Here is a 55,709-nt window from a genome sequence, read left to right as displayed (position 1 = left end):
GATGCGCCAGTCGGGATCGGTGGTCTTCTCGGCGTCGTACTGCTTGCGGTGGTGGAGGCTGGGCAGCTCGAGCGGCGTGCCGTACTCCGCCCACGCGATCGCCTCGTCGCCGTCGAGGACCAGCGCGGCGTGCGCCTCGCCCCGTTCGACGTAGACCCTCTTGAGCGCGCGATTGGCCTCGGCCCCCTGGCCGCGCTCGGGGCCGTCGGGATGGAACCAGATGCACCAGCAGCCGCCGAAGATGCCGTTGTGCCGCTCGACCAGCGCCTCGAAGGCGGGCCAGGTCTCCGGCGTGAGGGGACGGACCTCGTACGTCGTGTCGTCGCTCATCCGGTGACGGTAGGACGAGATCAGGACGATCGGCGTCCGGTCATCGACTCGACGTCGAGGGCGGCATCGAGCTGCTCCTCGGTCAGGTCGCCGCGCTCGATGTAGCCCATCGCGATGACCGTCTCCCGGATGGTCGCCCCGTCGGCGAGCGCCTTCTTGGCGACCTTGGCCGCCTGCTCGTAGCCGAGGTGGGCGTTGAGTGGGGTCACCACCGAGGGTGACGACTCGGCGTAGCGCCGCATCCGCTCGGTGTCGGCGGTGATGCCGTCGACGCACCGCTCGGCGAGCAGGACCGTCGAGGTGGACAGCACGTGGATCGACTCGAGCAGCGCGTGCGCCATGACGGGCATCATCACGTTGAGCTCGAAGCTGCCCGACGCCCCGGCCCAGGCGATGGTCGCGTCGTTGCCGACGACCCGCGCGCAGACCATCAGCGTCGCCTCGGGCAGCACCGGGTTGACCTTGCCCGGCATGATGCTCGACCCGGGTTGGAGGTCGGGGAGGCGGATCTCCGCGAGGCCCGTGGTGGGGCCGGACGACATCCAGCGCAGGTCGTTGCAGATCTTGGTCAGGCCCACGGCGACGGTGCGCAGCACGCCGGACAGCTCGACCAGCGAGTCGCGCGTGCCCTGCGCCTCGAAGTGGTCGCGCGCCTCGGTGAACTCCTGCCCGGTCCGGTCGCTGAGCGCGGCGATCGCGCGCTCGGCGAAGGCGGCGGGGGTATTGATGCCGGTGCCGACGGCGGTGCCGCCGAGCGGTAGCTCGCGCACCCGGGGGAGCACCGCCTCGAGGCGCTCGACGCCCAGGCGCAGGGTGGCGGCGTAGGCCCCCATCTCCTGCCCGAGGGTGACGGGCGTGGCGTCCATCAGGTGGGTGCGCCCGGACTTCACCGCGTCGGCGAACTCCTCGGCCTTGCCCTCGAACGACGTCGCCAGCCGGTCGAGCGCGGGGAGCAGGTCGTCGACGACGGCGAGGGTCGCCGCGACGTGGATGCTGGTCGGGAACGTGTCGTTGCTGCTCTGCGAGGCGTTGACGTGGTCGTTGGGGTGCACGTCGACGCCCGCGCGGGAGGCCAGGGTCGCGATCACCTCGTTGGCGTTCATGTTGGAGCTGGTGCCCGACCCGGTCTGGAAGACGTCGATGGGGAACTCGGCGTCGTGCGTGCCGACGACGATGGCGTCGGCGGCCGCGACGATGGCCTCTGCCTGCTCGGGGCGTACGACGCTGAGCGCGGCGTTGGCCGTGGCGGCGGCGGCCTTCACGTGGGCCAGCGCCTGCACGTGCCGGGGCTGGAGCGTCAGGCCGCTGATCGGGAAGTTCTCGATCGCGCGCTGCGTCTGGGCCCGCCACAGGGCGTCGCGAGGCACTTCGACCTCGCCCATGGAGTCGTGCTCGGTGCGTGTCTCGCTCACGGCCCGACCGTACCCAGTTCGCCGGGTTCTCGCGACGGGCGAGGGGTGGGGGGTCCTTGACGAATGGGTAACGCAGCAGTTACCAATAGAGGCATGGACCCGTTCGTCGCCCTCGCCGACCCCCTGCGCCGCGACCTCGTGGCCCGGTTGTCGCACGGGCCGTCGCGGGTGGTCGACCTGGCTGCCGGCCGCGACGTCAGCCGGCCGGCCATCAGCCGCCACCTCCGGGTGCTCGGCGAGGCGGGCCTGGTGGAGGCCGAGGACCGGGGGCGCGAGCGGCACTACCGCCTCCGGCCCGACGGGCTGGCCGCCGTCACCGAGTGGCTGGCGGCGCTCGACCCCACCGGCGCGCCGCCGCCGCGGTTCGCCCAGTCGGCGTTCGACGGGCTCGACCTCGAGGTCCGCCGCGCCGGACGCGACCGCCGGGCGGGCGATGCCGCGACCGGCACATCCACCCCACAGCAGGAGGACACCGCATGAGCAGCACCGTGATGACCGGCCGGCGCGAGGAGCGCGACGGGAGCACCCTGCTCGTGATCGAGCGGGAGTTCCGGGCCCCCGTCGACGACGTGTGGGCGGCCTGCACCGACCCGACCCGCATGGAGCGGTGGATCGGGACGTGGCGCGGCGACCCGGCTGCCGGTCCGGTGACGTTCTGGATGACCGCGGAGGGCGACGACGTCGCGGGCGAGGAGTGGGACGTGCTGGTGTGCGAGCCGCCGAGCCGCTTCGTGGCACGGGGCCGGGACCCGCAGCCCTTCAGCGAGGACGGCTCGGGGGACACGGCCCACTGGGAGCTCGAGCTCGAGCTGACGGAGGCCGACGGCGTCACGTCCCTCCGGTTCGTCCAGGTGCTGGATCCCGGAGGGCCGCGCGTCGACATGGCCGCGAGCGTGGGCCCGGGCTGGGAGTACTACCTCGACCGGCTGGGGGCCGCGCTGTCCGGCGACCCGGTGGGCGCCGTCGAGTGGGAGGCCTACGTCGGCGGGTCCTCGCACTACCGGCGGCTCTTCACCTGAGCGTGCCTGACCCCGCTTGAGCGGGCTTGGTCCCGCCCGACCCGGCGTTGCGGCTTGGCTCCGGCGCCCCGGCTCGCCAGCATGGTCCGATGCGTCCACTGCGCCTCGGGTCCGTCTGCGCGACGGCCGTCGTGCTCGTCGCCGCCTCGGCCTGCTCCGTGCTCGGCGGCGACGAGGCCGATCCCCCGGAGGGCGTGGCCGCCGACCTCGCCGCCGCCCTCGCCGCACACTCGCTGGGGGAGGTGCCGCTGACCGACGAGGCCGACCGGGCGACGTTCGCCGAGCTGGTGGCCCCGCTCGACGAGGTGCCCGTCGCGGTGCGGGTCGCCGCCGTCGAGCAGGACGAGCAGGTCGAGGGCGACGCCGCCTCCGGCGAGGACCGCGTCACCGCCACCGCCACCGCCACCCTGGCGTGGCGGTGGGAGCTCACCGACGCCGAGTCGTGGGAGTACGACACCACCGCCACGCTCGTACGCGAGGGGAGCGGGTGGGTGGTCGACTGGTCGCCGGGGGCGCTCGCCCCCGACCTCGCCGACGGCGACACCCTCGGGTTGCGGACCCTGCCGCCGAGCCGGGGCGACATCACCGGCGCCGAGGGTCAGGTGCTGGTCACCGAGCGACCGGTCCTGCGCTACGGGCTCGACAAGACCAAGGTCAGCGGACCGCAGGTCGCTCGCAGTGCGCGCCGGATCGCCCGCGTGCTCGACGTCGACGCGGCCTCGTTCGTCGAGCGGGCGGAGGCGATGGGGCCGGAGGCCTTCGTCGAGGCGGTGGTGCTGCGCGAGGACGACGCCCTCGACGTGCTGCCCGCCTTCGCCGACATCCGCGGTGCGCTCGCCGTGCGCGACACGCTGCCGCTCGCCCCGACCCGCGAGTTCGCCGCGGCCCTGCTGGGGCGGGTCGGTCCGGCCACCGCCGAGCTCGTCGAGGAGTCCGGCGGCCGCATCGCCGCCGGCGACGAGGTCGGCCTGTCCGGGCTCCAGGCCCGCTACGACGAGCAGCTGCGGGGCGTCCCCGGCACGGCCGTCGTGGCCCGCGACGCCGACGACCGGCTGCGCACCCTCGTCGAGGTCGCGCCCACCGACGGGGCCGACCTCGCGACCACCCTCGACCCCGCGCTGCAACAGAAGGCGGAGGACGTCCTCGGCGACCTCGGCGACCAGGCCCCGGCGACGGCGCTCGTCGCGATCCGTCCCTCGGACGGCGCGGTGCTCGCGAGCGCCAACGGGGCCGGGGCGGGCGGCGCCGACCTGGCCATGACGGGGCAGTACGCGCCCGGCTCCACCTTCAAGGTGGTCACCGCGCTCGCCCTGCTGCGCAGCGGGATGGGTGTGGGCGACGTGGTCTCGTGCCCGGCCTCGACCGTCGTCGACGGCCGCTCGTTCACCAACTACGACGACTACCCGGCCGCCGCGCTGGGCGACATCACCCTCACCCAGGCGATCGCCCACTCGTGCAACACCGCGCTGATCGGCAACGCCGACCGGGTGGCCGAGGGTGAGCTGGCGGCTGCGGCCGGAGCGCTCGGCCTCGGCGCCGACCACGACCTCGGTTTCCCGGTCTACTTCGGCCAGGTGCCGCCGCCCGAGACCGAGACCGGGGCCGCCGCCGACATGATCGGCCAGGGGACGGTCCTGGCCAGTCCCTTCGCCATGGCCACCGTCGCCGCGTCGGTGCAGGCCGGACGGGCGGTGCTGCCGGTCCTGCTGCCCGACCACGAGGTCGACCAGGTCGCCCCCGAGCGGCCGCTCACCGGCGGCGAGGCGGGGGCCCTGCGCGGACTGATGCGCAGCGTGGTGACCACCGGGTCGGGGCGCTTCCTCCAGGACGTGCCGGGCCGGGTGGGTGCCAAGACCGGCACGGCCGAGCACGGCGAGCCGGACGCGTCGGGCGAGCTGCCGACGCACGCGTGGATGATCGCGACCCGCGGCGACCTCGCCGTCGCGGTGTTCGTCGAGACCGGCGTCTCCGGCTCCCAGACCGCGGGTCCGCTGCTCGAGGCGTTCCTGCGCTGAGCCTGCCCGCCGCGCGGCGCGCCGGCTCAGCGGCGCGCGAGGTAGAGGAAGTACTCCTCGGGCCGGTCCTGGAGCAGCACGTCGTGGGCCTGCTCCTCGGCGGCGCCGAACACCGTGCGCAGCGCGGCGAGCAGCTCGGGGGCAGCGCTCGCCGACCACACGACCAGCACGCCTCCGGGCGACAGCACGGCGCGACACCGCTGGAGGAACTCCTCCTCGTAGACCGCCTCGTTGCGCTCGTGCACGAGGTAGCCGGGCCCGTTGTCGACGTCGAGCAGCACCAGGTCGTAGGTCGAGCGGGCCTCGGCGATCGCCATCGCGATGTCGGCGTTGACCACGGTCGCGCGGGTGTCGGCGAGCAGCGCGGGCCCGTGCGGCACCGTCCCGTCGCGCATCCACCGGATCAGCGACTCCTCGATCTCCACCACCACCGCGCGCTCGACCCGCGTGTCGGCGAGCACCCGCTGGAGCGTGAAGCCCAGCCCGAGCCCGCCCACCAGCACCGAGGCCGGCTGCTCGACGAGGTCGAGGGCCTGGGCGGCGAGCTCGATCTCGCTGGTCGTCTCCAGCGTGTCCATCACGAAGACGCCGTTGACCCGCAGCTCGATGACGTCGGCCCCGGCGCCGGAGCTGCGCCGCCGCAGCACGACCTCACCGCGGGCCGACTCCGCCCGGGCGATCTCGGGGCTCTCGGGGCTCTCGGGGCTCTCGGGGATCCCGGTGCTCGTGCTCTCGGGACTGAGGGGGCCGGCCATGGCGCCATCCTGCCAACCGTGCGCGCGCCGATGGAAGTGGGCTGCCGGTCGGCCCTGGAGGCAGGGCCCCGGAAGGTCGCTGCGGCGAGACGCTGGGTGAAATGACGCCCGGCCGCCCGGTCCGCGTCTACGGTGGCTCCGTGTACACCGTGGGGCGCACCGCAGAGCTGACGGGGGTGTCGACCGGCACCCTCCGCAAGTGGGAGCAGCGCTACGGGGTGGTCGTGCCCCTGCGATCGCCGAGCAACTACCGCCTCTACGACGACGAGGCGGTGCGTCGGCTCAGCGTCATGCGCAGCCTCGTCGACGCCGGGTGGAGCGCGCAGGAGGCCGCCCGCCACGTGGTGGAGAGCGCGAGCGCGGCCGAGGCGGAGGTCGTACGACCGCAGGAGCCGCCGTACGAGGAGCGCTTCGAGACGCTCCTCGGCTGCGCCCAGGACTTCGACGAGCCCCGGCTCGAGCGCCTGCTCGAGGAGAGCTTCGGTGACAACGACGTGGTGTCGGTGGTCGACGACTGGCTGCTGCCGTCGCTGGTCCACCTCGGCAAGGCGTGGCAGCGCGGCTTCGTCTCGGTCGCGGGGGAGCACTTCGTGACCGGTGCCGTGCACCGCCGCCTCGCGCTCGCCTTCCAGTCGGTGGCCCCCGCGCCCAGCGGTGGCCCGCGCGTCGTCGTCGGCCTCGCGCGCGGGTCGCGCCACGAGATCGGCGTCCTCGCGTTCGCCACGGTGCTCCGCTCGCGCGGCGTCGCGGTGACCTACCTCGGCGCCGACCTCCCGCTCGAGGCGTGGGTGAGCGCCGTCAGCCTCGTCCGGCCCGCGGCGGCCGTGCTGGCGGCGCCGACGCTCGAGGACCTCCCGGCCGTCCGCGAGGCGGTCCGCGCCCTCGCGCCCCTCACCGACGTGCTGCTCGGCGGCGCCTTCCAGGACCGGGTCGCGGGCGGCGAGCACCTGGGCCACGCCGCCGGCGCGGCCGCGGCGGCGCTCGCCACCCGCCTCGGCGCGGTGAGCTGACGCGTCAGCGCGCCGTGCGCCCCGACTCGTCCGCGCACCCGCTGCTGAACCAGTAGCTGCCCACGATGTCCATCCGGCACGCGGTGTCGGTCGCCGGGGCGTCGGTCGCCGCCGGCGAGGCGCTGAGGACGGAGCCGAGGGCCGCCGCGGCAAGGACCGTGACCCCGATGACGCGCAGGCGCCGGCCGGTGCGGTCGCGGCGACGCAGGCCGGGCCGGGGGGAGGGCCGTGCAGTGATCGCCATCGTCGTCATCGGGTCCTCCTGGGGCACCCCTGCGGCTTGTCCACAGTTTGTCCACTGTTGGTGGTGATGCCGAGGCTAGAACCTTGTCCACAGTTTGTCCAAAGTTCGCTACCCTCGGGGTGTGTACACCGTCGGACGCACCGCCCAGCTCACCGGAGTGCCACGCGAGACCCTGCGCAAGTGGGAGCAGAGATACGGCGTGGTGGCACCGGCACGCACCGAGGGCAACTACCGCCTCTACGACGACGAGGCGGTCCGCCGCCTGTCGGTGATGCGCGACCTCGTGGACTCCGGGTGGTCGCCGCGGGAGGCGGCGGGACGCGTGCTCGCCGAGCCGGACCGCTCGACGACCCCGGCCGGGCCGGAGGGATCGCCGCTCACGCGGATCGACGACCTCGCCTCGTGCGGCGAGGACTTCGACGTGGTGCGGCTCGAGGGCATGCTCGACAAGGCGTTCGCCGAGGCCGACCTCGCCGTCGCGGTCGACGAGTGGCTGATGCCGTCCCTCGTACGCCTCGGCGAGGCGTGGCAGCGGGGCACGGTCGGCGTCGCCGGTGAGCACTTCGTCAGCGCGGCCGTGCTGCGCCGGCTCGCGCAGGCCTTCCACCAGCTCCCGCACCCCGCTCCCAACGCCCCCCACGTGATGGTCGGCCTGGCCCGCGGCGCACGCCACGAGCTCGGCATCATGGCCTTCGCGATGGTGCTGCGCAGCCGGGGCGTCCACGTCACCTACCTCGGTGCCGACCTGCCCGTGGAGAGCTGGATCGACACGGTCCGCGCGCTGCTGCCCGACGCCGTGGTGCTGGCCGTGCCGACCGTGGAGGACCTCCCGGCGGTCCGCGAGGCGGCGCAGGCGATCGGCCCGATCGCCCCGGTGCTGCTCGGCGGCGCCCACCAGTCGCGCGTCGAGGGCGCCGACGCCCTCGGGCACCGGATCGGGGAGGCGGCGGCCCGTCTCGCCGACCGGCTCACCGGCTCACCGGCTGAGCTCGCCGACTGAGCTCGCCGGGGCTGCTCGCGCCTACTGGGCGGAGCGGACGCGGATCCCCGAGACGGGCACGGTCACCGTCCCGGACGGGTCGGTGAAGAAGTCGTTGCCCTTGTCGTCGACGACGATGAACGCGGGGAAGTCCTCGACCTCGATCTTCCACACCGCCTCCATGCCGAGCTCCTCGTACTCCACGACCTCGACCGACCGGATGCAGTCCTGCGCGAGCCGCGCGGCCGGACCGCCGATCGAGCCGAGGTAGAAGCCGCCGTGGGTGCCGCAGGCGTCGGTGACCTGCTTGGACCGGTTGCCCTTCGCCAGCATCACCATCGAGCCGCCCGCCGCCTGGAACTGCTCGACGTAGGAGTCCATCCGCCCCGCGGTGGTCGGGCCGAAGGAGCCCGACGGCATCCCCTCGGGCGTCTTGGCCGGTCCGGCGTAGTAGACGGGGTGGTCCTTGAGGTAGGCCGGCATCTCCTCGCCGGCGTCGAGGCGCTCCTTGATCTTGGCGTGCGCGATGTCGCGCGCCACGACGAGCGGCCCGGTCAGCGAGAGCCGCGTCTTCACCGGGTGCTTCGTCAGCTCGGCGAGGATGTCGGGCATCGGCCGGTTGAGGTCGATCGGGACGACCGCCCCGCCCTCGATGTCGTGGGCCATCCCGGCGTCCGGCATGTACTGCGCCGGGTCGGTCTCGAGCTGCTCGAGGAAGACGCCCGCGGGCGTGATCTTGCCGAGTGCCTGCCGGTCGGCCGAGCACGACACGGCGATGGCGACCGGGCACGAGGCGCCGTGGCGCGGCAGCCGCACCACGCGCACGTCGTGGCAGAAGTACTTTCCGCCGAACTGGGCGCCGATGCCGAAGGACTGCGTGAGCTCGAAGACCTTCTCCTCGAGCTCGACGTCGCGGATGCCGTGGGCGCTCATCGAGCCCTCGGTCGGCAGGTCGTCGAGGTAGTGCGCGGACGCGTACTTGGCGGTCTTGAGGGCGAACTCCGCGCTGGTGCCGCCGATGACGACGGCGAGGTGGTAGGGCGGGCACGCGGCGGTGCCGAGCGAGCGGATCTTCTCGTCGAGGAACTCCATCAGGCGCGTCGGGTTGAGGACTGCCTTGGTCTCCTGGAACAGGAACGACTTGTTGGCCGACCCGCCGCCCTTGGCCATGAAGAGGAACTTGTACTCCGGCACGTCCTGCGCGGGGGTGGAGTAGAGCTCGATCTGCGCCGGCAGGTTGGTGCCGGTGTTCTTCTCCTCGAACGTCGTCAGCGGCGCGAGCTGGGAGTAGCGGAGGTTGAGCCGGGTGTAGGCGTCGTACACGCCCCGACTGATCGCCTCGCCGTCGTCGGCACCGGTGAGCACGCCCTCGGACTTCTTGCCCATCACGATCGCGGTGCCGGTGTCCTGGCACATCGGCAGCACGCCGCCGGCGGAGATGTTGACGTTCTTGAGCAGGTCGAGGGCGACGAAGCGGTCGTTGCCCGAGGCCTCCGGGTCGTCGATGATGATCCTGCGCAGCTGGGCGAGGTGGCCGGGCCGGAGGTAGTGGCTGATGTCGTGCATCGCCTCCTCGGTGAGCCGCCGGATCGCCTCGGGCTCGACCTGGAGGAACGTCCGCCCCCCGACCTCGACCGTCGACACGCCCTCGGTGGTCACCAGCCGGTAGGGAGTGGCCGGCGCGCCGTTGGACCCGGCGGTGGGGAGGAGGTCGGAGTAGTGGAAGTCGGCGGCGCTCACGGCCGCAGATGCTACGCCCGGTCGGGCTCCTCGCCCGATCCGGCCTCGGCGTCCGGCGGCGTCACCGGTCGCGCCGCCTCCTCCGCCGCCTCCTCTGCCGCCGCCTCCCGCTCCTTCTGCTCCCGCGCGATCCGGCGCTGCTCCTCCGCGCGCTCTCGCACCCGCTTGAGGAAGGCCTCGTCGGCAGCGGGGTCGGACGCGGCGTAGCGCCCGGGCCGGTCGTACTCCGGGAACGCGCGTGCGCTGCCCTCGTGGGGGCCCCGTGGTCGCGGCCGGCGCTGGGGCCGTCCCGCGACGAGCCAGGCGATCGAGCCCACGAAGGGGAAGAACAGCACGAGGAGGATCCACCCCAGCTTGGGGAGGTGGCGCACCTCGTCGTCGCGGCTCGAGATCGCCTCGATGAGGCAGTAGACGGTCAGCACCACAGGCACGAGGTACAGCACGATCCGCACGTCAGGACCCCCGCAGGTGGGCCCTGCCGGGGCCGCGGACGACGGGACGCGACCCGGCGTGTCGGGAGAGTAGCGCGAGGGCACGCGCGGGCATGCAGATCGCCTGCCGCACCGGCGCGGCGTCCCGACAGGTGCTCACCCCCCGGACGCGCCCCGTCCATTCGGGGGTAGCCTCCGAATGGACGGGATCGACGAGGCTTCGCGCGCGAGACATCCCCCCGACCCGCAGCAGTCGCTCCCCTGGAGGTCAGATGAACACCCGCACGATGCTCGCCTCGCTCACCGCGACGGCCACCCTCGTCTCGCTCGCGGCCTGCGCCGCGCCGGAGAAGGACAACGACACCACCACCGAGAGCGGGGTCGACGCGTCGTCGGCCACCACCGCCGAGGACTTCGGTGGGATGGAGGAGCTCGTCAAGGCCGCCCAGGACGAGGGCGAGCTCAACGTGATCGCGCTGCCGCCCGACTGGGCCAACTACGGCGAGATCATCTCGACGTTCGAGGACAAGTACGACATCGACGTCAACTCCGCCCAGCCCGACGCGGCCTCGCAGGACGAGATCAATGCGGCCAACGACCTCCAGGGCACCGAGCGCGCGCCCGACGTCTTCGACCTCGGCCAGTCCGTCGCCCTGGCCAACACCGACATGTTCGCGCCCTACAAGGTGGACACCTGGGACGACATCCCCGACGAGTTCAAGGACCCGGACGGGGCGTGGGTCAACGACTACGGCGGCTACATGTCGATCGGCTACGACTCGGCGGTCGTCCCCGACGTGACGTCGGTGGCCGACCTGCTCAAGCCCGAGTTCAAGGGCAAGGTCGCGCTCAACGGCGACCCGACGCAGGCCGGCGCCGCGTTCAGCGGCGTGATGATGGCGGCCGTCGCCAACGGCGGGTCCGCCGACGACATCGCACCGGGTGTCGACTTCTTCGCCGACCTCAAGAAGGCCGGCAACTTCCTCACCGTCGACCCCGACTCGACCACCATCGAGCAGGGCACGACGCCGGTCGTCATCGACTGGGACTACCTCGGTGCGGCCGCGGCGGCCAACGTCGACACCTGGAAGACCGTCGTCCCGTCGGAGGCGGTCATCGCGGGCTACTACTTCCAGGCCATCAACGCCGACGCGCCCCACCCGGCCGCAGCCCGCCTGTGGCAGGAGTTCCTCTACAGCGACGAGGGCCAGAACCTGTGGCTCGCGGGGGGTGCCCGCCCGGTGCGCGGTGAGCAGATGGCCGAGGACGGCACGATCGACGCCGAGCTGTGGGACGCCCTGCCGGAGGTCACCGGCGACCCGGTGATCCCCACCAACGCCCAGACGGAGGCCGCCGGCGAGTACCTCGCAGCGAACTGGTCCAAGGCCATCCGCTGAGCACGGCGGCGGTCACCGGAGCAGGCCGGGCCCGACGGTTGTCCGTCGGCCCGGCCCTCGCGCTGCTGCCGTTCCTCGTCTTCGTCCTGATCTTCCTGGTCATCCCGACGCTGACCGTGGTGGTCGGCGCCTTCCAGGACGGGGACGGCCGCCCGACGCTGGGCAACCTGGACGCGCTGACCAGCGACGCCGCGCTCACCGCGCTGCGGGGATCGCTGATCCTCGCGGCGTCGACGGCGCTGATCGGCGCCGTGCTCGGCGCGCTGCTGGCCTACCTCGTGGTCTCGATGCCCCCGCAGAGCCTGCTGCGCCGCGCCACGCTCGCGGTCAGCGGTGTCCTCGCGCAGTTCGGCGGGGTGGTCCTCGCGTTCGCCTGGATCGCGACCATCGGACCCGTGGGCGTGGTGACCAAGGCGGTGCTCGAGCTCGCCGGCGCCAACCTCTACGGTTCGGGCTGGCTCTTCGCACTGCCCGGCCTGGTCGTCGTCTACGCCTACTTCCAGATCCCGCTCATGGTGATCGTCTTCGCCCCCGCCTTCGAAGGGCTGCGTCCCCAGTGGCGTGAGGCGGCGGTCAACCTCGGCGCGAGCACCTGGGACTACTGGCGCCACGTCGCGCTCCCGCTGCTCACCCCGGCCTTCCTCGGCGCGCTGCTGCTGCTGTTCGCCAACGCCTTCGCGGCCTACGCCACGGCGGCCGTGCTGGTCAGCCAGGGCCAGCCGATCCTGCCGCTGCTCATCCGCCAGGCGATCACGAGCGAGGTGCTCCTCGGCCAGGCCAACGTCGGGTTCGCGCTGGCGCTGGAGATGATCGTCGTGGTGACCCTGGTGATGGTGGCCTACAACCTCCTGCTGCGCCGGACGTCGAGGTGGATGCGATGACCCCCACCCGGAGCTTCCGGATCGCCCGCGCCGTCCTGCTGGTGGCGTTCGCGGCCTACTTCCTCGTCCCGCTGCTCGCGATGTTCGACTTCTCCACCCAGGTGCGCGGCAGCGCGCCGGGGCGCACGTGGGACAACTGGCGCTTCATGGTCACCGACGAGGACCTGCGCTCCTCGATCATCGCCTCGCTGCTGCTGGCGCTGTTCACCGTGGTGCTGATGGTCGCCATCTTGGTCCCCACGATGGTGTGGGTGCGCCTGCGCGTGCCGCGCGCCCGCCGGTTGATCGAGTTCCTGTGCCTGCTGCCGCTGACCATCCCGGCGCTGGTGATCGTGGTCGGCATCAGCAACGTCTACTCGTGGGTGACCTACCTGCTGGGCGACTCCCCGCTGGTGCTGACGTTCGCCTACGTGGTGCTCGTGCTGCCCTACTCCTACCGGGCGATCGACGCCGCCCTGTCGGCGATCGACGTCGCCACCCTCGCCGAGGCGGCACGCTCGCTTGGCGCGGGGTGGTTCACCGTCATCGTGCGCATCGTGCTGCCCAACATCACCGGCGGCGTCCTGGGGGCGGCGTTCATCTCCGTGGCCCTCGTGCTCGGCGAGTACGTCTTCGCCTCGCTGCTGCACTTCGACACCCTGCCGGTCGCGATGGCCGCGCTCTACAAGAACAACGGGCCGGCCGCGATGGCCGCCGCGCTCGCCTCCATGATCCTCGTGGCCCTGCTCCTCGTCGGGCTCACGTTCCTCGGCCGCGACCGGCACAAGCAAGGAGCCTCTTCATGAGCGACCACCCGGGCGAGCGGGGTCTCGCCGTCGAGCTGTCCGACCTGACCCGCGTCTACGGCGCGGTGCGGGCGCTCGACGGGCTGACCCTGCACCTCGCGCCGGGGGAGCTGGTCGCGCTCCTCGGCCCGTCGGGGTGCGGCAAGACCACGGCCCTGCGGATCCTCGCCGGGCTCGACCAGCCGACGTCCGGCACCGTGTCGGTCGGCGGTCGCGACCTGACCCGGGTGCCGGCCAACAAGCGCGACATGGGGATGGTGTTCCAGGCCTACAGCCTGTTCCCCCACATGACGGTCATGGACAACGTGGCCTTCGGGCTCAAGCTCCGCGGTCGCGACAGCGCGACGCGGCGGGCGCGGGCCGGGGAGATGCTCGAGCTCGTCGGGCTCTCCGAGCACGCCGACCGCTACGCCCACCAGCTCTCCGGCGGCCAGCAGCAGCGCGTCGCCCTGGCCCGCGCCCTGGCCGTCGAGCCGTCCGTGCTGCTCCTCGACGAGCCGCTCTCGGCCCTCGACGCCAAGGTGCGCGTGCAGCTGCGCGACGAGATCCGGCGCGTGCAGATCGAGGTCGGCACCACCACCCTGTTCGTCACCCACGACCAGGAGGAGGCGCTCGCCGTCGCCGACCGGGTCGGGGTCATCAACGCCGGCCGGCTCGAGCAGATCGCGCCCCCGGCCGAGCTCTACGAGGCGCCGGCGACCCCGTTCGTCGGCGAGTTCGTCGGCCTCAGCAACCGCCTCCCCGCCGAGGTGCGCGCCGGGGTCGCCTCGGTGCTGGGCCACGACGTGCCCGTGCTGCCGGGATCGGCCACCGACCGCGGCCTCGCCCTGGTGCGGCCCGAGTCGGTCTCGGTGGTCGCCGACGCGGACGGTCACGCCCGGGTCGCGACCGTGATGTTCCTCGGGGCCACGTCGCGGGTCACCTGCACCCTGGCCGACGGCACCGACGTGGTCGCCCAGCTCGCCAGCTCCGACGCCCTGCGGCTCTCGCCGGGCGACGCGGTGCGCCTCGACATCGCGCCCACCGCGGTGCTCGTGGTGGCCTGAGCCGTCAGCCCTGCTTCCAGGGGGTCACCAGCGCGGCGAGGTCGGGGGCCAGTGCCTTCTGCAGCAGCGGTCCGAACGTCACCCGGTGCACGCCCATCGCCTGCAGGTCCTCCAGCGAGCCCGCGGCAGAGCCCTGTCGTGGGTCGGCGATCACGTTGACCGGGCCGGACAGCGCGTCGAGGATGGGACGCAGCGAGTCGGCGTCGGGCGCGGCGACCGGATAGCTGCAGCGCGAGCCGGCCTCCTCGCACGCCAGCAGCCGGGTGATCGCCTCGGCGACCGGGTCGTCGAACCGGCCCTTGGCGACGAACGCGTCGGTGCGTGCGTTGATGACGAGGTTGACGCCCGCGGCGTCGGCGGCCTGGCGCAGGCCGCCGATGTAGTCGGCGTGCTCGGCGACCGACCGCATCCGCCCGCCCTCGGAGTGGACGGTGTCCTCGATGTTGAGCCCGACCGCTCCGGCCTCGAGCAGCCGCTCGACCAGCTCGGAGGGCTCGGCGCCGTAGCCGGCCTCCATGTCGGCGGTGACCGGCACGTCGGGCACGGCCGCGCAGATGCGGCGTACGCCGTCGAGGGCGTCGTCGAGCGTCATGTCCTCGTTGTCGCCCTGACCGCGCGAGTCGGCCAGCGGGTGGCTGCCGATGCTCAGCGCCTCGAAGCCGGCGCCGGCGACGACCGTCGCGGACCAGGCGTCCCAGACGTTGGGCAGGACCAGTGTCGTGCCGGTGTGGTGGAGCTCGAGGAGCCGGGTGGCGAGGGCGGGGACGGAGGCCATGCCCCGAGGTTGCCACGCGCGGGCCTCCCGGCACAGGCCTGCGGGGGCATAGGTTCGCGCCCGCGGGCGTTCACCCGGCATGCAGGCTCCTGACACCGCGCGCGTCCCCGAGCCCGTCCTGAAGGCCGGAGTCGAGCCCGGTCCGGTGCTCGATGCGGTCGTGATCGGCGCCGGCCAGGCCGGTCTCGCCACGTCCTACTTCCTGCGCGGGCGCGGCATCGACCACCTCGTCCTCGACGCCAACCCGCATCCCGGCGGCGCCTGGCAGCACCGCTGGGCGTCGCTGACCATGCGCGACGTGCACGGGGTGTCCGACCTCCCCGGCTCGAGCGCGCCCGACGGCTCGGACCGCGCGGCCAACCTCGTCGTCCCCGACTACTTCGACGGCTACGAGCGCTGGCACCACCTGCCCGTCGTGCGTCCCGTCCGCGTCGACCGCGTCGACAGCGAGGGCGCGCTGCTGGTGGTGCACGCGGGGGAGCGCGTGTGGCGCACCCGCACCCTGGTCAACGCCACGGGCACCTGGACGCGTCCGTTCGTGCCCTACTACCCGGGCGCCGCCTCGTTCCGCGGCGAGCAGGTGCACACCGCCCGCTACCCCGCTGCCGAGCACTTCCGCGGCCGGCGCGTCCTGGTCGTCGGCGGCGGCGCGTCGGCGGTCCAGCACCTCGGCGAGCTGGCACCGTTGACCGACACGCTGTGGGTGACCCGTCGCCCGCCCGTGTGGCGCGAGGACGACTTCGACTCCGCTGCCGGGCTCGCGGCCGTGACCGCCGTCGAGGACCGCGTACGCCGCGGGCTGCCGCCGGCGAGCGTGGTCAGCGTGACCGGGCTGCTGGTGCGCCCCCAGGAGCAGGAGGCGGCCCGGCTCGGGGCCTACGACCGGCTGCCGATGTTCGAGCGGATCGAGCCCGACGGCGTGCGGTGGGCCGACGGGCGGTTCGAGCGCGTCGACGCGATCATCTGGGCGACCGGGTTCCGGCCCGCCGTCGACCACCTGGCACCGCTCGGCCTGCGCTCGTCGTCGGGCGGGATCGCGCTCGTCCCCGTGCCCGGCAACGTGCAGGCGGCGACCACGGCCGCACGTGACCCGCGCGTGCAGCTCGTCGGCTACGGGCCGTCCGCCAGCACGCTGGGCGTCTCGCGAGCCGGCAGGCAGGCGGCGCTCGCGGTGTCGCGGCACCTGGGCTCGGTCGCGGCCTGACGCCCGTCACGGGTCGGTGCGCCGCGACCTCGCTAGGCTGGCCCTATGGGGGAGCTAGAGAACCGCCCGCACGACCCGTCGCAGATGCGCATCTCCGACGCCGACCGCCAGCGCGTCGCCGACGTGCTGCGGGACGCGGCCGGCGACGGTCGCCTCGACCTCGACGAGCTCGAGGAGCGCCTGGAGCTGACCTGGCAGGCCAAGACCTACGGCGAGCTCGTGCCGATCACCCTCGACCTGCAGGCGCCCGGTCCGGCGCCGCACGCCGCCGCGTCCCCGGTGCGCCGACCGGATCCGGGGCTGCCCGCGGTCGGCCACAACTCCTCGGTCGCGATCATGAGCGAGACCGCGCGCCAGGGGGTCTGGGCGGTGCCCGAGCACCACAGCGCGTTCGCGCTGATGGGTGCCGTCGTCATCGACCTGCGGCAGGCCCAGCTCTCGGCCCACGAGACCCTCATCAACGCCAGCGCGATCATGGGGGAGGTCAAGGTGATCGTCCCCGCCGACATGCACGTCGTGCTCGACGGCACCCCGATCATGGGCGAGTTCAGCCAGGCCAAGGACAAGGTGCCCGCCGAGCTCGGCCCGGGCTCGCCGATCGTGCGGGTGCGCGGCATGGCGCTGATGGGCTCGGTCACCGTGCAGCGCCAGCCCGCCCCGGGCACGCCGAAGAAGTACCTCGGCACCTACTGAGCCGCCCGGCCGCGTCCCGGCCGCTCGACGCCCGCGGGCAGCGCCCGTGGACGCTCGATTGCCCCACCCTGCTCCGGCCCTTACTGTGACCCGGGTCACTTCACTACGGATCGTCCGGCACGTACCTGCCGGTGAAGGAGCAGAAAATGGCATCAGTGACGTTCGAGAAGGCGCAGCGCTGGTATCCCGGCACCGACGAGCCGGCCGTGCCCGGCATCGACCTCGAGATCAAGGACGGCGAGTTCATGGTGCTCGTCGGCCCCTCGGGCTGCGGCAAGTCCACCACCCTGCGGATGCTCGCCGGGCTGGAGGAGGTCAACGAGGGGCACATCTACATCGGCGACCGTGAGGTCACCACCGTCCCGCCCAAGGACCGTGACATCGCGATGGTCTTCCAGAACTACGCGCTCTACCCGCACATGTCGGTCGAGGAGAACATGGCGTTCTCGCTCAAGATGGCCAAGGTGCCCGCGGCCGAGCGCAAGGAGCGCGTGGCGAAGGCCGCGGAGCTCCTCGGCCTCACCGAGTTCCTCCAGCGCAAGCCCAAGGCGCTCTCCGGCGGTCAGCGCCAGCGCGTCGCCATGGGTCGCGCGATCGTCCGCGCACCCCAGGTCTTCTGCATGGACGAGCCGCTGTCCAACCTCGACGCGAAGATGCGCGTGCAGACCCGCACCGACATCGCCCGGCTGCAGCAGGACCTCGGCGTGACGACGGTCTACGTCACCCACGACCAGGTCGAGGCGATGACGATGGGCGACCGGGTCGCGGTGATGAAGCTGGGGGTGCTCCAGCAGGTCGACACCCCGCTCGCGCTCTACGACAAGCCGGTCAACCTGTTCGTCGCCGGCTTCATCGGCTCGCCCCAGATGAACCTGATGGAGGGCGTGGCGGTCGACGGCGACGTCAAGGTCGGCGGCTACACCGTCCCGGTCGACCCGGCCGCCGAGCGCAAGATGTCGGGCCGCGTCACCGTCGGGGTCCGCCCGGAGAGCTGGCGCCTGGTCGGCGCCGCCGACGGCGGCCTTCCCGTCAAGGTGACGGTCGTCGAGGAGCTCGGGGCCGACAGCTTCGTCTACGGCACCTGCGACGTGGAGGGCACGCCCTCCAACGTGATCGTCCGCCTGAGCGGGCGCCAGCACCCGCAGAAGGGGGAGATGCTCCACGTCACGACCGACCCCCAGCACGTGCACGTGTTCGACACCGAGTCGGGGGAGCGGCTCTCCGACTGACGGGCCCGTCCGACCAACGACGGAGGCCCCGGGAGCGCTGCTCCCGGGGCCTCCGTCGTGCTCTGTCGTGCTCGGTCCGACGTGCTCAGGTGGCGGGGTCGGCAGTGGGCTGCACGTCGTCCTGCGCTTCCCCGACCTGCTCCGCCTTCGCCATCGCGTTCTCGCCCGGGATGATGCCGGCGTGCTCGGCGTCCATGGTGAGGTTCTCGCCGGTGGCCGGGTCGAAGAGGTGGATCTTGCGGGCGTCGACCCAGATCGTCGCCTCGTCGCCCTCCTGGATCCGGCTCGAGCCGTCGAGGGAGACCACCAGCTGGGTGCGCAGCGACTCGCCGTCGAGGTCCTTCTCGAGCTGGGCGAGCTGCTCGCGCACCTCCGGCGGCGCCTCGAAGGGGATGTAGGCGTAGGCCTCGTTGCCGAGCCACTCCACCACGTCGACGGTGGCCTTGAACGTCGCCTCGTCGGTCACCTTGTCGCTGTCGACGACGCTGGCGTCCTCGAAGTGGTCGGGCCGGATGCCGGCGATGAGCAGGCCCTTGCCCTGCGCGCGCGTGGCCCGGTCCTCGGGGACCGTCACGGTCCCGAAGGGCAGCTCCACCCGGTTGCCGTCGACCTTCGCCGGCAGGAAGTTCATCGGCGGCGAGCCGATGAACCCCGCGACGAAGAGGTTGGCGGGGTTCTCGTAGAGCTCACGCGGCGTCGCGTGCTGCTGGAGCACGCCCCGCTTGAGCACCGCGACCCGGTCGCCCAGCGTCATCGCCTCGGTCTGGTCGTGGGTGACGTAGACCGTGGTGATCCCCAGCCGCTTCTGCAGGCGCGAGATCTCCGTGCGCATCTGGCCGCGCAGCTTGGCGTCGAGGTTGGACAGCGGCTCATCGAAGAGGAACGCCTCGGCGTCGCGGACGATCGCGCGGCCCATGGCGACGCGCTGGCGCTGACCGCCCGACAGGTTGCCCGGCTTGCGCTCGAGGTGCTCGTCGAGCTCCAGCGTCTTGGACGCCGCGCGGACCTTCTCGTCGACCTCGGCGTCGGACTTCCCGGCCAGCCGCAGCGGGAACGCGATGTTCTCGTAGACGGTGAGGTGCGGGTAGAGGGCGTAGTTCTGGAACACCATCGCCAGGTTGCGCTCGCGCGGGGCGAGGTCGTTGACCCGCTTGTCGCCGATGATCATGTCGCCGGAGGTGATGTCCTCGAGTCCCACGATCATCCGGAGCAGGGTGGACTTGCCGCAGCCCGAGGGGCCGACGAGGATCAGGAACTCCCCGTCGTCCACGTCGATGCTCACGTCGTTGACGGCCGGGAAGCCGTCGCCGTACTCCTTGACGATGTTCTTCATCTGAATGCCAGCCATGAGCTGATCACCCCTTCACTGCGCCGGAGGTGAGGCCGGCGACGATCTTGCGCTGGAACAGCAGGACGATGACGATGATCGGGATCGTCGAGACGACGGCCCCCGCGGCCAGCAGCGAAGCCGGCCGGTTGAACGGGTCGGACCCGACGAAGAACGACAGGGCCGCCGGGATCGGTCGTGCGGCTTCGGTCGAGGTGAGCGAGATCCCGAAGACGAAGTCGTTCCAGGCGAAGAAGAACGTCAGGATCGCCGCGGTGAACACACCGGGGGCGGCGAGCGGGACGATCACCTTGCGGAACGCCTGCCACGAGGTCGCGCCGTCGACCTGGGCGGCCTGCTCCATCTCCCACGGGATCTCGCGGAAGAAGGCCGACAGGGTCCAGATCGCCAGCGGCAGCGTGAACGACATGTAGGGGATGATCAGCCCCGGCCAGGTGTCGTAGATGCCGAAGGTGCGCCACATGTCGAACAGCGGCCCGACCAGCGACACCACCGGGAACATCGCGATCACCAGGGCGAGCGTCAGCACGAACTTCTTGCCGGTGAACTCCAGGCGGGCGATGGCGTAGGCGGCGAGCGTGGCGATGATGACCGACAGCAGCGTCGCGATCAGCGAGATGCCGACCGAGTTGAGGATGGCGCGCAGGAACTGGTCGTCGGCCAGCACGTCGCGGTAGTTCTGCCATCCCGCGCCGCCGCCCTCGGCGGGCAGGAAGCCCGGGCTGCCGTTGGTGATGGACGCCTGGCTCTTGAACGACAGCGAGATGATCCACGCGACCGGGAGCAGGCACCACACCAGGATGAGGATGGCGCCGACGACCACGCCGACCTTGTTCTTCGCGGACATGTCATCCCTCCTGTCGGGCCGCGGCGAGGTCGACGCGGAAGATCTTGACGATGAGGAAGGCGATCAGCAGCACCGAGAGGAACAGCAGCACCGACAACGCCGAGCCGATGCCCAGCTGGAACTGCTCGATCACCTGGCGGTAGGTGAGGAACGAGATCGACTCGGTGCCCTGCGCGCCCGCCGTCATGACGTAGATGTTGTCGAAGATGCGGTAGGCGTCGAGGGCGCGGAAGAGCACCGCCACCATGATCGCCGAGCGCATGTTGGGCAGGATCACCTTCCACAGCCGCTGCCACCAAGTGGCGCCGTCGACCTTGGCGGCCTCCAGCATGTCCTCCGACACCTGTGCCAGCCCGGCGAGCAGGAGCAGCGACATGAACGGCGTGGTCTTCCAGATCTCCGAGACCATGATCGCCGCCATCGCCGAGCCGTACTGGCCGAACCAGTTGAAGCCGTCCTCGACGAAGGGCAGCCACTCGTTGACGAAGCCGTTGTTGTTGCTGAACGCGAACTGCCACGCGAAGCCCGAGACGACGGTGATGATGCCGTAGGGGATGAGGATGGAGGTGCGGATGATGCCGCGCGCGAAGATCACGCGGTGCATCACCATGGCGAAGGCGAAGCCGATCACCAGCTCGAACGCGACGGTCACGACCATGATGAAGACGGTGTTGAGCGTCGTCTCCCAGAACAGCGAGTCGGTCAGGGCGGTCCAGTAGTTGGAGAGCCCGATGAACTCGCGGTCGTCGGGGGCGGTCAGGCTGTAGTTGAAGAGGCTGAGGTAGATCGCGCGCAGCATCGGGAACGCGGTCACCAGCAGCATCAGGACGATGGCCGGCGCGACCAACTTCATCCCGAGGCTGTTCTCCGCCTTGGACCGGTCGCTGGCGGCGGCCTTCTCGGCCCGCCGCACGTCACGCTTGTCGTCGGGCGCCACGGTCGTGTGCGTCACAGCAGGCTCCTTCCGGCGAGGACGTCGGACAGGAACTTCTCCGACTCCCGGGGTGTCGAGTCAGGGTTGACCGACGTCGGTGAGTGCCAGACCGACTGCACGGCGCTGGAGATCTGGCTGTAGAAGGGACTCTTCGGCCTCGGCCCGCCCTCGTCCACGCTCGTGCGGTAGAGCTCGATGAGGCTCTCGGGGAACTCCCCGCTGGCCACCACCTCGTCGTAGGCCGTGTTGGTCGACGGCATCAGGCCGTCGTTGATGGCGAGATCGACCTGGACGTCGGTGGAGGTGATGCACTGCGCGGCCTCCATGGCCCAGTCGGGGTGCTCGGAGTAGGCGCCGACGCCGATATCGATGCCACCGATCGGCGGCTTGGACGGCTCGCCCTCGACGGTCTCGGGGTAGCGCGCCCACCCGAGGTCCTCGAACTCCTGCTCGTCGGCGGGGCCGCCCGGCTTGCCGATCAGGCCCTTGTAGTTGGCGTAGACGAACGTCCAGTTGACCATGAACTCGCCCGGCCCGTCGGCCGGGAACATCTGGCCGAGGCTGGTGCCCTCGTTGGACACGGTGAGGTCCGGCTGCGCGGCGGAGCTCTTGGCGAGCTTCTCGATGATCGCCGCGGCCTCGCGCCCGGCATCGGTGTCGAGCTCGACGGTCGCGTCGCGGCCGGCCTCGGTGTCGGTGATGATGGCGCCGCCCGCGCCCTGCATGAGGGCGTTGATCCACACGACGTAGGCCTCGTAGCGGTTGGCCTGCACGCCGACGGTGCCGCCCTCCTTGGCGGCCGCGTCGATGATCTGGTCCCAGGTGACCGGCTTGTCCATGTCGAGGCCGGCGGCCTCCGCCATCGACTTGCGGTACCAGAGGACCTGCGTGTTGGCCCAGAGCGGGATCGCGTAGACCGTGTCGTCCCACACCACCGTGTCGGCCGCGCCCTCGAGGTAGTCGCCGCCGTCGGTGATCTCGGTGGCGAGCTCCTCGGGGACCTCCTGCAGCCAGCCCGCGTTGGCGAACTCGGCGACGAAGACCGGGTCGAGGTTCATGATGTCGGTCGAGGAGTCCTCGGCCGCGAGGCGCCGCGCCAGCTGGGTGCGCTGGTCGGTCGCGCTGGAGGGCAGCTGCTGGACCTCGATGTCGTACTGGTCGGTGCTGCACTTCTCCGCCCAGGTGCGGAACGTGTCCACGCCGTCGGGGTTGACGTACCAGTTGAGCGTCGCCTTCCCGCTGTCGCCGCCACAGGCGGACAGCAGCCCGCCCGCGAGAGCGAGGGCGGCGAGCGATGCCACTCTCCGTATCGGCCTGGGCCGACCTCGTTGCCGGATCGACGATGCTCGTGACATCCGCGCCCCTCCTCATGCCTAGTCTGAGTCTCTGGTCTAGTGGCCCACGACCCATTTGGCAACAGATCCCACTCCTTGGGGCAGGGTGGGGAAGGGGAACGACATGACGGCGGTGTGGCGCGCCCCGGGGCGCATCAACCTGGTCGGTGAGCACACCGACTACAACGACGGGTTCGTCCTACCCTTCGCCCTCGAGGTGGGCTGCACCGCGACGGTGACGGCGGGCGCGTCCGGCGACGACGGGTGGCGGGTGCGCTCGGCGCAGGAGGCGCAGCCCGTCACGGTGCCCCGCACCGGCCTGGGAGACGCCCCCGAGGTGCCGGACTGGTCGCGCTACGTCCTCGGCGCGCTGTGGCTGCTCACCGACCGCGGGGTCGACGTCCCCCCGCTCGCGATCGAGGTGGACTCCGACGTGCCGACCGGGGCGGGGCTGTCCTCGTCGGCGGCGCTGGTGTGCTCGGTCGCCCGGGCCGTCGACGACCAGCTCGGCCTCGGGCTCGACGACGACGCCCTCTTCGCGTTGACCCGCGACGTCGAGAACGACGCCGTGGGCGCGCCGACGGGCGGGATGGACCAGCTGGTGAGCCTGCGCGGGCAGGAGGGGCACGCCCTCTTCTGCGACATGCGCAGCCACGACACCCGCCCGGTGCCGCTGGACCTCGCCGGCCAGGGGCTGGCGGTCCTCGTGGCAGACACCCGCGCGCCCCACCGCCACTCCGACGGCGAGTACGGCGCCCGCCGGCGCGGCTGTGAGGAGGCCGCCCGCCGGCTCGGCGTGCCCGCGCTGCGCGACGTCGCCGTCGACGACCTCGACGACGCGCTCGCCCGCCTCGACGACGCCGAGCTGCGCCGTTACGTGCGCCACGTCGTCACCGAGGACGACCGGGTGCTCTCGGTGGTGCGGCTGCTCGACGACGACCGCCTCGCCGACATCGGCCCCCTGCTGACCGCCTCGCACGCCTCGATGCGCGACGACTTCCAGATCACGGTGCCCGAGGTCGACACGGCGGTGGACGCGCTGCTCGACGCAGGCGCGCTGGGCGCCCGGATGACCGGCGGCGGGTTCGGCGGGTGCGTGATCGGGCTGGTGCCCGAGCCCGACGTCGCGCGCGCCGCCGACGCCGTACGCGCCGCGTTCGCCGACGCGGCGTTCACCGAGCCCGCCCTCTTCACCGCCCGGCCCGCCCGCGGCGCCCATCGCGTGACTGGCACCTGAGTCTCCGGGAGACTCACAGCGACTTGGTGGGCGAGTCCGACACCTGGAGGCCGTTGCAACCCCCTCCAAGTGACGGAGTCCCCGCTCGAGCGGGGACTCCGACCCCGGGGGCGTGCGGGCGCCGGCCTCAGGCGGGGGCGTACGGGCTAGGCCGAGGCGCGGTCGGCGGTGCGGCGGATCGCCTCGACGAAGGTGGGGAAGAGGCCGGGGGGCAGGTCGTGGCCCATGCCGTCGATGGTGAGCAGCTCGGCGCCCGGGATCGCGGCGGCGGTCGAGCGGCCGCCGCTGACGTGGACCATCTTGTCGGCCGTGCCGTGGATGACGAGGGCCGGCACGCGTACGCGTCGCAGCCGCGGCGTGCGGTCGTCCTGGGTCAGGATGGCCAGCATCTGGCGGAGCGCCCCGGGGTTGCTCACGCCCCGGTCGAAGGTCTCGGCGGCGCGCGAGCGCAGCGCGTCGGGGTCGGTGGGATAGCCCGCCGACCCGATCAGCGACCACATGGCCAGGCTGCTCTCGATGTAGGCCTCCCGCCCGGCCCGGCGGGGCGCGATCAGCCGCGGCAGGAGCGAGGGGTGCTGCCAGCCGACCGTCCGCCGCCCGGTCGTGGAGCTGATGCTGGTCAGCGACCGGACCCGGGTGGGGTGCTCGACGGCGACGGTCTGGGCGATCATGCCGCCCATCGAGACGCCGACCAGGTGGGCCGAGTCGATCCCGAGGTGGTCGAGCAGCCCGACGGCGTCGCCGGCGAGGTCGGACATCGAGTACGGCGCGTCCGCGCGCCCGGTGACGAAGGCACGCACGAGCTGGCCGGGGTGCACCGGCGCGTCGACCCGCGTCGACCTCCCGGTGTCGCGGTTGTCGTAGCGCACCACGTGGAAGCCGGCCGCGGCGAGCTGCTCGCAGAGGGACTGGTCCCACCACGTCATCGGACCGCTCAGCCCCATCACCAGCAGCAGCGGCTCGTCGTCGGGGTCGCCGAAGGTCTGGTAGCAGAGCTCGACCTCGTTGCCGACCGGAGCGCGGAGCTCGTCGGACGCGACGGGCGGCTGGGTGCTGTCTGGACGGGGCTCGGACATGGCCCCAGTGAACACGACGGCCCGCGACGAGCAGGCGAGGCGCCGACGTCCCGCACGCGCAGGTCGGGGTGGGCTAGGTTCGACACTGTGACGCAGCGCACACTGGCCGCCTTCCTCACCCCGGAGGGCTTCTCGCAGCCCGCGGTGGTGGCGGTGCTGCGCGAGGGCTCCGCGCTCGCCGAGGCCGGCCGCTACGCCGCGTCGGCCTGGGGCGCCCGCGGTGCGCGACGTCGTACGCCGCTGGGTGCCCGACCCGAGCGGTCGGGGGAGCCGGTGGTGCTGGTGCCGGGGTTCCTGGCCGGCGACTCCTCGCTGGGCCCGATGAGCCGGACGCTGCGCCACCTGGGCTTCCGCACCTACCGCGCCGACGTACGTGCCAACGTGGGCTGCACGCTGTCGGCCGCCGACCAGCTCGAGGAGCGGCTCGAGGAGGTCTCCCGGCGCCGCGGCGCGCGGGTGCGCGTCGTCGGCCACAGCCTCGGCGGGATGCTCGCCAGGGGAGTGGCCGCCCGGCGCCCCGACCTGGTCGCGGGCATCGTGACCATGGGCAGCCCGGTGCTGGCGCCCGGGGCCCACCACGTCTCGCTCGCGCGCAGCGTCGAGGTGCTCGTGCGGCTCCACCGCGCCGGGGTGCGCGGCCTGATGGCCGAGGACTGCGTCGCCGGGCCGTGCGCCCGCGAGAGCTTCGACCGGGCCCGCGCACCGATGCCGGAGGGCGTCGACTTCACCGCGATCTTCTCCCGGCGCGACGGCATCGTCGACTGGCGCGCCTGCCTCGATCCCACCGCGCAGGCGGTCGAGGTGCGCTCGTCCCACGTGGGGATGGCGTTCGACCCCGTCGTCATCGCCGCGGTGTCGGCCGCACTGCGACCGGGCGTCGCCGCCGCGTCAGCTGTCGAAGTTGATCGAGGACAGACCGCGTAGCTTGGAGAGCCGGTGCTCGGCGGTGATCGAACGCACCGTGCCGCTGCGCGAGCGCATCACCAGCGAGTGGGTGGTGACGCCGTCGCCGCGGTAGCGGACACCGCGCATCAGCTCGCCGTCGGTGATGCCGGTGGCCACGAAGAAGGCGTCGTCGCCGGTGACCAGGTCGTCGGTGCCGAGCACGAAGTCGGGGTCGAGGTCGTGCCCGGCGTCGAGGGCCCGCTGCCGCTCGTCGTCGTCCTGCGGCCACAGCTGGCCCTGGATCGTGCCGCCGATGGCCTTCATCGCGCAGGCCGTGATGATGCCCTCGGGGGTGCCACCCACACCCAGCATGAGGTCGACGCCGGTGTCGGGGCGGGCCGCCATGATCGCGCCCGCGACGTCGCCGTCGGTGATGTACTTGATGCGCGCGCCGGTCTCGCGGATGTCCTCCACCAGCCGCGCGTGGCGGGGCCGGTCGAGCAGGACGACGGTGACGTCGTGGACCGAGATGCCCTTGGCCTTGGCCACGCGGGCGATGTTCTCCTTCACGGGCAGCCGGATGTCGACCACGTCGGCCGCCTCGGGGCCGGTGGCGAGCTTGTCCATGTAGAACACGGCGCTCGGGTCGTACATCGTGCCGCGCGGCGACACCGCGAGCACGGACACCGCGTTGCTCATGCCCTTGGCGGTGAGGGTCGTGCCGTCGATCGGGTCGACCGCCACGTCGCACTCGGGACCGGTGCCGTCGCCGACCTCCTCGCCGTTGAAGAGCATCGGGGCGTTGTCCTTCTCGCCCTCGCCGATGACCACCGTGCCGCGCATCTCGACGGTGGAGATCATCACCCGCATGGCCTCGACCGCGACGCCGTCTGCGTCGTTCTTGTCGCCGCGGCCCACCCAGCGGCCCGCCGCCATGGCGGCCGCCTCGGTGACCCGCACCAGCTCGAGGGCGAGGTTGCGTTCGGGCTTCGGGGCACTGGTGCTCATGCCGGGAACTCTATCGACGGGCGGGGTAGCGGCTGACCGCGGTCGCCTTGGTCGAGAGCCACACGTCGAGTCCGGGCAGGAGGCCCAGCTCCGTCGCGGCGGCAGGCGTGAGGTCGGCCAGCAGGTCCGGTCCGGCGTGCACCAGCACGCGTACGGCGTCGCCGTGCGGGGCCAGGGTGCCGACCGGGCCGTGCCACCGCAGCCGCGTCGATCCCTCCGGCTCGTGCAGCGACACCACCACGGAGTCGGGGGGAAAGGCGATGAGCTCGTCGCCGTCGGCGACCAGGTTGAGGCCCACGAGGCGCGCGACGTGCGGGGTGCGCGGCTCGGCGGCCACCTCGGCCGGACGGCCCGCCTGGGCCACCCGCCCCCCGTCGAGCACGAGCACGCGGTCGGCGAGGGTCAGCGCGTCGATCGCGTCGTGCGTGACGAGCAGGGCGATGCCGGGGAAGTCGCGCAGGTGCCGGCCCAGCTCGATCCGCAGCGCCATCTGCACCGAGACGTCGAGGCCCGTGAACGGCTCGTCGAGGAGCAGCACGTCGGGATCGGTGGCCAGCGCGCGGGCGATCGCCACCCGCTGGGCCTGCCCGCCCGACAGCTCGCGCGGCCTGCGGCCGGCGAGTTCGGCGATGCCGAAGCGCTCGAGCCAGTCGCGCGCCACCGCCTCCGCGGTCGCCCGCCGCACCCCGCGCGAGCGCGGGCCGAAGGCCACGTTGTCGAGCGCGGACAGGTGCGGGAAGAGCAGCTGGCCCTGGAACACCAGACCGACCCGGCGCTCGCGCACGGGCAGGGCGAGCAGGTCGGTGCCGGCCAGGTGGGCGGTCCCCCCGACGTCGACGAGGCCCGCGAGCGCGTGGAGCAGCGAGCTCTTGCCCGCGCCGTTGGGCCCGATGACCGCGAGCACCTCGCCCGGCTCGGCGGTGAACGCGGCCTCGACCCGGTCGGCCACCCGCAGGTCGGCCACCAGCTGCTTCGGGGCCGCGCTCACGGCGTCCCCAGCCAGTGGTCGCGCAGCGCGACGAGCACGCCGATCGAGACGAGCAGCATCACCAGGCTCAGCGACAGGGCGGCGTCCTGGTCGGCCTGCCGGGTGACGTAGATCAGCGTCGGCATCGTCTGCGTGGTGCCGGGGTAGTTGCCGTTGAACGTGATGGTGGCGCCGAACTCGCCGAGCGAGCGCGCCCACCCCAGGACGGTCCCGGCCACCACGCCGGGCAGTGCCAGCGGCACGGTGACCCGCCGGAAGGTGGTCCACCGGGTCGCGCCCAGCGTGGCGGCCGCGTCGTCGTACCTCGGGTCCGCCGAGCGCAGCGCGCCCTCGATCGCGATCACCACGAACGGCATCGACACGAACACGTGGGCCAGCACCACGCCGTACGTCGTGAAGGGGAAGGCGAAGCCCGTCCAGTCGAGCAGCGGCTCGCCGACCAGCCCGGCGCGGCCGAACGCCGCCCGCAGCGCCACGCCGGCGACCACCGGGGGCAGCACCAGCGGCACGGTGACGAGCGCCCGGAGCGCGCCGCGGCCGCGGAAGTCGACCCGGGCGAGGAGCCAGGCGAGGGGGAGGCCCAGGAGCAGGCAGAACGCGATCGCGACCGTCGAGGTCACCAGCGACAGCCGCAGCGCGTCGACGGCGGTGCGGGAGGTCAGGTGCCCGGGCAGCGCCTGCCAGTCGGCACTGGCCACCATCGCCACGAGCGGGACGAGGAGCAGCAGCGTGGCGAGGGCCGCGGGTGCGACCAGCAGCGCCGGCGGCCGGCCGAGCCGGTCCCTCACGGGGTGCCGAAGCCGGCGTCGGTGAGGATCGCACGGGCCTCGTCGGAGGTCACCCACGTCACCCAGTCGGCTGCCAGCGCAGGGTCCTGCGACTGGTCCAGCGTCGCCACCGAGTAGGACGTCAGCGCGTCGTCGGCGGCCGGGATCTCGACGCTGTCGACGTCGTCGGCCGCGGCGACGGCGTCGCTGGCGTAGACCAGTCCGGCGTCGGCCTCGCCCGAGGCGACCTTGTCGAGTGTGGCCCGCACGTCGTCCTCCAGGCTGACCGGGTCCGCCTCGACCCCGGCCGCGTCGAGCACGGCCGCCGCGACCTTGCCGCACGGCACCTCGTCGGCGCAGCGCACCCACGTGGCGTCGGCCAGGTCGTCGAGGGACGCGATGCCGGCGGGGTTGCCATCCGGCACGACGATGGTGAGGACGTTGGTCGCGAAGGTCTCCACGTCGCCGGTGACGCCCGCGTCCTGCGCCACGGCCATCGAGGCGTCGTCGGCCGTGGCCAGCACGTCGCCGGGCGCCCCGTCGGCGGCCTGGCCGGCGAGGTCGGTGCTCGAGCCGAAGGAGAAGCCCACCTCGGTGTCGTGCTCCTCCTCGAAGGGCACCGCGAGCTCGGCGAAGACGTCGGTGAGCGACGCGGCCGCGAGGACGGTCAGCTCGCCCCCGTCCGCGGCGTCCCCCTCGTCGCCACCCCCGCAGGCGGCGAGGGGGAGCAGCAGGGCGAGGGCGGCCAGCCGCCTCACCGGGGCACCTCGACCACCACGTTGGTCGACTTCACGCTGGCGATGGCACGCACTCCGGGCTCGAGGCCCAGCTCGTCGGCGGCGTCGCTGCTCATCAGGGACACGACGCGGTGGGGGCCGCAGATCATCTCCACCTGCGCCATCACGGTGTCGCGCCTGACCCGCGTGACGATGCCGCTCATCCGGTTGCGGGCGCTGACGCTGCCCGCCCGGGTGCGGTCGCGCTCGGCCAGCTCGCCCGACTCCGCCAGCTGCTCGGCGAGGTCGGCCAGGTCGCGGCCGGCGACCATGGCACGCCCACCGTCGCGCTGCACGGGCAGCCGACCGGCGTCCACCCAGCGGCGTACGGTGTCGTCGCTGACGCCCAGGATCTCGGCCGCCTCCGCGACTCGGTAGGTGGTCATGCGGGGAGTATGCCGCACCTGCGGACGTTCGGGACAGCATCGTCCGCACGCGCGGAACCGGTGCACCCGTCGTCGATGCGCGGCGTGACAGCTCGCGACCCGGCGACGCGGGGTGACCGGCGGGCTGGGAGAATGGTCGACGTGAGTGAGCAGCCGAGCCGTTACACCCGCTCCTTCAGCGGCATGACCGGCGCCCTCATCGTCACCGTCATCGCCGTGCTGGCGTTCGTGGCCTGGCGTGGGCTGTGGCGCGCCGACGTCGACGACACCGTCGACACGGTCGACTGGCAGGAGAGTGTCGAGATCGCCGACCGGGCCGACCTCGACGTGGTCCGCCCGCGCGAGCTGCCGGCGGGCTGGAAGGCGACGAGCACCGACCTGGTCGCCGGCGACGAGCCGCGCTGGGGCATGGGCGTGCTCACCGACGACGGCACGTTCGTCGGCCTCCGCCAGCAGGACGCCTCGGTGCGCGACCTGGTCGAGCGCTACATCGACGAGGACGCCGAGCCCGAGGGTGACGCCACCGTCGACTCGGAGGTCACCGACACGTGGCAGACGTGGTCGGACGAGGGCGGGGACCACGGCTACTCGACCGAGGTCGGCGACGACGCACTCCTGGTCTACGGCTCCGCGCCGGTCGAGGACATCGAGACCTTCATCGGCCTGCTCACCCGCTGACCGTCTCGCCGCCACCACCTCCCGCGGGGGCGACGACGCGGCGTCAGCCGTCGGTCTCGGCGCCCATGGCGTCGTCGAGCCGCTGGCGCGCCCCGTCGAGCCACTGCTGGCAGACCTTGGCGAGGGCCTCGCCGCGCTCCCACAGGGCGAGCGACTCCTCCAGGGTCGTGCCGCCGGCCTCGAGGGTGCGCACGACCTCGATGAGCTCCTCGCGGGCCTCTTCATAGCTGGGGGCGTCACTCATCGGGGTCCTCCTCGGACAGGGTGGCTGCCTCGACGCGGTCCGTCGTGGCGTGGATGCGGCCGTCGGCGACCCGCACCGACACGGTGGCGCCGACCGCGGCCTGCGTCACCGAGGTGACGACGTGGCCGTCGGCGTCCTGCAGGACGGCGTAGCCACGCTGCAGCGTCGCGAGCGGCGACAGCGCCCGGGCCCGGGCGCGTTGGTGGCCGATGTCGTCGGCGGCGCGGTCGAGGCGGTGCGACAGGGTGCGGCGGGCGCGGGCGAGCAGCTCGTCGAGCTCGTCGGAGCGGGCGGTCAGCAGGTTGCGCGGGTCGGCCATCGCCGGGCGCGAGCCCACCTGGGCCAGCCACTCCTGCTCGCGCGCGATGCGCTGGGTGACCAGCTGGCGCAGCCGCTCGCGGGCCCAGACGACGCCCTGCACCTCCTCGGCCATGTCGGGCACGACCAGCTTGGCGGCGTCGGTGGGCGTGGAGGCCCGCACGTCGGCGACGAGGTCGAGGAGCGGCTGGTCGGGCTCGTGGCCGATGGCGGACACCACCGGCGTACGCATGCGGTGGACCGCGCGGAGGACCGCCTCGTCGGAGAAGGGGAGCAGGTCCTCGATGGAGCCGCCGCCGCGGGCGACGACGACCACGTCGACGTCGGGATGCCGCTCGAGCCGCTCCAGCGCCTCGATGACCTCGGTGGCGGAGCGGGTGCCCTGCATGGCGGCGTGGACCACCTCGAACCGCACCGCCGGCCACCGGCGCCGCGCGTTGTCGAGGACGTCGCGCTCGGCGGCGCTGTTGGGCGCGGTGACCAGGCCGACGCAGCCCGGCAGGAACGGCAGGTCGCGCTTGAGCTCGGGCGCGAAGAGGCCCTCGGCGGCCAGGAGCTGGCGGCGCCGCTCGAGGCGGGCCAGCAGCTCGCCGATGCCGACCATGCGGATCTCGCGGGCGGCCAGGGAGAAGGAGCCGCGGTTGGCGTAGAAGGTGGGCCGGGCGTGCACGACGACGCTCGCGCCCTCGACGAGGGGCGGGTTCATCGAGTCGAAGAGCGAGCGCGCGCACGTGAGGGTGACCGAGATGTCGGCGACGGTGTCGCGAAGCGTCATGAAGACGGTGTTGACGCCCGGGCGCCGGTTGACCTGCGCGATCTGGCCCTCGACCCACACGCCCCCGAGCCGGTCGATCCACTGGGCGACGGCGTTGGCGACGGCCCGCACGGGGGCCGGTGACTCGGCCGTGGCGTCGCGGAGTGAGGGCACGCGGCGAGGATAGGGGAGGCCCCGGACACGGCCGGGCGGGCGGGCCTCGCGCGGCCCGTAGACTCGGCGCATGACGACCGACCTCGGCCTTCCTCCCGTCCTCGATCCCGAGACCGCGAAGAACGTGCTGCTCGCTGCGCCCCGCGGCTACTGCGCCGGCGTCGACCGGGCCGTCATCACCGTCGAGAAGGCGCTCGACCTCTACGGCGCCCCGGTCTACGTCCGCAAGCAGATCGTGCACAACAAGCACGTGGTGGCCGACCTGGAGGCGCGCGGCGCGATCTTCGTCGAGGAGCTCGACGAGGTCCCCGAGGGCCGCACGGTCGTCTTCTCCGCCCACGGCGTCTCGCCCGCCGTGCACACCCAGGCGGCCGAGCGCGGCCTCAAGACCATCGACGCGACCTGCCCGCTGGTGACGAAGGTGCACCACGAGGCCAAGCGGTTCGCCTCCGACGACTACGACATCCTGCTGATCGGCCACGCCGGCCACGAGGAGGTCGAGGGCACCGCCGGGGAGGCGCCCGACCACATCCAGCTGGTCGAGAGCCCCGCCGACGTGGCCCGCATCGAGGTCCGTGACCCGGCACGGGTCGCCTGGCTCTCGCAGACCACGCTCAGCGTCGACGAGACCCTCGAGACGGTCGCCGCCATCCGCGAGCGGTTCCCGCTGCTGCTCGACCCGCCGAGCGACGACATCTGCTACGCCACCCAGAACCGCCAGCTCGCCATCAAGGAGATCTCCGCGGCCGCCGACCTGGTGATCGTGGTCGGCTCGCGCAACTCCTCCAACTCCGTGCGGCTCGTCGAGGTCGCGCTCGAGGCCGGCGCCAAGGCCTCCTACCTCGTCGACGACCACACCGAGATCGACGAGGCGTGGCTCGACGGGGTCGAGACCGTGTCGGTCACCTCCGGCGCCTCGGTGCCCGAGGACCTCGTCGAGGGCGTGCTCGCCTTCCTCTCCGAGCGGGGCTTCCCCGACGCGCGGGCGGTCCACTCGGCCGAGGAGTCGCTGATCTTCGCGCTGCCCCCCGAGCTGCGGCGCGACCTCCGCGCGGCGCAGCGGGCCTGACCGGAGCGACGAGATGGCCCGCTACCTCGACATCCACCCGGACAACCCGCAGCCGCGGCTGGTCAGGCAGGTCGTCGAGGCGCTACGCGACGACCAGCTCATCGCCTACCCGACCGACTCCGGCTACGCCCTCGGCGCCCGGCTCGGCAACCGCGACGGTCGCGACCGGATCCTGCGCATCCGCGACCTCGACGAACGCCACCACTTCACGCTGATGTGCAAGGACTTCTCCCAGCTCGGCCAGTTCGTCCACGTCGACAACTCGGCGTTCCGGGCGATCAAGGCGGCCACGCCGGGCCCCTACACGTTCATCCTCCCCGCCACCGGCGAGGTGCCCAAGCGGCTGATGCACCCCAAGAAGCGCACCGTCGGCGTGCGCATCCCCCAGCACCCGCTCGTCTGCGCGCTGCTCGAGGAGCTCGGCGAGCCGATCCTCACCAGCACGCTGATCCTGCCCGGCGAGACCGAGGCGCGCACGATGGGCTGGGAGATCAAGGAGGACCTCGACCACGTCGTCGACGTGGTCGTCGAGTCGGGCGAGGTCACCGCCGAGCCGACCACCGTCATCGACTGGTCGGGGCCCGAGCCCGTCGTCGTACGCCGCGGGGCGGGCGACCCGGAGCGCTTCGAGGCCTGAGCGGGCGGGCGCCGCTCAGCCGGGCGACTGCCCGAGCTCGCGCTCGAGCTCGGAGGCGAGGTGGCCCCTGCGGTGCAGGCGCCAGCCGAGCCAGCCCAGGCACACCGCGTAGGCGGCGAACAGGGCGATGCCGTGGGTCGCGACCCCGGAGACGACCGCCTGCAGGACGCTGTCGCGGGGGTCGGCGAGCGCGCCGCGCGCGACGAGGGCGACGAACCCGAACACGGCGAGCATGAGCACGGGCGGCAGCAGTGCGACCAGGTAGAAGTCCTGGCGGCGCACCAGCGCGGCCAGGCCCAGGCACAGCGCCACGAAGCACAGGTCGAAGAACATCGTCAGTCGCCCGGCCACGAGCACGTCGAGGGCCACGGCGCTCAGCGTGAGGGCCACCCCGAGGCACACCACCTGCCGGCCCGGCTCCCGCCCGACCTGCCAGAACGCGCCGGCCCGTGTCACGAGGCTCAACCTAGGACCGATCTCAGGCGCCCCGCGCGCGGCGCGCCGCGTCGGGGACCGAGCCGGGCACGGGGCCGGACGGCTGCTCGTCGAGCAGGTCGTCGAGGGTGGGGTCGCCGGTGGCTCCGGGGACGTCGTCGAGGACCGCCAGCTCGGGGGCGGCGGCCGAGCGCGGCACCGTCTCGACCTGGCGCGGGCCGTCGAGCTGCTCGGTGGTCACGCCCAGGTCGGCGAAGCGACGGGCCGAGACCAGCACGCGGCCCTCGAGCGAGCCCATCGCCTGGTTGTAGGCGACGACGCTGGCGTTGAGCGAGCGGCCCACCCGGTCGAGGTGACCGGCCATCGAGGCGAGGCGGGCGTGCAGCTCCTGCCCGAGTCGCTGCACCTGCGCGGCCTGCGCGTTGAGCACCTCGTGCTGCCAGCCCTGGGCGACCGTGCGCAGCAGGGCGATCAGGGTGGAGGGGGTGGCCAGCACGACGTTGCGCGCCGCCGCCTGCTCGACCAGGTCGGGCACCGCCTGCAGCGCCGCCTGGAGGATCGCCTCACCGGGCAGGAACAGCACGACGAACTCCGGGGTGCCGGCCAGCGCCTCCCAGTATCGTCGCGAGCCGAGGTCGGCGACGTGCGTGCGGACGTGCTGGCCGAGGCGGGCCAGGGCCCGGTCCTGCTCGTCGGGGTCGTCGGCGGCGGTGAGGTCGAGGAAGGCGGCCAGCGGCGCCTTGGCGTCGACCGCGATGGTGCGTCCGCCCGCGAGGGTGACGACGAGGTCGGGACGCAGCCGGCCGTCGTCGACGCGCACCTGCTCGGCGAAGTCGCAGTGGTCGACCAGCCCGGCCAGCTCGACCGTGCGGCGCAGGTGGAGCTCACCCCACTGCCCGCGCACCTGCGGCTTGCGCAGCGCGGTCGCGAGCGTCGTCGTCTCGCGGCGCAGCGTCTCGGTGGACCGGCGCATGTCGGCGACCTGCTCGTGCAGCTGGGCCTGCCATGCCGTGCGGTCGTGGGCGAGGTCGCTGAGCTGGTCCTGGAGGCGCTCGAGCCCGTCCTGGACGACCGCGTGGTCGGCCACCCGCTGCTGGAGCGCCGCGATGGCGGGGTCGTCGGCAGGACGGCTGCGCGACCACAGCACACCGATGACGGCGCCCAGGGCCAGGCCGACGGCGAGGACGGTCGCCAGGGTGAGCACGAGGGGGAAGGTGTCCATTGCCCCAGCATGGACCGCGGCACCGACACCCCCGGGGAGGTCGGGCCCGCGCTCAGGCGTCCGTCGTCGCGGGAGGTGCGCCTCGGAACGTGCGCCGGTAGGCCGAGGGCGAGACCCCGACGCTGGCCCGGAGGTGCTGGCGGAGCGAGGCCGCGGTGCCCATCCCGGCGCGGGTCGCCACCTCGTCGACGCCGAGGTCGCTCGCCTCGAGCAGGTGCAGGGCGTGCCGGACGCGCTGCTGGGTCACCCAGGCGCCGGGCGACTGGCCGGTCTCCTCCCGGAAGCGGCGGGTGAAGGTGCGCACGCTCATCGACGCGTGCTCGGCCAGCGTCGCGACGTCGAGGCGCTGGTCGAGGTGCGCCTCGGCCCACGCGCGCGCAGCAGCGGTGGTCTCGTCCGCGCGCTGCGGGACGGTGCGCTCGATGTACTGCGCCTGCCCGCCGTCACGCCAGGGCGGCACCACCATGTGGCGCGCGACGGCGTTGGCCACGGCGGTGCCGTGGTCGCGGCGCACGAGGTGCAGGCACAGGTCGATGCCGGCGCTCAGCCCGGCGGAGGTGAGCACCCGCCCGTCGTCGGTGAACAGCACGTCCTCGTCGACCGCGACGCCCGGGTGCAGCCGGCGGAAGTCGGCCGCGTACTTCCAGTGCGTGGTCGCGCGGTGGCCGTCGAGCACGCCGGCCGCGGCCAGCACGAACGCCCCCGTGCAGATCGAGACCCAGCGCGCGTCGGCGGGCACCGTGGCGAGGGCCGCGCGCAGCTCGTCGGGAAGCGTCCCGTCGCGGCGCGGGCCCGCGAGCTGGGTGCCGGGGACGATCACGGTCTGCGCGGTGGCGAGGGCCTCGGGCCCGGCCGAGGGGGCGATGGCGTAGCCGCGGGTGGCTCGCACGGGAGCGCCGTCGAGGCTCACCACCTGGACGTCGTAGAGCGGGCGTCCAGCGGCGTCGTACGCCTCGCCGAGCACCTGGGGCGGGATGGTGAGGTCGTAGCCGATGACCGGTGCGACCGCGAGCACCACGACACGGTGCGGCTCGCGGGCCCGGGATGTCATGGCCGAATCCTTTCACATGTTGGCATCCGGGCCACTCGTGAGCGTGGCCGCGGTGCCTCGAGAATGGTGCGCGTGACCACGACGACCCCTCCCGAGCCCGCCGTCGAGCGCCCACCGCGCCTGCACTGGGCGTGGGTGGTGGCGGGTGTCGCGTTCGTGACGCTGGTGGGCGCGGCCGCCTTCCGCTCGGTGCCCGGCGTGCTGCTCGACCCGCTGCACGAGGAGTTCGGCTGGTCGCACGGGCTGATCGGCTCGGCGGTCTCGCTCAACCTCATGCTCTTCGGCCTGATGTCGCCGTTCGCGGCGGCGCTGATGGACCGGTTCGGCGTCCGACCGGTCGTCACCTTCGCGCTGCTGACGGTCGCCCTCGGCAGCGGCCTGACCGTCTTCATGACCGAGCCCTGGCAGCTCATCCTCTGCTGGGGCCTGCTCGTCGGCCTGGGCACCGGCTCGATGTCGATGGCCTTCGTCGCGACGATCACCAGCCGCTGGTTCGTCGCGCGTCGCGGGCTGGTCAGCGGCATCCTCACCGCGGGCAACGCCACCGGGCAGCTGATCTTCCTGCCCGTCGTGGCCTGGCTCGCGACCCACCACGGCTGGCGCACCGCCGCGCTGCTGGCCGCCGCGGCCGCGCTCGCCGTCGTGCCCCTGGTCCTGCTCCTGCTGCGCAACCACCCGGCCGACCTCGGCTTGCGGGCCTTCGGTGCCACCGACGCCGAGCCCGGACCGCCGCCCCACCAGCAGGTCGGCTCGAGCGCCGGCCGCGCCCTCGGGGTGCTGCGCGACGCGGCGCGCAGTCGTACGTTCTGGCTGCTGTGCGGCGGGTTCGCGATCTGCGGGATGACCACCAACGGCCTCATCGCGACCCACTTCGTGCCGGCCGCCCACGACCACGGCATGCCGGCCACCACCGCCGCCTCGCTGCTGGCCGTGGTGGGCGTCTTCGACGTCGTGGGCACGATCGCCTCGGGGTGGCTCACCGACAAGGTCGACCCGCGGCTGCTGCTGGTCGGCTACTACGTCCTGCGCGGTGTCGGTCTGATGGTGCTGCCCGCGCTGATGGCCCCGCACGTCGCGCCCAGCATGTGGGTCTTCATCATCGTCTACGGCCTCGACTGGGTGGCGACCGTGCCGCCGACCGTGGCGCTGTGCCGCGAGTGGTTCGGCGCGGCCGCCGGCCCGATCGTCTTCGGCTGGGTCTTCGCCAGCCACCAGGTCGGCGCCGCCGTCGCCGCGACCAGCGCGGGCGTGGTGCGCGACCTCACCGGGGCCTACGACCCCGCGTTCTATGCCGCGGCCGGCCTCTGCGCGGTCGCCGCGGTGATGTCGTACGCCATCCGGCGCACGCCGCAGCCGGCCGCACAGCCGTCCGCCGGCGTGATGTGACGCTCGGGCCGGGTCAGGCCAGGTCCACGACCACCGGCGCGTGGTCGGACGGTGAGCCGGTGCCCTGGGCGGGGTCGCGCTCGTCGCGGTCGACGAACGCGCCGGTCACCCGGGAGGCGAGTGCGGGGGAGGCGAGCACGAAGTCGATCTTGAGCCCGCGGTCGCGCTCGAAGCGCTGGCGGTAGTAGTCCCAGTAGGTGTAGCCGGGGTCGTGGGCGCGGGTCACCTCGGCGTAGCCGTCGTCGAGGAACGCCTGGAAGGCGGCCCGCTCGGGCGGGGTGACGTGGGTGGACTTGGCGAACTGCTTGACGTCGAAGACGTCGTCGTCGGTGGGGCAGACGTTCCAGTCGCCGACCAGCGCCGTCTCGCCGTCGAGCCAGCCGCTCGCGGCGGCCCGCAGGCGGGCCAGCCAGTCGAGCTTGTAGACGTAGTGCGGGTCGTCGGGTTTGCGGCCGTTGGGGACGTAGAGCGACCAGATCCGCACGCCGCCGCAGGTGGCGCCGATGGCCCGCGACTCGGCCGCCAGCGGGTCGCCGTAGCCCGGCATGTCGGGGAAGCCGACCTCGACGTCGTCGAGTCCGACGCGCGAGAGCAGCGCGACGCCGTTCCACTGGTTCACCCCCGCGACGGCGACGTCGTAGCCGAGTGCCTGCAGGCCCATGAGGGGCAGCTGGTCCTCGCGTGCCTTGGTCTCCTGCAGGGCCAGCACGTCGATGTCGTGGCGCTGGACGAACGTCTCGACGCGATCGATGCGGGAGCGGAGTGAGTTGACGTTCCAGGTCGCGATGCGCACGGCCCCACCCTAAGGAGGGGCTTTACAGGGCGCGATCCGTGGGGGACGTTCGTAGGTGGGCACCTTTCTCGGGCACTCGTGCACCGGCTCTCCGCCGGCCCCCGGACCACCTCCGACGCTGCGCGACCTCCGAGACGGCGAGTGCCACCCCCTCACGAGAGAAGAGCAGCATGCAGCGCAGTCGGCTCGGCGCGACCGCCCTCGGCACCTCGCGCCGCATCTCGAGCCACCTCAGCACGACGGCGACGGACCGCCAGCGGCCGTGACCGGCTCCTGACCCGCCCCGGACGCCTCGTCTGAGGACCAGGCGGCGAACGCCCCTTCTGTCCCGAGCGGAGGGGGCGTTCGTCCTGTCCGGACGACCTCTGCGCGGGGCGCTGCGGGGTAGCGTCGGCGCGTGCCCCCGTCGACGTCCACGATCCTCTCCGCGCGCGACCTCGAGTTCATGCTGTACGAGTGGCTCGACGTGGAGCGGCTGGGCGAGCGGCCCCGGTTCGCCGAGCACGACCGCGAGACCTACGACGCCCTGCTCGCGCTGTGCGAGCAGCTCGCCACCGACCACTTCGCCCCGCACTACCGCAGGAGCGACACCGAGGAGCCGGCCTTCGACGGTGAGCGCGTGCGGCTGATCCCCGAGATCGGCGCGGCCCTCGACGCGTTCGCCCGCGCCGACCTGCTCACCCTGAGCCTGGACGAGGAGGTCGGCGGCCAGCAGGTCCCGCAGGTGGTGAACGCGGCGTGCATGGCGTGGTTCACCGCGGCCAACATCGGCACCGCGGCCTACGCCTTCCTCACCGTCGCCAACGCCGGACTGCTGCTGGCCCACGGCTCGCCCGCGCAGGTCGACCGCTTCGTCCGGCCGATGCTCGAGGGGCGCTTCTTCGGCACGATGACGCTCTCGGAGCCGCAGGCCGGCTCCAGCCTCGGCGACGTGGTCACCCGCGCGGTGCCCGCCGACGACGGCACCTACCGGATCTTCGGCACCAAGATGTGGATCTCCGGCGGCGACCACGAGATGGGCGACACGATCGTCCACCTCGTCCTGGCCAGGCTGCCGGACGCCCCGCCCGGCTCGCGCGGGATCTCGCTGTTCATCGTCCCCAAGCACCTCGTCGGCGAGGACGGCTCGATCGGCGAGCGCAACGACGTGGCGCTCGCCGGCATCAACCACAAGCTCGGCAACCGCGGCACGGTCAACACCGCGCCCGTCTTCGGCGGCGGCGCCTTCACACCCGGCGGGGCGCCGGGAGCCGTCGGCCACCTCGTCGGGGAGCCCGGCAGGGGACTGTCCGCGATGTTCCACATGATGAACGCCGCCCGCCTCGGGGTCGGGATGTCCGCGGTGACCACCGCCTACACCGCCTACCTCAAGTCGCTCGACTACGCCCGCTCCCGCCCGCAGGGCCGCCGGCTGACGGCGGCCGACCCGGCGTCGCCCCAGGTGCCGATCATCGAGCACGCCGACGTGCGCCGGATGCTGCTCGCCCAGAAGGCGTACGCCGAGGGCGCGCTGGCGCTCAACCTCTACTGCTCGCGGCTGCTCGACCTGCAGGCCACCGCGCGCGACGAGCGCGAGCGCACCGAGACGGCACACCTGCTCGACCTGCTCACCCCGATCGCGAAGTCGTGGCCGGCGCAGTGGGGCCAGGAGGGCTGCAGCCTCGCGATCCAGGTGCTCGGCGGAGCGGGCTACACCCGCGACCACGACGTCGAGGCGCACTGGCGCGACCAGCGGCTCAACCCGATCCACGAGGGCACGCACGGCATCCAGGCACTCGACCTGCTCGGGCGCAAGGTGCTCGGCGGCGGGGGCGCGTCGCTGGCGACCCTCGCGGCCCGGGTCGGCGACACCGTCGCCCGCGCGGGCGACCTCGGCGGCGAGCCGGCGGCCCACGCCGACGCCCTCGGGGCGGCGCTCGACCGGCTGGGCGCGGTCACCGCGGCCCTCGCCGGGCTCGGCGACGCGGAGCGGACGATGGCCAACGCCACGGTCTACCTCGAGGCCGCCGGGCACGTCGTGGTCGCGTGGATGTGGCTCGACCAGCTCGTCGCGGTCGGCGACCGGCAGGGCGACTTCTACGACGGCAAGCGGGCCGCGGCCCGGTTCTTCCACCGCTGGGAGCTGCCGAAGGTGGGCCCGATGCTCGATCTCCTCGCGAGCGGCGACACGACCACGCTGGACATGCGCGGCGACTGGTTCTAGGCCGGAGCCGGCTCCACGAACGGGGTCAGCAGCCCGGGAGTGGCCCGGTCGGCCAGTGCCACGGCGACGTCGAGGCGTACGTCGCGCACGACCACCCGCTCGGTGCCGGCCGCCGTGGTGGCGGTCAGGTCGGCGAGGCCGATGCGACGCTGCCACCACGACTGCGAGACCACCCAGCCGATGATGCCGTCGGTCTCGAGGACGGTGCGGACGCGGGCGAGGGTGCCGCTGCCGGCGACCAGGTGGTCGGTGGTGAGGGCGTGCCCGAGGTGACGGTACGACGACTCGCCGGCCGCCGCGGCGATCGCCAGCAGGACGACGGCGATGCCCGCCAGCCACGACCAGCCGAGGTCGAACCACCACCAGCCGACGGCCAGCAGCGCGATGACCTCCAGAGCGTGGCGGAGCTGACGGAACCAGGCGCGGCGGCGAGCCGCGGGCCCGTGGTCCACGAGCGGGCCGGTGAGGGGGCCGGGACGGTCGAGCACGGCCTCGCCCACCGCGACGGCGACGTCGCGGGGGCACGGCGGCAGGACCTGGGTGACCCCGTTCTCGACGCCGGTCGCCAGGGTGGCGAGCTCGGCGCCACCGACCAGGCGCATCAGCGCCGGCTCGGTCATCTCGACCCCGCGGACCTTCGCCTCCTCGACCGTGATCGAGCGGGTGGTGACGAGCCCGGACGTGAGGTGGAGCGAGCCCTGCTCGCGGACCAGGCGGAAGCCCCACCACTGCAGGACGTAGCCGGCGACCGAGACGACCAGCCACAGCACGGTGCCGCCCACCGCGACCGCCAGCACGATGGCGAGCACCGCGAACTGGGTGAGCCACTGCCACACCGACGTGGCCGTGTCCTCGTTCCAGATGGGCAGGTCGTCGGCGAACTGGGACAGCACGCCCAGGCCGCCGAGCAGCAGCACCAGCCGCCCGAGGCTGAAGGGGGCGAAGCGCAGCCAGGACCAGTCGATCGCGGCGAGCGCGACAGGTGGTGCCAGGGGCGTGAACGACAGCGCAGCGGGAGGCGTGGCGGGAGGCGCGGCCGTCGGGGCGCCAGCCTGGTCGACCGGCGCTCCGTCGGGAGCGGGGCCAGCGGCGGGGGTGGCGACGGGGGTGGCGACGGGGGCGTGGGGCGGTTGGGCCGACCCGTCCGCGGCGCGGCGCCTCAGCAGCGTCGTACGCAGGGCGTGGGCGTCGGCGGCGGCCAGGGCGTCGAGGGTCATGCGGTCGTCGTCGACGCCCGTGCCGATCTGGACCTTCTGCAGCCCGAGGATGCGGTGGAGCAGCGAGGCCTCGAGGTCGACGCTGCGCACCCGGTCGAGGGGCGCGGTCGAGGTGGTCTTGTTGAGGACGCCCCGGCGCACCTGCAGCTGGGTGTCGGTGAGGCGGTAGTAGGTGGTGAGCCAGGGGAGCGCGCCGAGGACCAGCGGCCCGAGCACCGCGAGGGGGATGATGATCGGCCAGAACCTCGTGTCGCTGCGGCTGATGCCCACCAGCGCGACGGCGACGGGCACGATCGCCTGGCCGACGGCCTTGACGGGGTCGAGCAGCAGCTTGCGCGGGCTGAGCCGGACCCAGCCCTCGCCGGGGGCGGGGATCACGTCGCGTCGCCCTCCGTCGCGGCGGTGATCTCGGTCAGCCGGGCGACCACCTCGCGGGCGGTCTCGGCGTCGAGGCAGTCGACGGTGATCGGTCCGGCCGCGGACGCGGTGGTGACGGTGAGCGAGGCGAGGCCGAACAGCCGCATGAGCGCACCCTGCCGCGAGTCCACGGTCTGCACCCGGCTGATGGGCGCGATGCGCGTCTCGCGACCGATCCACCCCGAGCGGGTGTGCACCGCGGTGTCGGTGACCTCCCAGCGGTGCACGCGGTAGCGGATGCGCGGCATGAGCGCGACGTGGAGCACCGCTGCGACCGCGAGCAGGAGCACGACGAGGCCCGCCCAGCCCGGCACGCCCGGGACGAGCAGCCACACGAGCGTGGCGCCCACGACGACCACGGTGTCGCCCATCAGTGCGCCCACGGTCCAGAACGGGATCGCTCGCGGCGAGACCCGGTTGGCCGGCGCGCGCAGCACCGGTGTAGCCCCCACGTCAGTCATGCGCTGAGTGTTGCAGGTCCACCTGGCCCGGCGAACTTGTGCAAGCGGGGGCGGCACGGGCCGCGGGCGTGGTATTGCAAGTTCCTGCAGTGCACACACCTGCGGCCCGGGTGTGCTTCCCGGGCGACGTGCGCCGGGTGTGGTCTGGAGGGACTCCATCCACTCCCTGCCCCAGAGGACGCACCCATGTCGAACAGCAGGATCACCAGGACCGCCACCGCGGTCCTCGCCGCCGCAGCGGTCGCCGTCACCCTCGGCTCGCCCGCCACCGCAGCCCCGGCCCGGGACCAGGTCCCCTCCTTCGAGGAGTTCCAGGCCGCCACCTACGTCGACGCCGGCGGCCAGTACGTCGTCAACGGTGACGAGACGATCGTCAACACCAAGGAGCTCGTCGCCTACTACGACGAGATGGTCGCCGCCTACGAGCACGAGGTCGAGGGCGGCCCGTCGAGCGAGCTGATCATCAACCGGGTCTACGGTCGCGACGACCGGTGGTCGGCGACCCAGGCACGCAACCTCACCTACTGCGTGTCGAACTCCTTCGGCACGCAGAAGTCCACCATCGTCAACGCGATGGCCGGTGGTGCCGCCCAGTGGGAGGCCGCCTCGTCGGGGGTCAACTTCACCTACGTCTCCTCGGCCGACAGCAACTGCCGCACCTCCAACAACGCGGTGCTGTTCTCCGTGGAGCCGACCACCACCACCCAGTACATCGCACGCGCGTTCTTCCCCAGCAGCCCCGACAGCCAGCGCAACGTGCTGGTCAACGCCAGGTCGCTGGTGAGCAGCGGCTCCTGGACGCCGGCCAACATCATGGCCCACGAGCTCGGGCACACCCTCGGCTTCCGCCACGAGCACACGCGGCCCGAGGCCCGCACCTGCTTCGAGGACAACAACTGGCGCCCGCTGACCCCGTACGACTCGGCGTCGATCATGCACTACCCGCAGTGCAACGGGTCCTCGAGCAACCTGTCGATGACCAACACCGACCGCACCGGCGTCCGCGCCGTCTACGGGTCCTGACCTGCGCTGAGCACCGCACCGAGGAGGGCCCGGCCGAGCGGCCGGGCCCTCTCTCGTCGCCCCGCCTCGTTTCGCCCCGGCGCGCCGCGCGCCCGTAGACTTCCCGCCCGTGGCTCTCACCATCGGCATCGTCGGTCTCCCCAACGCGGGCAAGTCGACCCTCTTCAACGCTCTGACCAAGAACGACGTGCTCGCGGCCAACTACCCGTTCGCCACGATCGAGCCCAACGTCGGCGTCGTCGGGGTGCCGGACGAGCGGCTGCCCCGCCTGGCGGAGGTCTTCGGGTCGGCCCGGATCCTGCCGGCCACGGTCGAGTTCGTCGACATCGCCGGCATCGTGCGCGGCGCCTCGCAGGGGGAGGGCCTGGGCAACAAGTTCCTCGCCCACATCCGCGAGTCGGCCGCGATCTGCCAGGTCACCCGCGTCTTCCGCGACGAGGACGTGACGCACGTCGACGGCGAGGTCAACCCCGCCAACGACATCTCCACCATCCAGACCGAGCTGATCCTCGCCGACCTCGAGACCGTCGAGCGGGCGATCGCCCGGCTGGAGAAGGAGTCGCGCAAGGTCAAGGAGCTCGTCGCCAACCTGGAGGCGGCCAGGGCCGCCAAGGAGGCGCTCGAGGCCGGCACCCCGATCATCGCCACCGACATCGACCGGTCGCTGCTGCGCGAGCTTTCGCTGCTGACCGCCAAGCCGTTCATCTACGTCTTCAACTGCGACGCCGACGAGCTCGCCGACGAGGAGCTCAAGGACCGGATGCGCGAGATCGTCGCGCCTGCCGAGGCGATCTTCCTCGACGCCAAGTTCGAGGCCGACCTGGCCGAGATGGACGACGACGAGATGGCGCACGAGATGCTCGCCGAGATGGGCATCACCGAGTCGGGCCTCGACCAGCTCGCCCGCGTCGGCTTCGACACCCTGGGCCTGCAGACCTACCTGACGGCCGGCCCCAAGGAGACCAGGGCCTGGACCATCCCCAAGGGCGCCACCGCCCCCGAGGCCGCCGGTGTCATCCACACCGACTTCCAGAAGGGCTTCATCAAGGCCGAGGTCGTCTCCTTCGACGACCTGATGGCCGCCGGCTCCATGCTCAAGGCCCGCGAGGCCGGCAAGGTGCGCATGGAGGGCAAGGACTACGTGATGGCCGACGGCGACGTGGTGGAGTTCCGCTTCAATGTCTGACGCGCCGTGTTTGCGCAGGTCAGAGGGGATGCGACTCCCTCCAGTCGCACACAGTCCGCAAGAATTTCAGCGGGATGGGCTCAATCGGGGCATGGAGGATATCGCCTTGCGGCGCACCAACTCTTCCGGCTGCAACCGATCAGCTTCCGCGACACGTCCCCGATAACGCGGCCGGAAAGGCGATGCTTGAGTGGCCTTGTGAGGCAAGGTTCGTCTCGTGCAGAAGATCGTCAGGTTCTACAGGCCAATGATCGTCGAGCCGGATGAGAGCGTGAATCCAGCTCCGTCCGGCTTCTGGAGCTCCGCGCATCAAGTCATCTCCGCTTCGTCAGTCGCTTCACGACGGATGAACATAAAGGCAGCCCCCTGGTTCGGTGACGCTGGAGTTGGGGTTACTCGCACCTACTCCTACTTCCGCTGCGGACGGGTCAGACTGCCCGGAGACTGGCCGGCAGTCCTCGACGATCAGGGGAACGTAATTCCGCTGGCACTCGCGGATGGCAACCTGTTCGAGACCGCCTATCTGGTGCCCTTTGGAACCGTGGAGCGCCTGGCGATGGTTGGACCTGTTCGGGGTCTCGTCGCCAAGTCCAGCATCGAGACGTGGATCGGCACCCTCCTGGGCTTTCCTCCACAGGGTCGATCACTCCGCCTGGAGCCGCTGATCGATGAATCGCTCGCCACAAAGCTCGCCGAGGCGATCGGGGTCTCCAAACTGACCGTCACGCTTCCTGCTGAGGACGAGTTCGAGGCCCCAGATGGAACACTGAGCGAAGTCGAGAAGGCGATCGAGTCCACCGAATCCCTCGGCGACGACCTTGATCGGTCGCTGACGTTCTCTTACGGCAACCGCAAGAAGGGCGGGAAGGTGGACGAACTTCTCAATGCCGCTCGGCGGCTCCGGCGGGCGAAGGGTGTCTCGAGAATCGAGGCGACGCTGATGATCCCGCAAGAGGAGGGGTTCCGCACCGAGACGCACGAGCTCCTCGAGGACCGCATCGCCATCCGCGCCGAGTTCCCCGTCGACGACCAGTCACAGCCCGACGTTGAGACGATGCTCGAAGGGATGCACGCAGCCATCGAGGACTACCGGAAGCGGTAGGCTCAAGGTTGTGGAGGAGCGCTGACACTTGTCGGTGGCTAGGTTCATCATGAGAAGCATGCGGCGGGCGGTAGCAACTCTCAAGGATCGGCCTGGATCGGCCTCCCTGCTCGTCCTCACGCTCGTATCTGCACACGTCCTCGCGGCGCGGCGTTGGCCACGGCTCGACGTGGCCGCCCTCGTTCGAGATGCCGACGAGCTCGTGTCCGTGTACATGGGGCTCGCAGGAGTGGCAGCGTTGGTGGCAGGCTTCGTCGGCGTTCTAGTCGTATTCTCCACAATCACTGGCGACGCTTGGTCCCGTGTTCGAGAGCTTGGCGGTCGTAGCCTCAGGCGAAATTGGTTGAGTCCCATCCGCAGCACACTGTGTGCTGCATTCTTGGCGGTGTTGTCCGCGATCCTCGAACAGGTAGGTCACGGGCGTCTGGCGTGGTGGATTTTTGAGGTCGCAGCTTTCGTCGTCGCTTCCGCCGGTATCCGCATCCTCTGGCTATTGAACGGTCTGTTGCGGGCCCAGCAGAACATCGATCGGGCTGCCTCGCAGGATCGTCGGCGCCCCACATTGGCGGACCTTGGCATGCCGGATCGCGACGCATCATGAGCGGCCCGCTGCGTGCACGGAGTCGCTGAAGGACAGCGGCGCAGCGGCCGGAGTCACCTTCTGCTCCCGCCCAGCCCGCCCGCCCGGCCACTGGCGTCGCGTGATCGCTGAGCGAAGCGGACATGATCGATTCCGCGGCCCTACGTGTGCGGTCCTCGGCGGTGGGCCAGAAGTGGGCGTACGTGTTGAGGGTCGTGGTCGCCTTCGCATGGCCGAGCGAGCGTTGCACAGTCACCACGTCGCACCCTGCGGCGATGAGCCCGGAAGCGTAGAAGTGCCGCAGGTCGTGAAGCTTGATGCCGGACAGGCCAGCGTCCCGCAGCGTCTTCCGCCACCAGTAGCCAACGGTGTTCTGATGCGGGGGGTCGTCGCCCTCCCCGGCGAAGAGCCACCGATCCTTGCCGGTGGTGCCGTGAGCGGTTACGTGCTCGGCGAGCACGTTGATGAGGCTGTCGGCGAGGTAGACGACGCGCTCCGAGCCGTACTTGGGCGCGCGCACGTCGATCGCTCCGCCGTGGACGCGCTGCACTTGCCGGGAGACCTTCAGCGACCTGCGGAGGAAGTCGATGTCGCCAAGCTGGACCCCGGCGGCCTCGCCGAGACGCAGGCCGGCGAAGGCGCAGGTGGCGATGAACGGCTGGAACCGTTCGTCGGCCACGGCCATGAGCTGCCCTACCTGCTCGGGCGTGGGGATCGACATGGCCACTTCCGCGCGTCGGCCGCGGGGGAGGCGTACTCCGTCGGTCGGGTCGGAGCCGATCACCCTGTCCTTCACGGCGGCGCGGAACACCGACCTGACGTTGACGTACCGCGTCTTGATCGTGCCGGGGACGAGCCCGGCGGCGTTCATCTGCTCGATCCAGGTCTCGACGTCCGAGCGCCGGACTTGCTTCATCGGCTTACCCGCGAAGGGCACCGATCTGGCCGCGAGCGACATCGCGAGCACTGTGCCGGGGGCCCACACCTGGCGGGCGGACCACTCGCCGAAGAACGCCGCGAACGTGATCCGTCCGGCCTTGGGATCGGCGTACGTGCCAGTGACCACCGCGGAGGTGACCTAGTCCAGCCACTGCTGGGGGTCGATCTTGCGGTCGAAGTGCCGCGAATGCTCCTTGCCGGACTCGTCGCGGTACCGCGCCCGCCACTTGCCGTTCGCTCGCTTGGCGATGTTTCCCGCCATCGTGATGCTCCTTCCAAGGATCGCTCCATCGTCTCTCTGAGATCCGACGGTGGGGCAGGGTCAGCTGCGGTTCTGGGGACGGTTGGTCTGCTCGGTGAGCCAGAGGACGAGGTCGGCTCGCCAGTAGCGGACGTGGCGACCGACCTTGAAGCTGCGAGGTCCGGCGCCGAGGTGGTGCCAGTAGCGCAGCGTCCCCTCGGGCACGCGGAGGTAGCGGCACGCTTCCTGGAGGGTGAGCATGTCGTCGCCGGGGTTCTGCCGGGGTCGTGGGGCGTTGGGTTGTGTGGTCATGGCGGCCTCCTTGTGGCTGGGTTCCCGGCGTCGTTCGTCGCCGTTCGTGGTGGGTGGGTGTCTGTCGTCGAGAGGTACGCGCCCTACGGTGCGCGCTGGGGGCACCAATTCGCGCCCGTCCTGGCCCCGCCCGTCCTCGGGACGGGCGCCCCCCTGAGGTGGCGTTTTCGCAGGTCAGGCGGCGCCCGTCCGAGAGTTCAAGGACTCATCGGGTGCTCCTCGCTGGTTGTCGTCGCGAACGACCTGTACGTGTTGATCAGCATGGGGCGGCAGGTTCCCCGGAATCGGGGGAACCTGAGGGGGATACCTGCCAGGGGACCTGTGTTTCCGCAGGTCAACAGGTATCCCTAAGTCGTTTCCCCGCGGACTTGTGAAGGTGCTGATTCACGCCGATCAGCGTGGGCGAGGGCGTTACCGGAATGCGGTAACAACGGAGGGGAACGCGAGCGGGAACGCTGCGTTCGTGCAGGTCAATGGCGTTCTCCAAGTCGTTGGCTACACCCGCTTCTCAGAGGCCGATTCCGGAGGGCCGTGAGATGGGCGGCCGGTACTCCGGGACCGGGAGTCGTGGCATTGGAGGCCATACGGCGGCCGCGCCGTACCGGTCGATCGCGTCGATGGCGAGTTGTCGGGCGTGCGTGGGGCCGAGGTCCGCGCGGTCGCGGCTGAAGACGTCGACCCACTGCTTCCGTGCGTCCTCGAGGGACTCGGCGACGAGGTGGGCGGTGTTGCTGTGGCAGCCGCGGGTCATGGCGACGTACGCCGTCGCGGCGCCGGTGGTCTCGCCGAGGGCGACGTGGGCGGCCTCGACGGTCTCGCCCTGGGCTCCGTGGACGGTGGTGGCGTAGGCGAGCTCGACGAATCGGGTGGCGTATTCCGCTGGGACCTCCCGATCGCGCCCGTGGGCGTGAAGGATCAGGCTGGCGTCCTCGCAAGTGCCGGCCACGACCCAGGTCTGGCGGTTCGCGACCCCGACGTCGGGGTCGTTGCGGCGGGTGGCGACGCGGTCCCCAAGCCCGATCCGTTCGCCCCTGGCCGTCACGATCGCAACGGTCGAGTCCCCTGGGGTGGTGTTGGCGCGTGGCTGGTCGCGGATCGCGGCGTTGAGGCTGGCCACGTGCTCGCGGGTGTCGGCGAGGACGAGGTCGCCGCCCGCGCCCGCCTCGGCGAGGGCGGCGGTACGTTCGGCCTCGCTGGGATGGATCACCATCGAACCTCGGCGGCGCAGATCCTCGAAGGCGGCGGCCGCGTCGTCGCCGGTGCGCATACGCAGGGAGAGTGCGGCGTAGCCGGGGTCGGTGAACCGGTGCACCTTCTCCAACGACACGACGGCGGTGGGGTGGGCCCACACGAGGGCGTGGTCTATGACGCCGCCGCGTCCGACCGCTGGGAGCTGGTGGCGGTCGCCGACGAGGGCGACCCGCGCGCCGGCCTCGTCGGCGATCGTCAGGAGCCCGCGAGCGGCGTCCTCGTCCAGCATCCCCGCCTCGTCGACCAGCAGCAGGTCCCCTGGTCGCAGTCGGGCGGCCGGGTCGGGTGTGGCGTCGGGTCGGCGTGCCCAGTGCCCGTCATCGTCCCAGCGCCAGCCGTGCTGGTGGATCAGCCAAGCGGCCGAGTGTCCGTCGGTGCCGGTCTCCGCGGCGGCGACCTGAGCCGCCTTCAACGTCGGCGTCACCACCAGCAGCCGATGCCCCTGCCGTGCCAGCAGAGCCTGCGCCGACCTCAACGCGGTGGTCTTGCCTGCACCGGCCGCGCCCTCGACGACCACCAGCTGGCCCTCACCCGCCAGAGCGCCGACGACGGCGGCCTGGGTGGGGTCGATCCGCACTAACCCTCGTCCTTGCAGCCGGACCCGGCTGGCGGGCTGCTTGGCGCGGCGGGCGAGGCGGTGGACGAGGTCCGCCTCCACCATCTCCACGTGCTGCGAGGTCAGCGATCGGACGTGCCAAGGCACGTCGGGTGAGGCGAGCAGCCGAACACAGCGAGCGGCGGCGCGGGCCGTCACGTCCTCGGCGTGCTCGATCCGCGCGGCGGGCTTCGCGACCAGATAGGTCTGGGCCAGCAGGACCTCGACCTTGCCCGGAGGTCGGCGGCGTTCCACGCCGACCGCTTGGCCCCGAGCTGGGAGATCACCCATTCCGCAGCCCTGTCCCGGTCGATCCAGCCGACCCGCGTTGCCTCCAGCACGGCGGGGGCAGCAGGGTCGCGGTAGCCTAGGGCGCGTAGCTCGGAGTTCCACCGCGCGACCAGGTCAGCGCCGTCGGTGGGGACGACCTGGTCCGGCCGGGCCTCGGCCCACGCTCGCCGGTCCCACGCCTCACGCAGCCGCGGCCCCGGCTCCTCGCCGGGATGCTCGCGCCGCCAGTGGGCTTCGTACCGGTCGATGTTGCGGTGGATCTGACTGGTCCGGGCGCTGAAGGCACCGACGTACGGCGCGAGCTGCTCGATCTCCCCGGTCTCAGCGTTCAGGGTGTAACCGCGTGCGGCGAGGACCGCCCGGAACGCCGGGTCGGTGGCGACCGCTGCGTGCCCGATACCGTTGATCGCCTCGATCATGTCGCGCACACCCACCGAGTGCAGGCCCCGCCAGGCGCCTGCGGCGAACACGCGGGCGTTGATCTGGAGGTGTAGATGCCGGTGAGGGTCGCCGGCCCGCGACGTGTAGTGCCGGATCACCGCGGCCTCGATCCGCTCCACCGGCACCTGCACCTGTCGTCCACGCGGCCCGACTCGGGTGGTCGCGTGTTGGGCGACCCAGCCGACGATCTCGACGGCGGCCTTGTCCTGGGCTTCGTCCAGCGCGGCCGAGATCTCCGGATGTAGGGCAGCTGCCAGCGACCAGGTCTTCGGGCCGTCGACGGTGACCTCGACGAACCGCAACGCGCTCGAGTCTTCGCGGACCCGCCCCTTCTTGCGTCCGGTGTCGATGTCGACTCCGGCGACCCATTGCTCGTAGGTCTCGCCGTCCATCGAACCGGCTCCGGTGACGCCATCCGGGGTCGCCGTGAGGCGCTCGGCGACGCCGGTGCCCTCGGCGAGGTAGTAGTCGTCGGCCCGGGAGCGGTCGCGCTCGACGTAGGCGCGCGCGGCCTTCGCCGCGCCGTTGTAGAACTTCACCCCGCCGTGCACCCGGACCACCGCCTCCACGACGTCCGTCGACAACCAACGGACCCCTAGAAATGCCGCATGGGTCGCCCGATCACGGGCGACCCATCTACGAACCTTCGTAGCTGCGTGCCGCTGCGAAGGAAGGTGGTGTGGCAGGCAGGTGAGGGGTGACGAGAAGAAGATTTTGGGGACCGTGAAGAGCCAACGGTTGTAGATGAAGTCGAAGTGAGAGGGTCCGGAAGAGCGAAAAGTTCAGGAGTCGGCGGAAGAGGCTTCGAGTGCGGCGGCGACGGCCTCGAACTCGACGAGCGCCGCGGTCAGATCCTCGACAATCTCGCGGGCGATGACCTCGGGTGCCAGCAGGTTATCGGCGTTCTCGAGCGACTCGTCCCGCAGCCAGGTGATGTCGAGATTGGCCTTGTCGCGCGCCACGAGCTCGTCGTAGTCAAAGGACTTCCACCGCTCGGACTCCACCCGCTCCGCGCGGTCCTTGCCGGACAGGTACGAGGTCACGAAGTCGTCGAGGTCTGCCCGGCGGAGCGGGTTCTGCTTGAGGGTGAAGTGCATGTTGGTCCGGAAGTCGTAGACCCACAGCTTCTGGGTCCAGGGCTGCTCGGCCGCCGGCTTCTTGTCGAAGAAGAGCACGTTCGCCTTGACCCCGGGTGCGTACCAGATGCCGGTGGGGAGCCGGATCATCGTGTGCAGATCGAAGTCCGCGAGCAGCTTGCGCCGTAGCGTCTCACCACCACCGCCCTCGAAGAGCACGTTGTCGGGCAGGACCACCGCAGCGCGACCGTTGATGGCGAGGATTGTCATGATGTGCTGCAGGAAGTTGAGCTGCTTGTTGGACGTCGTCACGACGAAGTCCTGGCGCTCGATGTCGCGATCCTCGCGCACGGCCCGTCCGTCTGCGCCGACCATGGTGAGCGACGACTTGCGGCCGAACGGCGGATTCGTGAGCACAACGGACCAGCGTTGGCCGGGATCGGCGATCAGAGAGTCGCGTACGTCGATGAGGGAGTCGCCGTTCGGTGTCCCGATGCCGTGCAGCAGCAGGTTCATCGCAGCCAGCCGGGCGGTGCCGTCGACCAGCTCGTAGCCGGAGACAAACTCGTCGCGGAGGTGATCGCGCTCGGTCGGCGTGAGGCTGGCGGCGTCGCGGGAGGCGTGCTCGTGTGCGACCAAGAGGAAGCCGCCGGTGCCGCAGGCAGGGTCGACGACCGTGTCGGTGGGCTTGGGGTCGATGACGTCGACGATCGCCCGAATCAACTCGCGGGGTGTGAAGTACTGGCCGGCACCAGAGCCCTTGTCGGAAGCGCCCTTCGAGAGCAGTTCCTCGTAGGCGTCTCCCTTGAGGTCGGTCCCGGAGGCTGACCAATTCTCCTGGTCGATGAGGTCGACGATGAGTCGCTTGAGCTTGGCCGGGTCTTGGATCCGGTTCTGGGCCTTCCTGAAGATCGTGCCGAGCGTCCCCGGCTGCTGTGCAAGACCAACCAGGATCTGGGTGTAGGTGACCTCCAGCTTGGTGCCTTCGGCGTCGAGGAGCTTCTGCCACGAGTACTCGGGCGGCACGATCTGCTGCGGGTTGAGCCTCCGCGTAGCCCGCTCATGGGCCATCTTGAGGAACAGAAGGTAGGTCAGCTGCTCGGTGTACTCGATGACGCCCACGCCGTCGTCACGCAGGACGTTGCAGTAGGACCAGAGCTTGTCGACGAGGCGGCGGGAGTCAGACATGGTCGCGGTCACAGCTTTCGGTGGAGCTCGTAGCGGGCAGATCGGCCGGCGTCCTTTGTCGCCCAGCCCAAAGCTGCCATCCGGATCTCAGCCTCCTTGCGGATCCGGTTGTTCCTGGGATGCACCCTGTTGCGGACAGGAACATCGAAGAGGTCGTGGAGAAGCCGCTTCACTGCGCGCACATCGTTGCTGTTGCCGTGGAAGACACGGATGCCACCCTCAAGCACAGATTGCGAATGCATTGCTCGATAGAGTTGATCCAGGTCGATCGTGTATCCGTCCATGACGAACGTCGTGTCATCCATCATCTTCTCCGTCGTTCTCTGCTCCGTCCCTCAGGGAGTCGCGGAGCATCTCTCGAAGCTCGGCGAGCGTCTTCCCCGTCGGGACATGCGTCCAGTCAGTCCAGCCATTGCGCGAGCTGCCGACGAGTTTCGACAAGGCAGGTGACGGGGCACGGAAGTGGCCCGCCGACGTGTCAAGACCGCCGGAGCCCGTCACGGTGGCATGGAACTCGGTGCCGGATCGCACCTTCTGATGCCGCAGCCGGTCCCCGGGTATCACCAGCCCGCGCACGATGAGCGGCAGCAGATCGCCGTGCACAGGGTTGTCCGTTCGTGTACGTGCCAGCGCGACCTGGCTGGACTCCGCGACCCGGCTGGCTTCTGCGACCTTGCTGGCTTCTGCGACCTGGAAGGCTTCCAGGTCGATGTCGTCGTTGGGCTCACTCGGCCGTGGCCAGGCAGCGAGCGCGCACCTGATCAGAGCCAATTCCCGGAGACCGATGCGGTCCTCGTCCCAGGCTGAGACCCATTCATCCTGGGTGAAGTTGTTAACACCCTCGGGGAAGGTCAGGATCGATCCGGTCGTCAACCGGGCGAGGCTATGGGTCTGGAGCGTGTGCCGCTTCTTGCTCCAGGCCTGATTGCTCAGGGTCGAGTTCAGGCTCTGCGTGGCCAGGGTCAGGTTGCCGAGGCGGTGGATCGAGTTGTTGCGTCGCTCGGCCGCCGACGCTGGCGCGCCCTCCGGCAGCGACCAGTTCTCCTCCCATTTCACCGGCATGACGTGTTCGATCGTGAGGGCCTTGCTGGCTGCTCGGGGAGGCAGGGTGGGCTCCGCCCGGCTCGTGAGCAGGTGGTTCTCCATCCCAACCAGCAGCGTGCGCAGCCGGGCGCGCAGGAGGTCGTTGTAGAGGTTGCTGTTCATCAGGCCGCTGATGAACGCTGAGTCGTCCGGCCAGATCCGGCTCTCGGCTGTCTGGCTCGCCAGACCCGCGACCAGCAGGTCTCCGGCGCGGGTGACATCGCCGGCCTTGATCGCACCCAGGAGGGTGCCGAACAACCGGTTGTAGTCCTTGGTGGTCATGCGACAGATAGCCCTGCGCATGAGAAACGAGTCGATCGCGAGCGTGCCGATGACGGCCTGATCCTCGGGGATCTCGGACGAGGCGTGCAGGAATAGGATCAGAGGCCAGGGCGTGGTGGTCTTCGTGGCGTCCAACCGGTCGAGAGCCTGTGCGACCAGGGAACTCATCGGAAGTCGCTGCAACCGGTCCATCGTGTCCGCGTAGACGCGGATATCACGGATCACGTCGGCGGCTCTCGCCTGTGATGCACGCATCCAGCGCTTGAAGTCCTCGAAGAGGTGCTCGACTGATGATTCTTCGCCGCGCTGCGCGCTCAGCCAGTAGGCCAGGAGGATGTCGACTCGCACTCGCTTGATGCGGCCTGTGGTCACCTCCTCGCGCCAATGCCCGCTATCGAGCACGGACCAGTGGTCGTTGAGCAGCTCATGCTCAAGTTGGTGGTCACCTTGGCGTTCGAGCATCTGGAAGAGCAGGTTCTTGACGAGGTCGGCAGCGTCCAGGCGGACCCCGCGGTGGTTGAGGGCTTCGAAGATGATCTGCGGGTCGTCTTTCGCGTCGAGGAAGATACTGACCACCTTGATGCGGTTCTCAACGGCGAAGTGGAGGAAGTCGAGCCGGTCGCTGGCTGACGAGGATTCCTTGACCCAGTCACGCACGGCGTCTTCGAACCAGAGAGATGCCCGGACGAGCTTGTGACCAACGTTCGGTGGCGAAGATACGTCGTCGGGCTCGCGTACGCCCCATTCGAAGCCGTGCAGGTCGTGGGCGAGCGGTGCGACCTTGAGCCGGTCCTCCGGATGGTCGCTGTCGACGCTCACCCGGTTACGCACTAGGGCCGCGAAGCTGTCGGCGGCATGCAGTGCTCCGAACTCCAAGGCCACACGTCGAGCGGCGGCCAGGAACACCTGGAAGGTCGTCATCCGCTGCTGTCCGTCGATCACCATGGAGGTGGGCGTGCGCCGCGGGATCGGGCTGCGATGCTGGGTCACGAGCGCCCCAAGGAAGTACTCCTGAGCGTCCTCGTCGTCTCCCCCCTCAGACTGTGTCTCCGCGGACTCGGCGGCTTTGCGGATGTCGTCCCACAGGGGGATCCAGTTCTCCTCCTCGTCCCACACGTACGGGCGCTGGAAGATCGGGATCACATAGCGGTGGTCCTTGTTGAAGACCGCTCCGAGCAGCTCGTCTCCGGCTCTCATGCGTTGATCATCTCCTCGGCCTGCGACCGCTCTGACGCAGCGCCGGTGAGGCGGCCGGAGAACGCGGCGGCGAGGAGGGAGCGCCGGAGCGCCGAGGACCGCATGACCGCGGCCTCAAGTTCGGAGCGGAGATTCTCGACTGCATCAGATGCCTCGCTAATCCTCTCAAGCAGGCTCCCTCGATCGGAGGATCTGAGCCGAGGAACATGCAAGCGAGCGAAGTTGGACTTGTTGAGGATCGGCATGGTCGTGGCCGACGAGGCTGCTCGCAGCACCCGCTGGAAGCTTGGGGCGGCCATCGCCGCGGCCAGGAGGCGCGCTTCTTCGGTGGA

56 protein-coding genes (2 of these 56 cut by a window edge) are annotated in these 55,709 nt (G+C 71.7%); 22 read left to right on the top strand and 34 right to left on the bottom strand.

What is annotated here, in order from left to right; genetic code table 11:
- Together AC54T2_RS14445 and AC54T2_RS14440 are read right to left on the bottom strand one after the other, a co-directional pair.
- On the bottom strand, positions 1 to 330 hold the 5' portion of the coding sequence (locus AC54T2_RS14445) for a GNAT family N-acetyltransferase (protein ID WP_496666526.1). Its footprint begins 261 nt before the window's first position; 330 of the gene's 591 nt are visible here — the first part of the coding sequence; the start codon lies at positions 328 to 330; the stop codon falls past the left edge of the window.
- A gap of 20 nt (positions 331 to 350) precedes the next feature.
- Positions 351 to 1,742, bottom strand: coding sequence for a class II fumarate hydratase (locus AC54T2_RS14440; protein ID WP_496666525.1), 1,392 nt, complete (start codon positions 1,740 to 1,742; stop codon positions 351 to 353).
- 93 nt (positions 1,743 to 1,835) lie between these two features.
- On the opposite strand from AC54T2_RS14440, the gene AC54T2_RS14435 reads away from it, so the two are divergent.
- The 3 genes from AC54T2_RS14435 (at position 1,836) to AC54T2_RS14425 (ending at position 4,776) form a co-directional block, all read left to right on the top strand.
- On the top strand, positions 1,836 to 2,222 hold the full coding sequence (locus tag AC54T2_RS14435) for an ArsR/SmtB family transcription factor (protein ID WP_186340508.1): 387 nt from the start codon (positions 1,836 to 1,838) through the stop codon (positions 2,220 to 2,222).
- Positions 2,219 to 2,761, top strand: a complete 543-nt coding sequence (locus AC54T2_RS14430; RefSeq protein WP_496666524.1) for an SRPBCC family protein — start codon at positions 2,219 to 2,221, stop codon at positions 2,759 to 2,761. The genes AC54T2_RS14435 and AC54T2_RS14430 overlap by 4 nt, the downstream gene beginning before the upstream one ends.
- An 89-nt stretch (positions 2,762 to 2,850) precedes the next feature.
- Positions 2,851 to 4,776 (top strand): penicillin-binding transpeptidase domain-containing protein, encoded by a 1,926-nt coding sequence (locus AC54T2_RS14425; protein ID WP_496666523.1) that lies wholly within the window; start codon positions 2,851 to 2,853, stop codon positions 4,774 to 4,776.
- 26 nt (positions 4,777 to 4,802) lie between these two features.
- On the opposite strand, the gene AC54T2_RS14420 is transcribed toward AC54T2_RS14425, so the two are convergent.
- On the bottom strand, positions 4,803 to 5,531 hold the full coding sequence (locus AC54T2_RS14420; RefSeq protein WP_496666522.1) for a spermidine synthase: 729 nt from the start codon (positions 5,529 to 5,531) through the stop codon (positions 4,803 to 4,805).
- Between the two features lie 140 nt (positions 5,532 to 5,671).
- Here AC54T2_RS14420 and AC54T2_RS14415 point away from each other — a divergent pair, with 140 nt between their 5' ends.
- Complete coding sequence (locus tag AC54T2_RS14415) at positions 5,672 to 6,541, top strand: MerR family transcriptional regulator (protein WP_186340512.1); 870 nt, start codon at positions 5,672 to 5,674, stop codon at positions 6,539 to 6,541.
- A 4-nt stretch (positions 6,542 to 6,545) separates the two neighbouring features.
- Here AC54T2_RS14415 and AC54T2_RS14410 read toward each other — a convergent pair whose 3' ends face one another.
- The gene (locus AC54T2_RS14410) at positions 6,546 to 6,794 is read right to left on the bottom strand and encodes a hypothetical protein (protein WP_186340513.1); all 249 of its coding nucleotides are present in this window, start codon (positions 6,792 to 6,794) and stop codon (positions 6,546 to 6,548) included.
- Positions 6,795 to 6,906: 112 nt separating this feature from the next.
- On the opposite strand from AC54T2_RS14410, the gene AC54T2_RS14405 reads away from it, so the two are divergent.
- Positions 6,907 to 7,785: a MerR family transcriptional regulator gene (locus AC54T2_RS14405; protein ID WP_496666521.1), complete on the top strand. Its 879-nt coding sequence runs from the start codon at positions 6,907 to 6,909 to the stop codon at positions 7,783 to 7,785.
- Positions 7,786 to 7,806: 21 nt separating this feature from the next.
- Here the strand turns inward: AC54T2_RS14405 and AC54T2_RS14400 are convergent, their stop codons facing one another.
- Entirely contained in the window at positions 7,807 to 9,504 is a 1,698-nt protein-coding gene (locus AC54T2_RS14400) for a fumarate hydratase (RefSeq protein WP_496666520.1), read from the bottom strand.
- A gap of 11 nt (positions 9,505 to 9,515) precedes the next feature.
- Positions 9,516 to 9,956 carry a PLD nuclease N-terminal domain-containing protein gene (locus AC54T2_RS14395; protein WP_496666519.1) on the bottom strand — a complete coding sequence of 147 codons (441 nt, stop codon included), beginning with the start codon at positions 9,954 to 9,956 and terminating at the stop codon, positions 9,516 to 9,518.
- Between the two features lie 251 nt (positions 9,957 to 10,207).
- Between AC54T2_RS14395 and AC54T2_RS14390 the strand changes: the two genes are divergently transcribed.
- The 4 genes from AC54T2_RS14390 to AC54T2_RS14375 are packed head-to-tail and all read left to right on the top strand — an operon-like array spanning position 10,208 to position 14,044.
- The gene (locus tag AC54T2_RS14390) at positions 10,208 to 11,332 is read left to right on the top strand and encodes an ABC transporter substrate-binding protein (protein WP_496666518.1); all 1,125 of its coding nucleotides are present in this window, start codon (positions 10,208 to 10,210) and stop codon (positions 11,330 to 11,332) included.
- 38 nt (positions 11,333 to 11,370) lie between these two features.
- A complete protein-coding gene (locus tag AC54T2_RS14385) occupies positions 11,371 to 12,213 on the top strand; it encodes an ABC transporter permease (protein ID WP_496666517.1) in 843 nt (280 codons plus the stop codon).
- Positions 12,210 to 12,998: an ABC transporter permease gene (locus AC54T2_RS14380; protein WP_186340518.1), complete on the top strand. Its 789-nt coding sequence runs from the start codon at positions 12,210 to 12,212 to the stop codon at positions 12,996 to 12,998. The genes AC54T2_RS14385 and AC54T2_RS14380 overlap by 4 nt, the downstream gene beginning before the upstream one ends.
- On the top strand, positions 12,995 to 14,044 hold the full coding sequence (locus AC54T2_RS14375; protein WP_186340519.1) for an ABC transporter ATP-binding protein: 1,050 nt from the start codon (positions 12,995 to 12,997) through the stop codon (positions 14,042 to 14,044). The genes AC54T2_RS14380 and AC54T2_RS14375 overlap by 4 nt, the downstream gene beginning before the upstream one ends.
- Before the next feature lie 4 nt (positions 14,045 to 14,048).
- Here AC54T2_RS14375 and AC54T2_RS14370 read toward each other — a convergent pair whose 3' ends face one another.
- Positions 14,049 to 14,819 carry an isocitrate lyase/PEP mutase family protein gene (locus AC54T2_RS14370; protein WP_496666516.1) on the bottom strand — a complete coding sequence of 257 codons (771 nt, stop codon included), beginning with the start codon at positions 14,817 to 14,819 and terminating at the stop codon, positions 14,049 to 14,051.
- A 79-nt stretch (positions 14,820 to 14,898) separates the two neighbouring features.
- Here AC54T2_RS14370 and AC54T2_RS14365 point away from each other — a divergent pair, with 79 nt between their 5' ends.
- From AC54T2_RS14365 to AC54T2_RS14355, 3 genes are all read left to right on the top strand, one after another.
- Positions 14,899 to 16,023: an NAD(P)-binding domain-containing protein gene (locus AC54T2_RS14365; RefSeq protein ID WP_496666515.1), complete on the top strand. Its 1,125-nt coding sequence runs from the start codon at positions 14,899 to 14,901 to the stop codon at positions 16,021 to 16,023.
- Between the two features lie 45 nt (positions 16,024 to 16,068).
- Positions 16,069 to 16,716, top strand: coding sequence for a DUF1707 domain-containing protein (locus AC54T2_RS14360; RefSeq protein ID WP_489975001.1), 648 nt, complete (start codon positions 16,069 to 16,071; stop codon positions 16,714 to 16,716).
- 146 nt (positions 16,717 to 16,862) lie between these two features.
- Positions 16,863 to 17,945, top strand: a complete 1,083-nt coding sequence (locus AC54T2_RS14355; protein WP_186340523.1) for an ABC transporter ATP-binding protein — start codon at positions 16,863 to 16,865, stop codon at positions 17,943 to 17,945.
- A gap of 85 nt (positions 17,946 to 18,030) precedes the next feature.
- Here AC54T2_RS14355 and AC54T2_RS14350 read toward each other — a convergent pair whose 3' ends face one another.
- The 4 genes from AC54T2_RS14350 to AC54T2_RS14335 are packed head-to-tail and all read right to left on the bottom strand — an operon-like array spanning position 18,031 to position 22,375.
- Positions 18,031 to 19,293: a sn-glycerol-3-phosphate ABC transporter ATP-binding protein UgpC gene (locus AC54T2_RS14350; protein ID WP_489975000.1), complete on the bottom strand. Its 1,263-nt coding sequence runs from the start codon at positions 19,291 to 19,293 to the stop codon at positions 18,031 to 18,033.
- 7 nt (positions 19,294 to 19,300) lie between these two features.
- Positions 19,301 to 20,140, bottom strand: coding sequence for a carbohydrate ABC transporter permease (locus tag AC54T2_RS14345; RefSeq protein ID WP_186340525.1), 840 nt, complete (start codon positions 20,138 to 20,140; stop codon positions 19,301 to 19,303).
- A 1-nt stretch (position 20,141) separates the two neighbouring features.
- Entirely contained in the window at positions 20,142 to 21,092 is a 951-nt protein-coding gene (locus AC54T2_RS14340) for a carbohydrate ABC transporter permease (RefSeq protein ID WP_241005192.1), read from the bottom strand.
- Positions 21,089 to 22,375 carry an extracellular solute-binding protein gene (locus tag AC54T2_RS14335; RefSeq protein WP_186340526.1) on the bottom strand — a complete coding sequence of 429 codons (1,287 nt, stop codon included), beginning with the start codon at positions 22,373 to 22,375 and terminating at the stop codon, positions 21,089 to 21,091. Before AC54T2_RS14335 ends, AC54T2_RS14340 begins: the two co-directional genes overlap by 4 nt.
- A 157-nt stretch (positions 22,376 to 22,532) precedes the next feature.
- Between AC54T2_RS14335 and galK the strand changes: the two genes are divergently transcribed.
- The gene (galK, locus tag AC54T2_RS14330; RefSeq protein WP_496666514.1) at positions 22,533 to 23,645 is read left to right on the top strand and encodes a galactokinase; all 1,113 of its coding nucleotides are present in this window, start codon (positions 22,533 to 22,535) and stop codon (positions 23,643 to 23,645) included.
- A gap of 146 nt (positions 23,646 to 23,791) precedes the next feature.
- Here the strand turns inward: galK and AC54T2_RS14325 are convergent, their stop codons facing one another.
- Positions 23,792 to 24,721, bottom strand: coding sequence for an alpha/beta fold hydrolase (locus AC54T2_RS14325; protein ID WP_186340528.1), 930 nt, complete (start codon positions 24,719 to 24,721; stop codon positions 23,792 to 23,794).
- Positions 24,722 to 24,808: 87 nt separating this feature from the next.
- On the opposite strand from AC54T2_RS14325, the gene AC54T2_RS14320 reads away from it, so the two are divergent.
- Positions 24,809 to 25,645, top strand: a complete 837-nt coding sequence (locus tag AC54T2_RS14320) for an alpha/beta hydrolase (RefSeq protein ID WP_496666513.1) — start codon at positions 24,809 to 24,811, stop codon at positions 25,643 to 25,645.
- Here the strand turns inward: AC54T2_RS14320 and glpX are convergent.
- From glpX to AC54T2_RS14295, 5 genes are read right to left on the bottom strand one after another with little or no spacing between them, the layout of a single operon-like run.
- Positions 25,610 to 26,614, bottom strand: a complete 1,005-nt coding sequence (gene glpX, locus AC54T2_RS14315; protein WP_186340530.1) for a class II fructose-bisphosphatase — start codon at positions 26,612 to 26,614, stop codon at positions 25,610 to 25,612. The two genes, AC54T2_RS14320 and glpX, sit on opposite strands and share 36 nt — an antisense overlap.
- 10 nt (positions 26,615 to 26,624) lie before the next feature.
- Entirely contained in the window at positions 26,625 to 27,602 is a 978-nt protein-coding gene (locus tag AC54T2_RS14310) for a sulfate/molybdate ABC transporter ATP-binding protein (RefSeq protein ID WP_241005190.1), read from the bottom strand.
- Positions 27,599 to 28,390, bottom strand: coding sequence for a molybdate ABC transporter permease subunit (gene modB, locus AC54T2_RS14305; RefSeq protein WP_241005189.1), 792 nt, complete (start codon positions 28,388 to 28,390; stop codon positions 27,599 to 27,601). The genes AC54T2_RS14310 and modB overlap by 4 nt, the downstream gene beginning before the upstream one ends.
- Positions 28,387 to 29,127: a molybdate ABC transporter substrate-binding protein gene (modA, locus tag AC54T2_RS14300; protein WP_206054413.1), complete on the bottom strand. Its 741-nt coding sequence runs from the start codon at positions 29,125 to 29,127 to the stop codon at positions 28,387 to 28,389. Before modA ends, modB begins: the two co-directional genes overlap by 4 nt.
- Positions 29,124 to 29,531: a TOBE domain-containing protein gene (locus AC54T2_RS14295; RefSeq protein ID WP_206054412.1), complete on the bottom strand. Its 408-nt coding sequence runs from the start codon at positions 29,529 to 29,531 to the stop codon at positions 29,124 to 29,126. The genes modA and AC54T2_RS14295 overlap by 4 nt, the downstream gene beginning before the upstream one ends.
- 141 nt (positions 29,532 to 29,672) lie before the next feature.
- Here AC54T2_RS14295 and AC54T2_RS14290 point away from each other — a divergent pair, with 141 nt between their 5' ends.
- Positions 29,673 to 30,209 carry a DUF4245 domain-containing protein gene (locus AC54T2_RS14290; protein WP_186340532.1) on the top strand — a complete coding sequence of 179 codons (537 nt, stop codon included), beginning with the start codon at positions 29,673 to 29,675 and terminating at the stop codon, positions 30,207 to 30,209.
- A 43-nt stretch (positions 30,210 to 30,252) separates the two neighbouring features.
- Here the strand turns inward: AC54T2_RS14290 and AC54T2_RS14285 are convergent, their stop codons facing one another.
- Together AC54T2_RS14285 and xseA are read right to left on the bottom strand one after the other, a co-directional pair.
- The gene (locus tag AC54T2_RS14285; RefSeq protein WP_186340533.1) at positions 30,253 to 30,453 is read right to left on the bottom strand and encodes an exodeoxyribonuclease VII small subunit; all 201 of its coding nucleotides are present in this window, start codon (positions 30,451 to 30,453) and stop codon (positions 30,253 to 30,255) included.
- Positions 30,446 to 31,699, bottom strand: a complete 1,254-nt coding sequence (xseA, locus tag AC54T2_RS14280; RefSeq protein WP_496666512.1) for an exodeoxyribonuclease VII large subunit — start codon at positions 31,697 to 31,699, stop codon at positions 30,446 to 30,448. The genes AC54T2_RS14285 and xseA overlap by 8 nt, the downstream gene beginning before the upstream one ends.
- A gap of 70 nt (positions 31,700 to 31,769) precedes the next feature.
- Between xseA and AC54T2_RS14275 the strand changes: the two genes are divergently transcribed.
- Positions 31,770 to 32,768 (top strand): 4-hydroxy-3-methylbut-2-enyl diphosphate reductase, encoded by a 999-nt coding sequence (locus tag AC54T2_RS14275; protein WP_489974993.1) that lies wholly within the window; start codon positions 31,770 to 31,772, stop codon positions 32,766 to 32,768.
- Positions 32,769 to 32,781: 13 nt separating this feature from the next.
- Positions 32,782 to 33,405: an L-threonylcarbamoyladenylate synthase gene (locus AC54T2_RS14270; RefSeq protein WP_186340536.1), complete on the top strand. Its 624-nt coding sequence runs from the start codon at positions 32,782 to 32,784 to the stop codon at positions 33,403 to 33,405.
- A 15-nt stretch (positions 33,406 to 33,420) separates the two neighbouring features.
- Here AC54T2_RS14270 and AC54T2_RS14265 read toward each other — a convergent pair whose 3' ends face one another.
- From AC54T2_RS14265 to AC54T2_RS14255, 3 genes are read right to left on the bottom strand one after another with little or no spacing between them, the layout of a single operon-like run.
- A complete protein-coding gene (locus AC54T2_RS14265) occupies positions 33,421 to 33,861 on the bottom strand; it encodes a DUF6542 domain-containing protein (protein ID WP_496666511.1) in 441 nt (146 codons plus the stop codon).
- A 22-nt stretch (positions 33,862 to 33,883) separates the two neighbouring features.
- Complete coding sequence (locus AC54T2_RS14260; RefSeq protein WP_496666510.1) at positions 33,884 to 35,062, bottom strand: DNA recombination protein RmuC; 1,179 nt, start codon at positions 35,060 to 35,062, stop codon at positions 33,884 to 33,886.
- Between the two features lie 52 nt (positions 35,063 to 35,114).
- The gene (locus AC54T2_RS14255; RefSeq protein ID WP_496666509.1) at positions 35,115 to 36,113 is read right to left on the bottom strand and encodes a GlxA family transcriptional regulator; all 999 of its coding nucleotides are present in this window, start codon (positions 36,111 to 36,113) and stop codon (positions 35,115 to 35,117) included.
- Between the two features lie 72 nt (positions 36,114 to 36,185).
- On the opposite strand from AC54T2_RS14255, the gene AC54T2_RS14250 reads away from it, so the two are divergent.
- Complete coding sequence (locus tag AC54T2_RS14250; RefSeq protein ID WP_496666508.1) at positions 36,186 to 37,499, top strand: MFS transporter; 1,314 nt, start codon at positions 36,186 to 36,188, stop codon at positions 37,497 to 37,499.
- Positions 37,500 to 37,512: 13 nt separating this feature from the next.
- Here the strand turns inward: AC54T2_RS14250 and AC54T2_RS14245 are convergent, their stop codons facing one another.
- On the bottom strand, positions 37,513 to 38,292 hold the full coding sequence (locus tag AC54T2_RS14245; RefSeq protein WP_496666507.1) for an exodeoxyribonuclease III: 780 nt from the start codon (positions 38,290 to 38,292) through the stop codon (positions 37,513 to 37,515).
- A gap of 397 nt (positions 38,293 to 38,689) precedes the next feature.
- Between AC54T2_RS14245 and AC54T2_RS14240 the strand changes: the two genes are divergently transcribed.
- Complete coding sequence (locus AC54T2_RS14240) at positions 38,690 to 40,495, top strand: acyl-CoA dehydrogenase (RefSeq protein ID WP_496666506.1); 1,806 nt, start codon at positions 38,690 to 38,692, stop codon at positions 40,493 to 40,495.
- Here the strand turns inward: AC54T2_RS14240 and AC54T2_RS14235 are convergent.
- Together AC54T2_RS14235 and AC54T2_RS14230 are read right to left on the bottom strand one after the other, a co-directional pair.
- Positions 40,492 to 42,090 (bottom strand): PH domain-containing protein, encoded by a 1,599-nt coding sequence (locus tag AC54T2_RS14235; protein ID WP_496666505.1) that lies wholly within the window; start codon positions 42,088 to 42,090, stop codon positions 40,492 to 40,494. The genes AC54T2_RS14240 and AC54T2_RS14235 overlap by 4 nt on opposite strands.
- Complete coding sequence (locus AC54T2_RS14230) at positions 42,087 to 42,590, bottom strand: PH domain-containing protein (RefSeq protein ID WP_496666504.1); 504 nt, start codon at positions 42,588 to 42,590, stop codon at positions 42,087 to 42,089. Before AC54T2_RS14230 ends, AC54T2_RS14235 begins: the two co-directional genes overlap by 4 nt.
- Before the next feature lie 186 nt (positions 42,591 to 42,776).
- Here AC54T2_RS14230 and AC54T2_RS14225 point away from each other — a divergent pair, with 186 nt between their 5' ends.
- The 3 genes from AC54T2_RS14225 (at position 42,777) to AC54T2_RS14215 (ending at position 45,901) form a co-directional block, all read left to right on the top strand.
- A complete protein-coding gene (locus tag AC54T2_RS14225) occupies positions 42,777 to 43,613 on the top strand; it encodes a M57 family metalloprotease (RefSeq protein WP_496666503.1) in 837 nt (278 codons plus the stop codon).
- Between the two features lie 109 nt (positions 43,614 to 43,722).
- Positions 43,723 to 44,799 (top strand): redox-regulated ATPase YchF, encoded by a 1,077-nt coding sequence (ychF, locus tag AC54T2_RS14220; protein WP_186340545.1) that lies wholly within the window; start codon positions 43,723 to 43,725, stop codon positions 44,797 to 44,799.
- A 217-nt stretch (positions 44,800 to 45,016) separates the two neighbouring features.
- Positions 45,017 to 45,901: a hypothetical protein gene (locus AC54T2_RS14215; RefSeq protein WP_496666502.1), complete on the top strand. Its 885-nt coding sequence runs from the start codon at positions 45,017 to 45,019 to the stop codon at positions 45,899 to 45,901.
- Positions 45,902 to 46,230: 329 nt separating this feature from the next.
- On the opposite strand, the gene AC54T2_RS14210 is transcribed toward AC54T2_RS14215, so the two are convergent.
- The 9 genes from AC54T2_RS14210 to AC54T2_RS14170 form a co-directional block, all read right to left on the bottom strand.
- Positions 46,231 to 47,547, bottom strand: a complete 1,317-nt coding sequence (locus AC54T2_RS14210; RefSeq protein ID WP_496666501.1) for a tyrosine-type recombinase/integrase — start codon at positions 47,545 to 47,547, stop codon at positions 46,231 to 46,233.
- Between the two features lie 12 nt (positions 47,548 to 47,559).
- Complete coding sequence (locus AC54T2_RS14205) at positions 47,560 to 47,682, bottom strand: hypothetical protein (RefSeq protein ID WP_496666500.1); 123 nt, start codon at positions 47,680 to 47,682, stop codon at positions 47,560 to 47,562.
- A gap of 60 nt (positions 47,683 to 47,742) precedes the next feature.
- Positions 47,743 to 47,973: a helix-turn-helix domain-containing protein gene (locus tag AC54T2_RS14200; RefSeq protein ID WP_496666499.1), complete on the bottom strand. Its 231-nt coding sequence runs from the start codon at positions 47,971 to 47,973 to the stop codon at positions 47,743 to 47,745.
- A gap of 508 nt (positions 47,974 to 48,481) precedes the next feature.
- Positions 48,482 to 50,074 (bottom strand): ATP-dependent DNA helicase, encoded by a 1,593-nt coding sequence (locus AC54T2_RS14195; RefSeq protein ID WP_496666498.1) that lies wholly within the window; start codon positions 50,072 to 50,074, stop codon positions 48,482 to 48,484.
- Entirely contained in the window at positions 49,975 to 51,090 is a 1,116-nt protein-coding gene (mobF, locus tag AC54T2_RS14190; protein ID WP_496666497.1) for a MobF family relaxase, read from the bottom strand. The genes AC54T2_RS14195 and mobF overlap by 100 nt, the downstream gene beginning before the upstream one ends.
- Before the next feature lie 243 nt (positions 51,091 to 51,333).
- Entirely contained in the window at positions 51,334 to 52,827 is a 1,494-nt protein-coding gene (locus AC54T2_RS14185) for a type I restriction-modification system subunit M (RefSeq protein WP_496666496.1), read from the bottom strand.
- Complete coding sequence (locus tag AC54T2_RS14180; protein WP_496666495.1) at positions 52,824 to 53,120, bottom strand: hypothetical protein; 297 nt, start codon at positions 53,118 to 53,120, stop codon at positions 52,824 to 52,826. Before AC54T2_RS14180 ends, AC54T2_RS14185 begins: the two co-directional genes overlap by 4 nt.
- The gene (locus AC54T2_RS14175; RefSeq protein ID WP_496666494.1) at positions 53,113 to 55,377 is read right to left on the bottom strand and encodes a GmrSD restriction endonuclease domain-containing protein; all 2,265 of its coding nucleotides are present in this window, start codon (positions 55,375 to 55,377) and stop codon (positions 53,113 to 53,115) included. The genes AC54T2_RS14180 and AC54T2_RS14175 overlap by 8 nt, the downstream gene beginning before the upstream one ends.
- On the bottom strand, positions 55,374 to 55,709 hold the end of the coding sequence (locus AC54T2_RS14170) for a restriction endonuclease subunit S (RefSeq protein WP_496666493.1). 831 nt of this gene lie beyond the right edge of the window; 336 of the gene's 1,167 nt are visible here — the last part of the coding sequence; the start codon falls outside the window, past its right edge; the stop codon is at positions 55,374 to 55,376. The genes AC54T2_RS14175 and AC54T2_RS14170 overlap by 4 nt, the downstream gene beginning before the upstream one ends.

This window comes from Nocardioides sp. Z35_8, from assembly GCF_059621125.1.
Note: the sequence above shows the minus strand (reverse complement) of the source record. Positions and strands in the feature narration are given on the sequence as shown.

Coding starts and splice junctions, on each gene's coding strand:
- AC54T2_RS14360 (WP_489975001.1), top strand. CDS start 16,069: ATGGGGGAGCTAGAGAACCGCCCGCACGACCCGTCGCAGATGCGCATC.
- glpX (WP_186340530.1), bottom strand. CDS start 26,614: ATGAGCACCAGTGCCCCGAAGCCCGAACGCAACCTCGCCCTCGAGCTG.
- AC54T2_RS14345 (WP_186340525.1), bottom strand. CDS start 20,140: ATGTCCGCGAAGAACAAGGTCGGCGTGGTCGTCGGCGCCATCCTCATC.
- AC54T2_RS14375 (WP_186340519.1), top strand. CDS start 12,995: ATGAGCGACCACCCGGGCGAGCGGGGTCTCGCCGTCGAGCTGTCCGAC.
- AC54T2_RS14225 (WP_496666503.1), top strand. CDS start 42,777: ATGTCGAACAGCAGGATCACCAGGACCGCCACCGCGGTCCTCGCCGCC.
- AC54T2_RS14420 (WP_496666522.1), bottom strand. CDS start 5,531: ATGGCCGGCCCCCTCAGTCCCGAGAGCACGAGCACCGGGATCCCCGAG.
- AC54T2_RS14255 (WP_496666509.1), bottom strand. CDS start 36,113: ATGACATCCCGGGCCCGCGAGCCGCACCGTGTCGTGGTGCTCGCGGTC.
- AC54T2_RS14260 (WP_496666510.1), bottom strand. CDS start 35,062: ATGGACACCTTCCCCCTCGTGCTCACCCTGGCGACCGTCCTCGCCGTC.
- AC54T2_RS14370 (WP_496666516.1), bottom strand. CDS start 14,819: ATGGCCTCCGTCCCCGCCCTCGCCACCCGGCTCCTCGAGCTCCACCAC.
- AC54T2_RS14275 (WP_489974993.1), top strand. CDS start 31,770: ATGACGACCGACCTCGGCCTTCCTCCCGTCCTCGATCCCGAGACCGCG.
- AC54T2_RS14285 (WP_186340533.1), bottom strand. CDS start 30,453: ATGAGTGACGCCCCCAGCTATGAAGAGGCCCGCGAGGAGCTCATCGAG.
- AC54T2_RS14205 (WP_496666500.1), bottom strand. CDS start 47,682: ATGGCGGGAAACATCGCCAAGCGAGCGAACGGCAAGTGGCGGGCGCGG.
- AC54T2_RS14175 (WP_496666494.1), bottom strand. CDS start 55,377: ATGAGAGCCGGAGACGAGCTGCTCGGAGCGGTCTTCAACAAGGACCAC.
- AC54T2_RS14380 (WP_186340518.1), top strand. CDS start 12,210: ATGACCCCCACCCGGAGCTTCCGGATCGCCCGCGCCGTCCTGCTGGTG.
- AC54T2_RS14200 (WP_496666499.1), bottom strand. CDS start 47,973: ATGACCACACAACCCAACGCCCCACGACCCCGGCAGAACCCCGGCGAC.
- AC54T2_RS14430 (WP_496666524.1), top strand. CDS start 2,219: ATGAGCAGCACCGTGATGACCGGCCGGCGCGAGGAGCGCGACGGGAGC.
- AC54T2_RS14390 (WP_496666518.1), top strand. CDS start 10,208: ATGAACACCCGCACGATGCTCGCCTCGCTCACCGCGACGGCCACCCTC.
- AC54T2_RS14350 (WP_489975000.1), bottom strand. CDS start 19,293: ATGGCTGGCATTCAGATGAAGAACATCGTCAAGGAGTACGGCGACGGC.
- AC54T2_RS14435 (WP_186340508.1), top strand. CDS start 1,836: ATGGACCCGTTCGTCGCCCTCGCCGACCCCCTGCGCCGCGACCTCGTG.
- AC54T2_RS14365 (WP_496666515.1), top strand. CDS start 14,899: ATGCAGGCTCCTGACACCGCGCGCGTCCCCGAGCCCGTCCTGAAGGCC.
- AC54T2_RS14230 (WP_496666504.1), bottom strand. CDS start 42,590: ATGACTGACGTGGGGGCTACACCGGTGCTGCGCGCGCCGGCCAACCGG.
- AC54T2_RS14425 (WP_496666523.1), top strand. CDS start 2,851: ATGCGTCCACTGCGCCTCGGGTCCGTCTGCGCGACGGCCGTCGTGCTC.
- AC54T2_RS14270 (WP_186340536.1), top strand. CDS start 32,782: ATGGCCCGCTACCTCGACATCCACCCGGACAACCCGCAGCCGCGGCTG.
- AC54T2_RS14355 (WP_186340523.1), top strand. CDS start 16,863: ATGGCATCAGTGACGTTCGAGAAGGCGCAGCGCTGGTATCCCGGCACC.
- galK (WP_496666514.1), top strand. CDS start 22,533: ATGACGGCGGTGTGGCGCGCCCCGGGGCGCATCAACCTGGTCGGTGAG.
- AC54T2_RS14180 (WP_496666495.1), bottom strand. CDS start 53,120: ATGGATGACACGACGTTCGTCATGGACGGATACACGATCGACCTGGAT.
- AC54T2_RS14325 (WP_186340528.1), bottom strand. CDS start 24,721: ATGTCCGAGCCCCGTCCAGACAGCACCCAGCCGCCCGTCGCGTCCGAC.
- AC54T2_RS14410 (WP_186340513.1), bottom strand. CDS start 6,794: ATGACGACGATGGCGATCACTGCACGGCCCTCCCCCCGGCCCGGCCTG.
- AC54T2_RS14295 (WP_206054412.1), bottom strand. CDS start 29,531: ATGACCACCTACCGAGTCGCGGAGGCGGCCGAGATCCTGGGCGTCAGC.